The following is a 57671-nucleotide window of genomic DNA, read 5'->3' as shown; positions in this document are numbered from 1 at the left end:
CTTGCGGAGGCAGAACCGAATCAAAGATGAATCACGGCCAGGTCGAGCCGGCCGTAATCACCTTCGCTGTGCTCGCTGCGCGGCGGCACATGATGGGTTTTCATGATCTGGTCGCCTTGCAGGGTTTCCAGATGAATATCAAAGCCCCACAACCGATGCAGGTGCTTTAGCACTTCATCGGTGGAATCGCCCAATGGCTTGCGGTCGTGCTGCTGATGCCGCAGGGTCAGCGAGCGATCACCGCGTCGATCAATGCTGTAGATCTGCACGTTCGGCTCACGATTGCCGAGGTTGTACTGCGCCGCAAGGGTCTCGCGAATGATACGGTACCCGCCCTCGTCATGAATGGCTGGTACCAGCAGGTCGTCCTTAAGATCGTCATCGAGAATACTGAACAGCTTCAGATCGCGGATCACTTTCGGTGACAGGTACTGCAGAATGAAGCTCTCGTCCTTGAAACTGCTCATGGCGAATTTGATGGTCGACAGCCAGTCGGAACCGGCGATGTCGGGAAACCAGCGGCGATCCTCCTCGGTAGGCTCTTCACACATGCGGCGGATATCGCGGTACATGGCGAACCCCAGCGCGTAGGGATTGATGCCGCTGTAATACGGGCTGTCGAAGCCGGGCTGGAACACCACGCTGGTATGCGACGTCAGGAACTCCATCATGAAGCCGTCAGTGACCAGACCTTCGTCATACAGGTCATTCATCAATGTGTAATGCCAGAACGTCGCCCAGCCTTCGTTCATGACCTGGGTCTGGCGCTGTGGATAGAAATACTGGGCGATCTTGCGCACGATGCGCACGATCTCGCGCTGCCACGGCTCCAGCAAAGGTGCATGCTTTTCGATGAAGTACAGAATATTTTCCTGCGGCTCGGCCGGGAAGCGGGCGTTGTCCTTGTCGCTGTATTTGTCCGCACCCTTGGGGATGGTGCGCCACAGATCATTGATCTGCTTCTGCATGTGCTCTTCGCGATCCTTTTGGCGCCGGCGCTCTTCCTCGGCGGAAATCGGATACGGACGCTTGTAGCGGTCGACACCGTAATTCATCAGCGCGTGGCAGGAGTCGAGCAGGTCTTCCACGGCATCGATGCCGTGGCGTTCCTCGCACTGCATGATGTACTGCTTGGCGAATACCAGGTAATCGATGATCGAACTGGCATCGGTCCAGGTGCGAAACAGGTAGTTGCCCTTGAAAAAACTGTTGTGGCCATAGCAGGCATGAGCCACCACCAGCGCCTGCATGCAGATGGTGTTCTCTTCCATCAGATAGGCGATGCACGGATCGGAGTTGATCACGATCTCGTAGGCCAGGCCCATCTGCCCGCGGCTGTAGGATTTCTCGGTGCTGAGGAAGTGTTTGCCGTAGGACCAGTGGTGATAGCCCAGCGGCATGCCCACTGAGGCATAAGCATCCATCATCTGCTCGGCGGTGATCACTTCGATCTGGTTGGGATAGGTGTCCAGCGCATAGCGGGCCGCAATCCGGGCGATTTCGCGGTCATAGGTCTGGATCAGCTCGAATGTCCATTCAGAGCCGGTGGAAATGGGTTGGCGCTTCTGCTCTTTGGCGGTCATGTCACTAACCTGCGCTGGAAGAGTTCACGGAAGACCGGATAGATATCTCCGGCCGAGACCAGTTGCTGTTGGGCAAAAGTATCGGAGAAGGCTTCGGCAATGCGTTCGTACTCGTACCACAGGGCCTGATGTTCACGCGGAGTGATCTCCACGTAAGTGTAGTACTGCACAAACGGCATGATCTGGTTGATCAGGATGTCGCGGCAGATCGGCGAGTCGTCGTTCCAGTTATCGCCGTCGGAGGCTTGAGCGGCATAGATGTTCCACTCATTGCTTGGATAGCGCTCGGCCATGATTTCCTGCATGAGCTTCAAGGCGCTGGAAACGATGGTGCCGCCGGTTTCCCGTGAATAGAAAAACTCCTCTTCGTCCACTTCCCGGGCACTGGTGTGGTGACGGATGAACACCACATCGATCTTGTCGTAGTTACGTTTGAGGAACAGATATAGCAGGATGAAAAAGCGCTTGGCGATGTCCTTGGTCGCCTGCGTCATCGAACCGGAAACGTCCATCAGGCAGAACATCACCGCTTTCGAGCTGGGGTTCGGTTGCTTGACCAGCAGGTTGTATTTCAAGTCGAAGGTATCGAGAAACGGCACGCGGTGGATTCGTGCGCTGAGTTTCTCTATTTCGGCTTCCAGTTCCTGAATATCGCCGAAGTTGTCCGGTTCTTCTCGCTTGAGCCGTGCCAGCTCTTCCTTGGCCTCGCGCAATTTCGCGCGGCTGCTGCCAGACAGGGCAATGCGGCGCGCGTGGGCCGAACGCAATGTGCGGATGATATTGATCCGCGACGGATTGCCTTCGTTGCTGATCCCGGCGCGTACGGTTTTGAACGTGTCGGTGCCGGTCAGGTTGCGTTTGACCAGGTTCGGCAGTTCGAGGTCCTCGAACATGAATTCGAGAAATTCTTCCTGGGTAATCTGGAAGACGAACTCGTCCATGCCTTCGCCGGAATTGCCCGCCTTGCCCGGACCGCGGCCACCTCCGCCTCCCGGTGGGCGCGCGATGTGTTCACCGGCCGTGAATTCCTTGTTGCCAGGATGCACCACTGTCTGCTTGCCGCCGCGGCCATGGTGAAGCACCGGCTCGTCAATGTCGCGACCGGGGATGCTGATCTGTTCGCCGTGCTCCATGTCGGTGATGGAACGCCGGCTGACTGCCTCTTCGACAGCCTTCTTGATGTGGTCACGGTAACGCCGCAGAAAACGCTGACGGTTCACCGTACTTTTGTTCTTGCCATTGAGGCGTCGGTCGATCACATAGCTCATAAGGCCCCTCCGGGGAGCTTCAAGTTTCGAGCTGCAAGCTGCAAGTAGAAGCGAATGCCCGTGTTTGCGGGTTCACGCACTTTGTACTTGCAGCTTGTGGCTTATAGCTTGCAGCTGCCTCACTGCGACTTGCGGACCCGCAGGTACCATTCGGACAGAAGCCGTACCTGTTTATCGGTGTAGCCACGTTCAACCATTCGCGTAACGAAGTCGTTGTGTTTCTGCTGATCCTCCTTGCTGGCCTTGGCGTTGAAGCTGATGACGGGCAGCAGGTCTTCGGTGTTGGAGAACATTTTCTTCTCGATGACCACCCGCAGTTTTTCGTAGCTGAGCCAGGTCGGGTTCTTGCCGTTGTTGTTGGCCCGGGCGCGCAGGACGAAGTTGACGATCTCGTTGCGGAAATCCTTCGGATTGCTGATGCCGGCAGGTTTTTCGATTTTTTCCAGTTCTTCGTTCAGCGCCACGCGATTGAGGATCTCGCCGGTTTCGGGGTCGCGATACTCCTGATCCTGAATCCAGAAGTCCGCGTACAGCACGTAGCGATCGAAGATGTTCTGGCCGTACTCGCTGTAGGACTCCAGGTATGCGGTCTGGATTTCCTTGCCAATGAACTCGATGTAGCGCGGCGCCAGGTATTCCTTCAGGTACCGCAGATAACGTTCGCGGGTCTCGGCCTGGAACTGTTCCTGTTCGATCTGCTGTTCCAGCACGTAGAGCAGGTGCACCGGGTTGGCAGCAATTTCGTGTGGATCGAAGTTGAACACCTTGGACAGGATCTTGAAGGCGAAGCGGGTCGACAGGCCATTCATGCCTTCGTCGACGCCGGCCGAATCGCGGTACTCCTGAATCGACTTGGCCTTCGGATCGGTGTCCTTGAGGTTTTCGCCATCGTAGACGCGCATTTTCGAATAGATGTTGGAGTTCTCCGGCTCCTTGAGTCGCGACAGCACGGTGAACTGCGCGAGCATCTTCAAGGTGTCCGGTGCGCAGTGCGCCTTGGACAGGGAGCTGTTGAAGAGCAGTTTGTCGTAGATCTTCACTTCATCGCTGACGCGCAGGCAGTACGGCACCTTGACGATGTAGATACGGTCGATGAACGCCTCGTTGTTCTTGTTGTTACGGAAGGTATGCCACTCCGATTCGTTGGAGTGAGCCAGCAGGATGCCGGTGAACGGAATCGCGCCGAGGCCTTCGGTACTGTTGTAGTTGCCTTCCTGAGTAGCCGTCAGCAATGGGTGCAGCACCTTGATCGGTGCCTTGAACATTTCGACGAATTCCATCAGGCCCTGGTTGGCCCGGCACAGCGCACCGGAGTAACTATAGGCGTCGGCGTCGTTCTGCGGGAATTCTTCAAGTTTGCGGATATCGACCTTGCCGACCAGCGCCGAAATGTCCTGGTTGTTCTCGTCACCGGGTTCGGTCTTGGCCACAGCGATCTGATTGAGGATCGACGGATAGAGCTTGACCACGCGGAACTGACTGATATCGCCGCCGAATTCGGCCAGGCGCTTGGTCGCCCAAGGCGACATGATGGTGTTCAGATAGCGCCGTGGAATGCCGAAATCCTCCTCGAGGATCGCGCCATCTTCAGTGGCGTTGAACAGACCCAGAGGTGATTCGAAGACCGGCGAACCCTTGATGGCGTAAAAGGGCACTTTTTCCATCAGTTGTTTCAGCTTCTCGGCCAGGGACGATTTACCGCCACCGACAGGACCGAGCAGATAGAGGATCTGTTTCTTCTCTTCCAGGCCTTGGGCGGCGTGGCGGAAATACGAGACGATCTGGTCGATGCATTCTTCCATCCCATGGAAGTCTTCAAAGGCCGGATAGCGGCGGATCACCTTGTTGGAGAAGATGCGCGACAGCCTCGAATTGGTCGAAGTGTCGAGCAGTTCCGGTTCGCCGATGGCCATCAATAGACGCTCGGCGGCGGAAACGTAGGCGCTACGGTCTTTCTTGCACAGCTCCAGGTACTCTTGCAGCGAGAGTTCTTCCTGGCGTGTGGACTCGAAGCGTTGTTGGAAGTGGCTAAAGATACTCATGACGTCACCTCGCTCGATACGTGGAGCCGACGCCGGATCACTCAGTCGATGCTGGCAGCAGTCGCTGTGGCAGCTGCTGTTTACCCCCCAGAATTCTTCCACGGTCGACAAACCGCGAAAGCTACTCCCGATGACCCGCGCGCCGGTGTACCGGCTCTCCCCTGATTTGGATGGCCTGCGCTTAAGGATAGTTGGGAATTCGAGAGGTAAAGGCGAGATACGTAATTAGTTGTGGCAGACCGTTCGTCTGCCGCGCGCAGGCCCACGGAAGCCGGGGCCTGCGCCGCGTAAAAAAATTATTCGGCGGTGCCTTGCGCGGTTTCCGACGGATAAGTCGTACGCCACAACTCGAAGCCGCCGTCCATGCTGTAAACGTCAGAGAAGCCCTGACTGACCAGATAGGCGGCTGCGCCCTGGCTGGAATTGCCGTGGTAGCAGACCACGACGGTCGGTGCATCGAGGTCGGCGCCTTGGATGAAAGCGTGCAGCGAATGGTTATCGAGATGCTTCGAACCGCTGATATGCAGCGCGGCGAAGGTCGCCGGATCGCGCACGTCGACCACAACGGCGCCTTGTTCACGCAGGGCCTGGGCCTGTTCCGGGGGGATTCGTTTGAATTCGCTCATGGCGGGTTCCTGTAGCTCAACTGAAAGTGCAGTCTAACGCGGTGCGCCGACTGGCGAAGATTCGGAGATAAGTGGCGCGACCGAGGACGCAAGCCCGCCGTGTTCATCGCATTTGCATGCCAGGCGTTCGCCGCTGTCGACGTTCATCAGTGTCAGGCTGCCGCCCCATACGCATCCGGTGTCCAGCGCGGAAATGCCCGGCTCGTGAATATTGCCCTCAAGCGCTGCCCAGTGGCCAAAAATGATGCGCAGGCCTTTGGTTTTACGCTCCTTGTGCTGAAACCACGGCTTGTAGCCGGGCGGGGCGCTGTCGAGGCCTTCCTTGCTCTTGAGGTCAAGCTTGCCTTCGGCGGTGCAGAAGCGCATGCGCGTGAAGTAATTGGTGATCACCCGCAGGCGATCGATGCCTTTGAGGTCGCTGTCCCATTTCGCCGGCTCGTTCCCGTACATGCCGTCGAGGTAGGCGGGGAACACATTGTCGTCGCGCAGTGCGGTCTCGACTTCGGCGGCGCACTTCAGGGCACGGCGCAGCGACCATTGCGGCGGGATGCCTGCGTGGACCATGGCGACATCGCGCATTTCGTCGTAATGCATCAGCTTCTGCTGGCGCAGCCACTCCATCAGCTGCGGGCCATCCGGTGCCTCGATGATTTCGCGCAGTGTGTCGCTTTTCTTCAAGCGCTCGATCTTCTTCGCGGCGGCCAGCAGATGCAGATCGTGATTGCCGAGCACACAGACCAGCGACTCACGCATTTCGTAGAGAAAGCGCAGGGTTTCCAGCGACTGCGGACCACGATTGACCAGGTCGCCGACCAGCCACAGCCGATCGAGCGCTGGATCGAACGCGACTTGCTTGAGCAGGCACTTGAGCGGTTCGAGGCAGCCCTGCAGGTCACCGACGGCGTACGTCGTCATCAGTGCAGGGCCCCGGGCACGGCGAGGCGAAACGGTTTGATGATCGCATCGAAACGTTCGCCGTCGTCGGCGAGCATTTGATAAGTGCCCTGCATGGTGCCGACCTTGGTCGTCATCACGGTGCCGCTGGTGTATGTGTGGCTATCACCAGGGGCGATCAACGGCTTCTGCCCGACGACCCCTTCACCGCGCACTTCTTCGACATGGCCATTGCCATCGGTAATCACCCAATGCCGAGAGAGAAGCTTGGCCGCAATCTCACCGTTGTTCTGTACGGTGATGGTGTAGGCGAAGGCGAAACGGTCGTGTTCGGGTTGCGATTGGTCTGCCAGATAGTGGGTGACGACGCTGACATCGACCTGATAACGGGAATCGGACATGCAAGAAGGCCTTATGAAGCGAAACGCGGGGCGTAGCTGATGGGGAATCAGTCTAGGCAAGTATCGGGCAGTAAACCAGAGTGGTGTGCTGCCCGATAGCGTTCATCGCCGGTCAGTCGGCTGCAGGGGCGGCCGGGACCTGGATGGCGAGCTGGTCGGCCAGGCGCACGAATGCGGCCAGATCCAGTTGCTCCGGACGCAGGCTGCCATCGACGCCAGCGGCTTCGATTTCAGCGTTGCTGAGCAATTGCTTGAGGGTATTGCGCAGGGTTTTGCGGCGCTGATTGAAGGCTTCGCGAACAACCCGCTCAAGCAGGCGATGGTCCTTGGCCGGGTGCGGCAGTACCGCGTGGGGCACCAGACGAACGATCGCCGAGTCGACTTTCGGCGGCGGATTGAACGCGCCCGGGCCGACGTTGAACAGATGTTCCACGCGGCAATGGTACTGAACCATGATCGACAGACGACCCCAGTCACCGCCACCCGGGCCTGCGGCCAGACGCTCGACCACTTCTTTCTGCAGCATGAAGTGCATGTCGCGGATGATGCCGGCGTTGTTCAGCAGGTGAAAAATCAGCGGCGTGGAGATGTTGTACGGCAGATTGCCGACCACCCGCAGGCTGTTCGGTGCGGCGTTCAGCGTGTTGAAGTCAAATTTCAGCGCATCGCCCTGATGCAGGTTGAAATTGCTCATGCCGGCGAATTTCTGGTTGAGGATCGGGATCAGATCCTTGTCCAGTTCCACCACGTCGAGTTGCGCGCCCGAGCCAAGCAAACCCTGGGTCAGGGCGCCCTGGCCGGGGCCGATTTCCAGCAGGCGATCATCAGGCTTGGCGTGGATGGAGCGCAGGATGCGGTCGATAACGCCGGCATCGTGCAGGAAGTTCTGGCCAAAGCGCTTGCGCGCCTTGTGTTGGTATTGCTCGTTCATAAACGGGTCTCGGCCATCTGGTAGGCGGTTTCCAGCGCGACTTGCAGGCTACCGGTGTCGATCCTGCCGCTGCCGGCCAGATCCAGGGCGGTGCCATGGTCGACCGACGTGCGAATGATCGGCAGGCCCAGTGTCACGTTGACGGCCGCGCCGAAGCCTTTGTACTTGAGCACGGGCAAGCCCTGGTCGTGGTACATCGCCAGCACTGCATCGCAGTGCTCCAGATATTTGGGGGTAAACAGAGTGTCGGCAGGCAGCGGGCCACGAAGGTCCATGCCCTCACTGCGCAGGCGCTCTAATGTCGGTTCGATGATGTCGATTTCTTCATGGCCCAGGTGGCCGCCTTCACCGGCGTGCGGGTTGAGGCCGCAAACCAGAATGCGTGGCCGGGCGATGCCGAATTTTTCTTGCAGATCGGCGTGCAGGATTCGCGTGACGCGCTCCAGCCGCTCTGGTGTGATCGCGTCGGCGATCTCGCGCAGTGGCAGGTGAGTGGTGACCAGCGCCACGCGCAAACCGCGAGTCGCAAGCATCATCACCACTTGCGCGGTGTGCGTCAGGTCGGCGAGGAATTCGGTGTGTCCGGAGAAGGCGATACCTGATTCGTTGATCACGCCTTTATGCACCGGCGCAGTGATCATCCCGGCGAAGTCGCCGTTCAGGCAGCCACGGCCGGCACGGGTCAAAGTTTCGAGGACAAACGCCGCGTTGGCCTTGTCCAGTTGCCCTGCAACTACCGGTGCGCTGAGTGGTGTGTCCCAGACATACAGACTGCCGGTCGGCGCCGGAAAATCAGGCCACTGCCCCGGCGCGACATCCAGCAAGTTGACGGCCAGCCCCAGCTGCACGGCCCGCTCAAGGAGCAGGTCGCGGCTGGTGATGGCAATCAGGGGGTGTGGCTGGGCTTGCGAGGCGAGCAGCAGGCACAGGTCGGGACCGATGCCGGCCGGTTCGCCGGGTGTCAGCGCGAAACGCTTGGGTTTCACTGCGCTGCCTGGTCTGCACCAGGGAGTTTGATCTCTACGTAGGCTTCGTCACGGATCTGACGCAGCCAGGTTTGCAGCTCTTCGTCGTATTTGCGGTTACGCAGTACGGTCATGGCTTGCTGCTCACGGGCCTGTTCGGTGCTGTCAGTGGCGCGGCGGCCAAGAACTTCCAGCACGTGCCAGCCGTATTGGGTCTGGAACGGTTTGGACAGCTGACCTTGTGGAGTCGAAGCCATCACTTCGCGGAATTCCGGCACGAGTACGTTCGGGTCGATCCAGTTCAGGTCGCCGCCATTGAGAGCGGAACCAGGATCTTCCGAGTAGTTTTTTGCCAGCTCGGCAAAGTCTTCGCCGGCGGTGATGCGGTCATACAACGATTGCACCAGCGCCTTGGTCTTGGCCTCGTCGCGGATCGGGCTTGGCTTGACCAGGATGTGACGCACATGCACTTCGTCGCGCATCTGCGCTTCGCCGCCACGTTTGCCCAGCAGCTTCAGAATGATGAAGCCGCCCGGGGTGCGTGCAGGTTGGGTGATGTCGCCGACGGCCATGCTGCTCAGTTCACGATCGAACGGCGGTGGCAGTTGCGCGGCTTTACGCCAGCCCATGTCGCCGCCTTCCAGCGCGTTATCGCTGCCGGACCTGGCAACAGCCATCTGGCCGAAGTCGGCGCCTTGCTTGAGCTGCTGGTAAACCTCCATCGCCTGGCGCGCGGCGCTCTGAATGGCGTCAGAGTTGGCGCTTTCCGGGGTCGGAATCAGGATGTTGGCCAGGTGCAGTTCTTCGGACAGCTGCATCTTGCCGAGGTCGGAAGCGAGAAAGTTTTTCACTTCCTGCTCGGACACCTGGATACGCTCTGCCACCCGGCGCTGACGCACACGGCTGATGATCATTTCGCGCTTGATCTGATCACGAGCGTCGTCATAGTTCAGGCCATCACGAGCCAGCGCAGCACGGAACTGGTCAACCGTCATGTTGTTGCGCTGGGCAATGGTGCCGACAGCCTGGTTGAGTTCTTCGTCAGTGATGCGGATGCCGGAACGTTCGCCGATCTGCAATTGCAGGTTTTCAACGATCAGGCGCTCAAGCACCTGTTGATCCAGCACGCCCGGAGGCGGCAAGCCGCCGCCACGCTTGGCGATGGTCTGCTGAACTTCATGAACGCGCTGGTCCAGTTGGCTCTGCATGACCACGTCGTTGTCGACGATCGCCACGACTTTATCGATGGACTGTACGGCGGCGTTAGCCGCCGTACCCAGGAACAACGCGCCCAGCAGCACCGGGCGCAGACAATCAGAAAGCTTGGTCTTCACGTTCACGATAACCTTGAATGCCTTTGTCGAGGAAGCTCTCTACTTTGGCGCCAGTCAGGCCGCCGAGTCCCTTCAGAACAATTTGGAGGAAGACGCCATGGTCGCCTTTTTCGTTTTGCGGAGCTTCCTGGCTGAACTCGTCATAGGAAACCCAGTAACGGTTGATCAGGCGCAGTTTCCAGCAGCAGTTGTCGTATTCGAAACCACCGAAAGCTTCCAGCGTGCGATTGCGGTTGTAGTCGTACTGCCAGCGGCTGATGGCATTCCACTGCGGAACGATCGGCCAGATGACCGAGAAGTCATGCTGCTGGATCTTGTAGTAGTCCTTCACGTAGCCAGGCTGACCCGGGGTGCCGTAGTCGCCGCCGCCCACCTGCCATTTACCGGTGTTCTGGTCATAACGAACCTGGTCGTTACGATAGCGATAACCGACGTTGACCACCTTGTTCGGGTTGTCTTCAGGCTGATAGTGGAACATCGCACTGCCGGAGCGTGGGCTGCGGCTGTCAGGGTCCCAGTTGTAATCGGCGGTGGTGCGCCAATCGCGGTTCCAGCGGTATTCGTATTCCAGCGCGTAAGGCGAGACGTTGGATTTCGCGTCGTCACGATCGTTGAAAGCGATACCTGGCAATTGAACCTTGCGATCCTTGAAGTACAGAGCCTGGCCGACGCTGATGCGCTGACGCTCGAAACCGTTGTCTTCAATCCAGCGACTCGTTACGCCCAGCGACAGTTTGTTCTCGTCACCGACACGGTCGGAGCCGGAGAAGCGGTTGTCGCGGAACAGCGAGGCGTAGTTGAAGGTGTATTCACTGGTGTCGAAGACTGGAATGTCTTCCTGATCCTTCTCCGGCACGTAGAGGTAGAAGAGGCGTGGTTCCAGGGTCTGACGATAGTTCTTGCCGAAATACGAGGTGTTGCGGTCGAAGTACAGGCCACCATCGATGCTGGCGATCGGTACGCCACGGTTCTGGTTGCTGTCGAACTCGCCGTTGAGCTTTCTCTGTTCTGCGGTCATCGCATCGATCTGCGATTTGCCGGTGTTGTCCAGATCAAGCTGATACTGCGTGTACTGGTACTTCAGCGACGGCTTGAGGAAGCCATACGTCCAGTTCATCGGCAGGCTGACGCCAGGCTTCAGATTCAAACGGTCGCCGTTGGCGCGAGCCAGGCCCTGAATGTTGTTATCCAGGCGCGACTCGGTAGTGAAGCCGTCTTCCTGTACAAACGTGCCGCTGCGCAGATCACGGTCGAAACGCACCAGCTCGGTCTCGTAATCGAAATTCAGACCCTCAGGGTGGTACGGCAGCTGACCATTGAAGGTGATCTGCGGCAAACGACCATACGGCGTGATGTTCGAGACGGTAGCCAGTTGGTATTGCTGCGCGTTCAGGCGCGCGGTGTAGCTGTCGCCACGATACGTGACCGAGCCCTGCTGATTGACGAAATCGTCGCTCTTGACGCCGATCTGGTCGGTTTGCAGGTCCTGGAAGTAATAAGGGTCGCTGATCTTGGTGTAGTCAACCTGGGTCAGCACGCGGGAGTCGAGACCGCCCTTGTGCTGCCAGTTGTACATGTAGCGAGTCTCGTTGTAGTCGGACTGACGCTTGCGATCATCGTTCTCGTCGTTGAGGTACGAGGCACCAAACTGACCTTCACTCGACTTGGTCAGGTAACGGAACTCACCCTCCACCAACATGCCGCGCTTGCTCATGTAGCGCGGGTACAACGTGGCGTCATAGTTCGGCGCCAGGTTGAAGTAGTAAGGGGTGACCAGCATGAAGCCGGTATCGCTGCCCGAACCGATGGTCGGCGGCAGGAAGCCTGACTGGCGACGGTCGTCGATCGGGAAGTAGATGTACGGCGTGTACAGGATCGGAATGTCTTTGACGCGCAAGGTCACGTTGGTCGCGGTACCGAAACCGGTCGCCGGATTCAAGGTGATGTTGTTGCCCTTGAGCTGCCACGCGTTGCTGTTCGGTTCGCACGTGGTGTACGTGCCGTCCTTCAAGCGGATGATCGCGTTTTCGGCACGCTTGGCGTACAGCGCGTTACCGCGGATTCGCGATTTGTGCATCACGTATTCGGCGTTGTCGACCTTGGCTTCACCAGTGTCGAGCTGCACATCGGCGTGGTCGCCGACGATCAGCGCACCGTTATCGCGGATACGCACGTTACCAGCCAGTTCACCACGGCTCTCGGCCTGATACAGATTGGCCTCGTCGGCTTCGACCTGCATGCTGCCCTGACGCATGATCACGTCACCGGCAAGGCTGGCGACCTGGGTGTCCTGCTCATAACGCGACGCTTTGGCACCGATGAAGGTCGGCGCGTCACTTTTATTCGTCTTGTCATTCATGCCAGGACGAATCGGTTCGATATAGGAACCAGAGCAGTAAGGACCGGTCTCGGCCAATTGGGCGGCGGTGAGCTTCTCGCGCGGAACCCAGTCGAGGTGACTGTAGTCTTCGCTACGGGATTTCAGGCCGCGGCCCTTGGCTTCGGTGACCAGTGCGGTTTTCGCGCCAGTGTCGGCGTCGGAACCCTTGTCGGCCACAGGCTCGCCGGCGGCGCTGACGGCACTGCCGTCGTGCACCGGGCGCGGCGGCAATGCCGCGGCGGGCGACTTGGGCGCACAGTCCCAGCCACCCGTAGCCGAGACGGAGCAGTCATACTGCTCGGCGGCAACAACGAATTGACTGGCCAGAGGTTGCATAGCCAGCAGACTGCCGGTTACCAACAACGGAAATTTTTTACGAAACGCGGGGGATTTCAATGCCATCTTATTAGTCCGGGCTTCCTGCGTGCCATCTGCCCGCGGTGTGGGCCGCACGCCTCTCGATGGTCTGAAAAAGATGCTGGATAATAAAGCATGACCCGCTTGACGGCTAGCGCCGTCGGAGACCCTTGCAATGCCTGACCAAGATGTACGCTTGCAACACCTGAAAGTTTGGCTCGATGAGCAGTTGGCAAAGTTGTTTGCCGAGCAGGGCTGGGGCACCGTGCCCCCGGCCACGTTGACCGCGGCCAGCAGCGACGCGAGTTTCCGCCGCTACTTCCGCTGGGAAGGCGGCGGTCGCAGCTTCGTCGTGATGGACGCGCCGCCACCGCAGGAAAACTGCAAACCGTTCGTGGATATCGCCTTTTTGCTGGCGAAATCCGGAATTAATGTGCCGAAAATTTACGCCGAAGACCTCGAACGCGGTTTTCTTTTGCTCAATGACCTGGGCAACAAGACCTATCTCGATGTGATCGATGGCGAAAATGCCGACGCGTTATTCCACGATGCCCTGCAAGCGCTGTTGGCATTTCAGCAGCTGCCGATGGTTGCGCCGTTGCCCAGTTACGACGTCGCCTTGTTGCGTCGTGAGCTGGAGTTGTTCCCCGAGTGGTACGTCAAGCGCGAGCTGGGCGTCGAGTTCGATGCGGCGCAGCAGCAACAGTGGCAGCACATCAGTGAGCTTTTGATCGATAGCGCGCTGGCCCAGTCGAAAGTGCTGGTGCACCGCGACTACATGCCACGCAACCTGATGCTCAGCGAACCCAACCCCGGCGTGCTGGATTTTCAGGATGCGGTATACGGCCCGGTGACCTACGACGTTACTTGCCTGTTCAAGGACGCCTTCCTCAGTTGGCCTGAAGAACGTGTGCGTGGCTGGCTGGAAAGTTATTGGCAGCAGGCCTCGGCGCTGGACATCCCGGTGCAGGCGGATTTCGAAGACTTCCTGCGCGCCAGCGACCTGATGGGGGTGCAACGTCACCTGAAAGTCATCGGCATCTTCGCGCGGATCTGCCATCGCGACGGCAAGCCGCGTTATCTGGCGGACGTGCCGCGCTTCTTCTCTTATATAGAAGCAGTGATTGCCCGCCGCCCTGAACTGGCGGAACTGCAAGCGCTGTTCAGCAGCTTGCGTGCTGGAGCGACGGCATGAAAGCAATGATTCTGGCCGCGGGCAAAGGCGAGCGCATGCGCCCGCTGACCCTGACCACGCCCAAACCGCTGGTGCGTGCCGGCGGTGTGCCGCTGATCGAATATCACCTGCGCGCCCTCGCGGCCGCAGGGTTCAACGACATCGTCATCAACCACGCCTGGCTCGGTCAGCAGATTGAGGACTATCTGGGCGACGGTTCGCGTTTCGGTGTGAGTATTCAATACTCGCCGGAAGGCGAGCCGCTGGAAACCGGTGGCGGGATTTTCCGAGCGCTGCCCATGCTCGGTGACGATGCGTTTCTGGTAGTCAACGGTGACATCTGGACCGATTACGACTTCAGCGTGTTGCACCAGCCGATCAACGGTCTGGCGCATCTCGTGCTGGCGGACAATCCGGCGCATCACCCGACAGGTGATTTCACTCTGATCGACGGCAAAGTGCAGGACGGCGAGCCTGATGCAGCGACCCTGACCTACAGCGGTATCGCCGTGCTTCATCCACAGCTGTTCGACGGTTGCAGCGATGGCGCCTTCAAACTTGCACCATTGCTGCGCAAGGCCATGGTCCAGGGCGAAGTGACGGGCGAGCGCCTCAAAGGTCACTGGGTGGATGTCGGTACTCATGAACGCTTGGCCGAAGCTGAAGCCCTGATAGAAGCGAGTCGCTGACATGCTGTGGCCAGGGACTCTGATTGGAGCCGGAGTGGGGTATGTGATTGCCAGCATTCCGGGGGCCATGCTTGGGGCATTGTTGGGGCAGGCGCTGGATCGGCGCCTGCAGCTGCAGAGCTGGGGACACTTACGGGAAAAGCTCGGTGGCCGGCCGATGCTGCGCAACGATGAACTGCTGTTCGTCTTGCTCGGGCGTCTGGCCAAGAGCGATGGGCGTGTCACTGACGGGCATATCCAGCAGGCGCGCAATGAAATGCGCGCGCTGGAAATGAGCGAGCCGGCGACACGACGGGCCATTGCCGCATTCAACCGCGGCAAGTCCGGCAGCGACCATCTGCGCGGCTATCTGCGCCGTCTGAGTACGCAGCCGCATGCAACTGAAGGCGTGTTGCGCGCTTGTTGGCGAATGGTCTGGGCCGATGGTCGCGCCGGTGTCAGCGAACGCGAGTTGCTGACGCAGTGGGGCAAGTGGCTGGGCTGGACGCCGCAGCAGGTGCAAGCCCTGGCCAGCGATTATGAGCCGGGCAAGCGGCCGATCGTCAGTGCGGCGGTGAGCTATCAGGACGCGATGAAATTGCTTGGGGTGTCGGCGAACAGCGAGCCGGCGCAAATCAAGCGCGCCTACCGCCGCTTGCTCAGTCGCCATCACCCGGACAAGATCGCCGGCAGCGGTGCGACGCCGGCGCAGGTGCGTGAGGCGACCGAGCGTACCCGGGAATTGCACAGTGCCTATACGTTGATCCGCGAGCGGCGGGATTTTCGCTAGGCATTAAAGATGTGGCGCCTGCAAGGGCCCCTTCGCGAGCAAGCTCGCTCCCACATTCGACCCGGTTCTTTCGGATAAAACACGGTTAAATGTGGGAGCGAGCCTGCTCGCGAAGAGGGGCGACTCGATGTGACAGTCAGTCAACAGCCTGAGGATTCAACCAACCCCGCACCCGCCGAAACAATTGTTCCTGCTCGGCCTTTTTATCCGGCAACACCTTCAGCGCCACCTGGCTGAACGCTGAGGTCTTCAAGCGCTTGCTCGCCTGCATGCGCTCCAGCGCCGCGTTGCGATCCAGCGCTTTGTCCATATAGAAAATATCCACCGTTGGCAGCTTCAGGGTCGGGGTCAGTTCGGCCAGGGGAGGCGAGGCTTTGGCTGGTGCCTGCGCATCCACCATCACCAGTTTCTCTACCTGCGGCGTTTGCCGCTCGCTGAGAAAACGCGCCGCCCAATAGGCGCCGGTGCCGTGACCAAGCACGACAATGCTGCGTGCGCTCTGCTGTTCGGCGTAGGCAATCGCCGCGTCGATCCGTCCAAAGATGCGATCAGCGTCGGCCTTGGCTTGTTCTTCGCTGGTCTCGGCCACCACCTGTTCAGCGACTTCCGCTTCACCGCCAGCGGCTTGTTCGATCGGCTGCGCGGTGGTGGCGTCTTTGCTCGCGGTTTCCGGGGCTTTCGGCGCGGCGGCCGGTTCGATCACGCGTGGGGCGATGGCGTCGCCTTGCAGATCCGGCAGGGTGACACTCAGGCTGCTCCACTCGGCGTCCGGCAACTTGCGTCGCAACGGGCCGACGGCCTGCGGCCAGTCAGCGGTTTCGCCGGCACCCGGAACGATGATCACCGCGCCTTTGGGCTCGGCAGTGTTGGCCGGTTTCCACAAGGCGAGGAAGGTGTCGCTGCCTGCCTGTAGTTGTTGCTGCTCTTGCGCCGGCAGTTTACGTTGCAGTGCGGCGGCCTCTTCCTGACTACGCTCAAGCAATGGCTGGCGTTCGACCGGTTTTTCTTCGGCGGGCTTGTCCGTGGCGGCGGGCGCCGGGTCGGCGGCTTCGACGGAAAACGCACAGGGCAGGATCAGCGACAGGCACAATGCTGGCAGTGCCAGGCGGTAGACAGAGGGCATCGGTTATTCCAGGCCAGAAAGTATCCCGGCAGCCTAATGGGTTGGTCAGAATTTGTCAGTGTATGAGACTTCAATGAAGCGATTTTGCTGCCTGTGGGTTATCGGCTGTTTGTGGTTTCCCTTGATGGGCTGGGCGGCGCCTGCGCCACCGGCCCATGCCGCGCAACTGACGCCAGAGCAGCAGCAATGGCTGGCGCAGCACAATGAGTTGCGCGTCGGCCTGGTCCTGCAGGCGCCCTACGCGACTTACGATCGGCGCTTGCAGCGATTGTCCGGGGCCAATGTCGAGTTGATGAAACTGCTCGGCAAAACCCTCGGCGTGCAATTGAGCTGGCGCAACTTCCAGGACCTCGGGCAGTTGGAAAGCGCTCTGCGCGAGGGTGAAATCGATATCGCTCCGGGCCTGAGTCAAACCCCGAGTGCACTGCGCCTCTGGCAGTTTTCCGACCCGTACGTGCGCGTGCCGCAACTGGTGGTCAGCGACCAGAAAAGCAGCGGCACGGTCGATCTGGAAAAACTCGACAGCCAGACTCGCGTCGCCGTGCGCATGCCGAGCAGCACCGCCGACTACCTGCGCAGCAACTATCCGCACCTGAATCTGCAAGGCGTGCCGCTGGAACGTCAGGCGTTGCAGTTGCTGTTGAGTCAGCAGGCCTCCTACGCGGTGGTCGATGAAGCACAGTTGGGACGCCTGTCGGTGGAGCCCGAGTTCGCCGAACTGGTGGTGGTCGGCGATATCGGCCTGCCGCAATTGCTGCGCGTGGCGTCACGGCGGGACTGGCCGGAGCTGGCCGGCATCGTCCAGAGCGCCTTGCGTGCGATTCCGGCCAAGGATCTGGAACAACTGCACAATCAATGGCTGCAACCGAAATACCCACGGCTGACCGAGTCGCCGGGGTTTTGGCAGAACCTCAGCCTGCTGTTCGCGGTGCTGCTGTTCAGTTGCGCAGCGATCGTGGTCTGGCAGCGGCGCCAACAACACAGCCTCGAGCAGCGCTTGCTCAGCGCCCGCGAGGACATCGCACTGCGCGCGGCCAGCGAAGAGGCCCTGCGGCTGACGCAGTTTTCCATCGATCAAAGCACCGTCGGCATTCTCTGGGTGAATTGGGACAGCCATGTGCGCTACGCCAACCGGGCGGCGGAAAACATGCTCGGCTATCCCTCGGGCGGGCTGATCGAGCGGCCGCTGATTGATTTTGAACCCGGGCTGCACATGGACCGCTGGCTCAACCTGTGGAAGCGTGCGCGGGCCAGCGAAGAAGGGCCGCTGAGCTTCGAAACCAGTTGCCTGCGCGCCGACGGCAGCGTGTTGCCAGCGGATGTTTCCCTGAGTTTCCTGCGCTTTCGTGACAGTGAATATCTGGTGGTCTACCTCACCGATGTCACAGACCGCCGCCGCGCACTCGCTGCTTTGCAGGAAAGTGAAGCGCGCCTGCAAGGCATCGCCGCCAATGTCCCGGGTCTGGTGTTCCGGCTGGAACGGGCGCCGGTCACCGGGCAGATCGACTTTGCCTATATCAGCGAAGGCAGTGAAAGTCTGGTCGGATACGCGCCGGCGGCCATTGCTCACCGCGACATGGGCCTGCGCAGTCTGGTGCATCCCGACGACAAGGCCAGTTATCACCGCACTCAGGATCAGGCGCTGGACACCGACAGCGACTGGTCGTGGCAGGGCCGCATCGTCACGCGCCAGGGCGAGCAGCGCTGGGCCGAGATCAAGGCGATCACCCGAAAACTGGAGGATGGCGCCTACGTCTGGGACGGCATTGTCTGGGACATCAGCGAAAGCAAACGCATCGAGCTGGAACTGGCGGCTTCGCGCGAGCAGTTGCGTGAATTGTCGGCGCACCTGGAGAGCGTGCGCGAAGAAGAGAAGGCGCGCATCGCCCGCGAGGTCCATGATGAGTTGGGACAGATGCTCACCGTGCTGAAACTGGAAACGTCGATGTGCGAACTGGCCTACGCGCAACTCGATCCGGGTCTGAACGAACGGCTCAACAGCATGAAACGCCTGATCGCACAACTATTTCAGCTGGTGCGCGATGTGGCGACGGCGTTGCGCCCGCCGATTCTCGATGCCGGGATTGCCTCGGCGATCGAGTGGCAGGCGCGACGCTTCGAGGCGCGCACGCAGATTCCGTGTCTGGTGCAGGTGCCGGACAACCTGCCGGCGCTCAGCGATGCCAAAGCGGTGGGGCTGTTCCGGATTTTGCACGAGGCGCTGACCAACGTGATGCGTCATGCTCAGGCGCATACGGTGGAGTTGACCCTGGCGCTTGCGGGCGATGAATTGTGTCTGACGGTCAGCGATGATGGCGTAGGATTCGCCGTCGACGAGGGTAGGCCGACGTCCTTTGGTCTGGTCGGCATGCGTGAGCGGGTGCTGATCATGGGCGGGCGGCTGGAGCTTGTGAGTGAGCCGGGGGAGGGCACCAGTCTTAAGGTGTGGGTGCCGGTGAGTGAGGTCTGAAGGTTTGTGTTGTGAGTGCTGACGCCTTCGCGAGCAGGCTCGCTCCCACCGGGGAGAATGCATTCCAAGGTGGGAGCGAGCCTGCTCGCGAAATATTTTGGCTGAGGAGAAGAACGTGATCCGTGTACTGGTAGCAGAAGACCACACCATCGTCCGTGAAGGCATCAAGCAATTGATCGGCCTGGCCAAGGATCTGCAAGTGGTGGGCGAGGCGAGCAATGGTGAGCAACTGCTGGAAACCCTGCGCAGCGTGCCTTGCGAGGTGGTGCTGCTGGACATCTCCATGCCCGGCGTCAACGGTCTTGAAGCGATCCCGCGCATCCGTGCGCTGAACAATCCGCCGGCGATTCTGGTGCTGTCGATGCACGACGAGGCGCAAATGGCCGCGCGCGCATTGAAGGTCGGCGCCGCCGGCTATGCGACCAAGGACAGCGATCCGGCGCTGCTGCTCACGGCGATCCGCAAGGTCGCGGCGGGTGGGCGCTACATTGACCCGGAACTGGCCGACCGCATGGTTTTCGAAGTCGGCCTGACCGATACCCGGCCGCTGCATTCGCTGCTGTCCGAACGCGAATTCTCAGTGTTTGAGCGCCTGGCCCAGGGCGCCAACGTCAACGATATCGCCCAGCAACTGGCCCTGAGCAGCAAGACCATCAGCACCCACAAGGCGCGCCTGATGCAAAAGCTCAACATCACCTCGCTGGCCGAACTGGTCAAATACGCGATGGAGCATAAACTTCTCTGACCAGCACCGCGATCAACTGTAGGAGTGAGCCTGCTCGCGATAGCGTTCTCTCTGAGAACAATTCATCGACTGATGCACCGCTATCGCGAGCAGGCTCACTCCTACAATGGATCTGCGGGTTGGCATATCCATTAGCGACAGGTGCTTTTGCCCTTGCTTGCGGCTTGCAGCTCACCGCTCGCCAGTGCTTTATCCATTAACGCCATCCTTGTAGGGCAATCCCTACCCCCAGCCTTCCATTGTGCTTAAGCGATTCTCTCCTGCGCCCCGATTTGCGTGGCTGGCGCCAGCCACTAGGCTTGATGAACAAGCAGTCATCAACAACAAGGGTGTGGGTATGAGCCAGGTCGATACAAGCGCAGGGGCCAGTGATGTGCTGGTCAGCTTTCGTGGTGTGCAGAAGAGCTACGACGGCGAGAACCTGATCGTCAAAGACCTCAACCTGGATATTCGCAAAGGCGAATTCCTCACCCTGCTCGGGCCGTCCGGTTCCGGCAAGACCACCAGCCTTATGATGCTCGCCGGTTTCGAAACGCCGACTGCTGGCGAGATTCTGCTGGCCGGGCGTTCGATCAACAACGTGCCGCCGCACAAGCGTGACATCGGCATGGTGTTTCAGAACTACGCGCTGTTCCCGCACATGACCGTCGCGGAGAACCTCGCCTTCCCGTTGACCGTGCGTGGCCTGAACAAAAGCGACGTCAGCGATCGGGTGAAAAAAGTTCTGAGCATGGTCCAGCTCGATGCCTTCGCTTCGCGCTATCCGGCGCAGTTGTCCGGTGGTCAGCAGCAGCGTGTAGCGCTGGCCCGCGCCTTGGTGTTCGAACCGCAACTGGTGTTGATGGACGAACCGCTCGGGGCCCTCGACAAGCAACTGCGTGAACACATGCAGATGGAGATCAAGCACCTGCACCAGCGTCTCGGCGTGACCGTGGTCTACGTGACCCACGATCAGGGCGAAGCGCTGACCATGTCCGACCGCGTTGCCGTGTTCCATCAAGGCGAGATCCAGCAGATCGCGCCGCCACGCACGCTCTATGAAGAGCCGAAAAACACTTTCGTTGCCAACTTCATCGGTGAGAACAATCGCCTCAACGGCCGCCTGCTCAGCCAGAGCGGCGAGCGCTGCGTCGTTGAGTTGGGGCGCGGTGAGAAGGTCGAGGCACTGGCCGTCAACGTTGGCCAGACCGGCGAGCCAGTGACCCTGTCGATCCGTCCGGAGCGCGTCAGCCTCAACGGTTCGAGCGATCAATGTGTCAACCGCTTCTCAGGGAGGGTGGCGGAATTCATCTATCTGGGCGACCACGTCCGGGTGCGCCTGGAAGTCTGCGGCAAGACCGACTTCTTCGTGAAACAGCCGATTGCCGAGCTCGATCCTGCGCTCAGCGTCGGTGACGTGGTACCGCTTGGCTGGCAGGTCGAGCACGTACGCGCGCTTGATCCGCTTTCAGAAGCGCATTAAGAGGCGCACCAAGCGCCCCGGCAATACCAACACCAACCCTGCACGTGGAGAGAACAATAAATGTTGAGATCCCTGAAGTTCACCGCCCTGACTCTGGGCCTGATGGGTGCGACCGGCGCAATGGCTGCCGGCCCGGACTTGACCGTGGTGTCGTTTGGCGGGGCGAACAAGGCGGCGCAAGTCAAAGCCTTCTATGCACCGTGGGAAGCGGCGGGCAACGGCAAGATCGTTGCCGGCGAATACAACGGCGAAATGGCCAAGGTCAAAGCCATGGTCGACACCAAGAGCGTGTCCTGGGACCTGGTGGAAGTTGAATCGCCAGAACTCTCCCGTGGTTGCGACGAAGACATGTTCGAGCAACTCGACCCGGCGCTGTTCGGCAATAGTGAAGACTACGTCAAAGGCGCGATTCAGCCGTGCGGCGTGGGCTTCTTCGTTTGGTCGACCGTATTGGCGTACAACGCTGACAAGCTGAAAACCGCACCGACCAGCTGGGCGGATTTCTGGGACACCAAGAAATTCCCCGGCAAGCGTGGCCTGCGCAAAGGCGCCAAATACACCCTTGAGTTCGCGCTGATGGCCGATGGTGTAGCGCCGAAAGACGTCTACAAGGAACTGGCGAGCAAGGGCGGCCAGGATCGCGCCTTCAAAAAGCTTGATGAGCTCAAGCCAAGCATCCAGTGGTGGGAAGCCGGCGCACAACCGCCGCAGTACCTCGCTTCCGGTGACGTGGTGATGAGCTCGGCCTACAACGGTCGCATCGCGGCGGTGCAGAAAGAATCCAACCTGAAAGTGGTGTGGAACGGCGGCATCTACGACTTCGATGCCTGGGCCATCCCGAAAGGTCTGGACGCCAAACGTGCCGAAGCTGCGAAGAAGTTCATCGCCTTCTCGGTACAGCCGCAGCAGCAGAAGACCTACTCGGAAAACATCGCCTACGGTCCGGCCAACACCCAGGCCGTGCCGCTGCTGGCCAAGGATGTCCTGAAGGACATGCCGACCACCCCGGAAAACATCGCCAACCAGGTGCAGATCGACGTCAGCTTCTGGGCTGACAACGGCGAGCAACTGGAACAGCGCTTCAATTCCTGGGCTGCCAAATAACCGAGGGCTCGCCCTCCTGTGGGAGCGAGCTTGCTCGCGAAAGCGCCAGTACATTCAACATCGATGTCGACTGATGCGCCGCCTTCGCGAGCAAGCTCGCTCCCACATTTGGATCTGTGTGCATCAATCGATCGAGGTGGTTCGCCACCTCTGTAACGATCAAAGATTTGCGGAGTACGTCATGGCCATCGCCGTTCCCCTGAACGAGGGCGCCAGCCCCACCTTGAAGCAGAAGCTCAAGCGCGCCGAGCGGGTCAACCGCTGGAAGGCCCAGGCGCTGATTGCGCCGCTGGTGCTGTTTCTGCTTCTGGTGTTTCTGGTGCCGATCGTGGCGCTGCTCTACAAAAGCGTCGGCAACCCCGAAGTGGTCGGCGGCATGCCGCGCACCGTGGCGGCCATCGCCAGTTGGGACGGCCGTGGCCTGCCCGCTGAACCGGTCTACAAAGCCGCCGGCGAAGACCTCGCCGAAGCGCGCAAAAACCAGACGCTGGGCGATTTGTCCAAGCGCTTGAACATGGAGTTGGCCGGCTATCGCAGCCTGTTGACCAAAACCGCCCGGGCGCTGCCCTTCGCCAGCGAACCGGCCTCTTATAAAGAAGCGCTGGAAGCTCTCGACGAACGTTGGGGCGACCCCGCCTACTGGCAGGCGGTCAAACGCAACACCAGCAGCATCACCCCATACTATTTGCTGGCGGCGGTCGATCATCGCATCGACGACCTCGGCGAAATCGCCCCGGCCACCCCGGATCAGGCGATCTACCTCGACATCTTCGCCCGTACCTTCTGGATGGGCCTGGTTATCACCGTGATCTGCCTGTTGCTCGCGTATCCACTGGCCTACCTGCTGGCGAACCTGCCTTCGCGGCAGAGCAACCTGCTGATGATTCTGGTGCTGCTGCCGTTCTGGACCTCGATTCTGGTGCGGGTCGCCGCGTGGATCGTGCTGCTGCAATCCGGCGGCCTGATCAACAGCGCGCTGCTGGCCATCGGCATCATCGATAAACCGCTGGAACTGGTGTTCAACCGCACCGGCGTATACATCTCGATGGTGCACATCCTGCTGCCGTTCATGATTCTGCCGATCTACAGCGTGATGAAAGGAATCTCGCCAACCTACATGCGCGCGGCGATTTCCCTCGGCTGTCATCCGTTCGCCAGTTTCTGGCGCGTGTACTTCCCGCAGACCTACGCCGGTGTCGGCGCCGGCTGCCTGTTGGTGTTCATCCTCGCCATCGGCTACTACATCACCCCGGCGCTGCTCGGCAGCCCGAACGACCAAATGGTCAGCTACTTCGTCGCTTTCTACACCAATACCAGCATCAACTGGGGCATGGCCACCGCGCTCGGCGGCTTGCTGTTGCTGGCGACCGTGGTGCTTTATCTGATTTACAGCTGGCTGGTCGGCGCCAGTCGCCTGCGCCTGAGCTAAGGGGAATTTGCGATGCTGAGTCCTTACATGTCGCCCATCGAACGGGTGTGGTTCTACAGCCTGCGGATCCTCTGCGGCCTGATTCTGTTGTTCCTGATCCTGCCGGTGCTGGTGATCATTCCGCTGTCGTTCAACTCGGGAAGTTTCCTGGTCTATCCGCTGCAGGGCTTCTCGCTGCAGTGGTACCACGACTTCTTCGCCTCGGCGGAATGGATGCGTGCGCTGAAGAACAGCATCATCGTCGCCCCGGCCGCGACGGTGCTGGCGATGATCTTCGGCACCCTGGCGGCGATCGGCCTGACCCGCGGCGACTTTCCCGGCAAATCGCTGGTGATGGCGCTGGTGATTTCGCCGATGGTGGTTCCGGTGGTGATTATCGGCGTGGCGAGTTATCTGTTCTTCGCGCCGTTGGGGCTGGGCAACAGCTTCTTTTCGCTGATCGTCGTGCATGCGGTGCTGGGTGTGCCGTTTGTGATCATCACCGTGTCGGCGACGTTGCAGGGCTTCAATCACAATCTGGTGCGCGCGGCGGCGAGTCTCGGTGCATCGCCATTGACCGCGTTCCGTCGGGTGACCTTGCCGCTGATTGCGCCGGGGGTGATTTCCGGGGCGCTGTTTGCGTTTGCGACTTCGTTTGATGAGGTGGTGGTGACGCTGTTTCTCGCAGGTCCTGAGCAGGCGACATTGCCTCGGCAGATGTTCAGTGGGATTCGCGAGAACCTGAGTCCGACGATTGCGGCTGCGGCGACGTTGCTGATTGCCTTCTCTGTGATCTTGTTGCTGACCCTGGAATGGCTGCGTGGGCGTAGCGAGAAACTGCGTACCGCTCAGATCTAAAATCAAGATCAAAAGCTTACCCCCTCATCCCAGCCCTCTCCCCCAAGGGGGCGAGGGGAAGGGAGCAGATCTTCGTGGCTTTCGCGGCCGGAGTTCGACTCGGTAATTCAGGTCGATGTACTTCGAGAGTACAACTCGGTCAGTCCCCTCTCCCTCCGGGAGAGGGCTAGGGTGAGGGGCTCTTGATCTTTTACCGATCAACCATTCACCTCCTGAATAGCAGACAACCCCCAATCCCCAGCTAATCTTGTGCCCAGCTCCCACATCTATAAGAGGCTGCGCACCATGAGTCTGTCCCAGTTCAAAATCGCTCACAAACTGATCACCGGCGCCGCAGCCATCGAACAACTGGCCGCCGAGCTCACCCGTCTGGATATCGACAACCCGCTGATCGTCACCGACGCCGCGCTGGTCAAATCCGGCACTGTCGAGCTGGCGCTGGTACAACTCGGCGGGCGCGAGTATGAGATTTTCGACCGGGTGCTGCCCGACCCGGAAATCGCCATCGTTGAAGACTGCATGCGTGCCTACCGTGAGGGCGGGCATGACGGTTTGATCGGCCTCGGCGGTGGCAGCGCCATCGACATCGCCAAGAGCGTCGCCGCCTACGCCGGTTACCACGGTGCGCTGGAAGATCTGTTCGGTGTCGATCAGGTGCCGCGCAAGGGCCCGCCGCTGATCGCCATCCCGACCACCGCCGGCACCGGCTCGGAAGTCACCAACGTGGCGATCCTCTCGGACAAGGTCGCGCAGTTGAAGAAAGGCATCGTCAGCGACTATCTGCTGCCGGACGTGGCGCTGGTCAGTCCGCAAATGACCCTGACCTGTCCGCGCAGCGTCACCGCCGCCAGTGGCGTCGATGCGCTGGTGCACGCCATCGAATCCTATCTGTCGGTCAATGCCTCGCCGATCACCGACTCCCTCGCCATCGGCGCGATCAAGCTGATCGCCAAGGCTCTGCCCAAGGCCTACGCCAACGGCGCCAACCTGCAAGCGCGCGAAGACATGGCCACCGCCAGCCTCATGGCCGGCATGGCGTTCGGCAATGCCGGGGTCGGTGCGGTGCATGCGCTGGCGTACCCGCTGGGCGGGCGCTTCAACATTGCCCACGGTGTCAGCAATGCCTTGCTGCTGCCCTATGTGATGACCTGGAACAAAATGGCCTGCGTCGAACGCATGCAGGATATTGCCGAAGCCATGGGCGTGAAGACCGCTCATCTGAGCGCCAGCGAAGCGGCGGACAAAGCCGTGCAGGCCATGAGCGATTTGTGCGCGGCGGTGGAAATTCCAGCCGGGCTGCGCAGTTTCGGTGTGCCTGAGGAAGCAATTCCGGCGATGGCCGTGGAGGCCGCCGGTATCGAGCGGCTGATGCGCAACAACCCGCGCCAACTCAGCGCCGCCGACATCGAGAAGATCTATCGCGCGGCCTACTGAGTTACGCTCGCTGAGGGGCATGGCACAACCCAATCATCGCGGTCCCGGTGCGCGCGTGGAAACTTGAGGTATACAATGCGCGCCATCGTGATTTAGCTCAGCACAGGTGCGTCATGCAGCCCTTCGTAATTGCTCCGTCGATCCTCTCCGCCGACTTCGCCCGCCTCGGCGAGGAAGTGGACAACGTTCTCGCCGCCGGCGCCGACTTCGTCCATTTCGACGTCATGGACAACCACTACGTGCCGAACCTGACGATCGGCCCGATGGTTTGCGCAGCACTGCGCAAGTACGGCATCACCGCGCCGATCGACGCGCACCTGATGGTCAGCCCGGTGGACCGCATCGTTGGCGACTTCATCGAAGCCGGCGCGACCTACATCACCTTTCACCCGGAAGCCACGCTGCACGTTGATCGCTCGTTGCAACTGATCCGTGAAGGCGGTTGCAAATCCGGCCTGGTGTTCAACCCGGCGACCCCACTGGACGTGCTCAAGTACGTGATCGACAAAGTCGACATGGTCCTGCTGATGAGCGTCAACCCGGGCTTCGGCGGGCAGAAGTTCATTCCCGGCACCCTCGACAAACTGCGTGAAGCGCGGGCGATCATCGACGCTTCGGGGCGCGATATCCGTCTGGAAATCGACGGCGGCGTCAACGTCAACAACATCCGCGAAATCGCCGCCGCTGGCGCTGACACCTTTGTCGCCGGCTCGGCCATTTTCAACGCGCCGAACTATCAGGAAGTCATCGACAAGATGCGTTCCGAACTGGCTCTGGCGCGCCCATGAGCGGTTTTGAGCAGCTGTTCCCGGGGCAACTGCCACGGTTGGTGATGTTCGATCTGGATGGCACGCTGATCGATTCGGTTCCCGACCTGGCAGCGGCGGTGGACACCATGCTGCTCTCCCTCGGCCGTCCGCCGGCGGGCATCGAAGCGGTGCGCGAATGGGTCGGCAACGGCGCGCCGGTGCTGGTACGTCGGGCCTTGGCGGGTGGCATCGAGCATTCGGCGGTGGATGACGCCGAAGCCGAGCGCGCCCTGGAAATTTTCATGGAGGCGTACGGCGCCAGCCATGAGCTGACCGTGGTCTATCCCGGTGTGCGCGACACGCTCAAGTGGCTGCACAAGCAAGGCGTGGCCATGGCGCTGATTACCAACAAGCCCGAGCGCTTTGTCGCGCCGCTGCTCGATCAGATGAAGATCGGCCGCTACTTCAAGTGGATCATCGGCGGCGATACCCTGCCGCAGAAGAAGCCTGACCCGGCGGCGCTGTTTTTCGTGATGAAAATGGCCAACATTCCGGCCTCGCAATCGTTGTTCGTCGGCGACTCGCGCAGCGATGTGCAGGCGGCGAAAGCGGCTGGGGTCAAGTGCGTGGCGCTGAGCTACGGATACAACCATGGCCGGCCGATTGCCGAAGAATCCCCGGCACTGGTGATCGACGATTTGCGCAAACTAATTCCCGGTTGCCTGGATCTGGCCGGTGGGATAACGTTGCCCGACGCTGTCCAACCCCCTTCTGGAAACGCCATCGTGGTGGTCACCCGCAAACTCTGGATGAAAGTCATCAAGGCCCTGGCCCGCTGGCGTTGGCGCGCCTGACTGATTCTGGCCGGCCCTGCCGGCGCGTTTGCCTGACTGACTGATTGCACCTCACACCACGAGGCACCTTATGATTCGCGAAGAATTCCTGCGTCTGGCCGCTGACGGCTATAACCGCATCCCGTTGGCCTGCGAAACCCTGGCCGACTTCGACACGCCGCTGTCGATCTACCTGAAACTGGCCGACCAGCCCAACTCCTACCTGCTCGAGTCGGTGCAGGGCGGTGAGAAATGGGGCCGTTATTCGATCATCGGCCTGCCGTGCCGCACCGTGCTGCGGCTGCACGACCATCACGTCAGCATCACTGTTGATGGCGTCGAGACCGAAAGCCACGACGTTGAAGACCCGCTGGCCTTCGTCGAAACCTTCAAGGCGCGCTACAACGTGCCGACCATCGCCGGTCTGCCGCGCTTCAACGGTGGCCTGGTCGGTTACTTCGGTTACGACTGCGTACGTTATGTAGAGAAGCGTCTGGGCAAGTGCCCGAACCCGGATCCGCTGGGCGTGCCGGACATTCTGCTGATGGTTTCCGATGCCGTCGTGGTGTTCGACAATCTGGCCGGCAAGATGCACGCGATCGTCCTTGCCGACCCTGCGCAGGCCGATGCCTTCGAGCAAGGTCAGGCGCGTTTGCAGGAACTGCTCGAGCAACTGCGTCAGCCGATTACCCCGCGTCGTGGCCTGGATTTCAGCAAACAGCAATCGGCTGATCCGGTGTTCCGTTCCAGTTTCACCCAGGACGATTACGAAAAAGCCGTCGATACCATCAAGGAATACATTCTGGCCGGTGACTGCATGCAGGTCGTGCCGTCGCAGCGTATGTCGATCGATTTCAAGGCTGCGCCGATCGATCTGTACCGCGCCCTGCGCTGCTTCAACCCGACGCCGTATATGTATTTCTTCAACTTCGGCGATTTCCATGTTGTCGGCAGTTCCCCGGAAGTGCTGGTGCGCGTTGAAGACAACCTGATCACCGTGCGCCCGATTGCCGGCACTCGCCCACGCGGCGCGACTGAAGAAGCCGATGTGGCGCTGGAGCAGGATCTGCTCTCGGATGACAAGGAGATCGCCGAGCACTTGATGCTGATCGATCTGGGCCGCAACGATACCGGGCGCGTTTCGGAAATCGGTTCGGTGAAGCTCACCGAGAAAATGGTCATCGAGCGTTATTCCAACGTCATGCACATCGTCTCCAACGTCACCGGCCAGTTGAAGTCGGGCCTCACCGCGATGGACGCACTGCGGGCGATTCTGCCGGCGGGCACTTTGTCCGGGGCGCCGAAAATTCGCGCGATGGAAATCATCGACGAACTCGAGCCGGTCAAGCGTGGCGTGTATGGCGGCGCGGTCGGTTACTTTGCCTGGAACGGCAACATGGACACCGCGATTGCCATTCGTACGGCAGTGATCAAAAACGGCGAGCTGCACGTACAGGCCGGCGGCGGCATCGTCGCCGACTCGGTGCCGGCGCTGGAATGGGAAGAAACCCTGAACAAACGCCGCGCGATGTTCCGCGCCGTGGCCCTGGCCGAGCAGACCCCGGAAGCCTGAGCCAACACCAAACCCTGTGGGAGCGAGCTTGCTCGCGAAAGCGGCGTTTCAGGCAACATTAATGGCGACTGACACACCCTCTTCGCGAGCAAGCTCGCTCCCACATTCGATTTGTGTGTAGCCTAAAAAAAAGCGGCGCCTGTCAGGGCGCCGCTTTTTTTGCACCTACGACTCAGAAATCCAGCACAACCCCGACATTCAGTCCCTGCTGCTTGAAGTCATCATCCTTGCGCAAGGTATAACCCCCGCGCAGCGCCAGGTCCGCCGTCAGCTTGTGACTGACCCCCAGACTCAAGCGGTTCAGGTGACTTGCCGGTGTATAGCCTTCAAGGGTGAAGTCATTGGCCGGCAGGGTATTGAGGGCGATGTTGACCTTCTGCACGTCATCTTCGTACTCACGCTCGTGGGCGTATTCGCCGTACACCTGGGTTTGCGCGGTGAAGTTGTACTTGCCCTGAATGCCCAGGCCCAGGCGTTTCGAATCGCGGCTCTGGTCATCGAAGGTCAGCGCGGTGGCGCGGTTGCTCTTTTCCGAATAGCCGTCGACATCGACACTGGCGTAATCGGCGCTGACAAACGGCGACAGATGCCATTGGCTGCCCGGTTGCGCAATGTCATAACCGAGGCGCGTGCTGAACGCCCACAGGCTGCCGTCGGTATCGCCTTTCTCCGCGCCCTCGCTGGCGCCGAGGTCGAACTTGCGCTTGAGGTTATCGTAGTCGAGTTTGCCGCCGGTCAGCGCGGCATCTGCCCACCAGCGATTCTGCTGGAACTGGGCGAACGCGGTGGCCATGTAGCTGTTGAGTTTGTAGTCGGAGTCGTTGTGGCCGGCCTCGAGATTCTGCCGGTACAAACCGGCCGCCACGCCCACGCGCCAGGCTTCGTTCAGGCGATAGCTGCCGCCGAGGTTGAGGTTGTAACCGCTGCCATCGGCACTGGCGCCGCTGCTCTGGGTGTCGACATCCAGATGCTGTCCGCCCGCCGAGACGATAGCGCGCCATTGGCCGACCGCTTGCCAGTTTTCCCAATCCGCCTGCCACTGGTTACGCAATTCATCCTGATGCGCACGCACGGTGCCATGGGCCATTTCCGGCAGCAAGCTCAGTTCCCACGGTGCTGCCAGGAGGGAGTAGGCGTAATCGGCGATGAGTTTCTGCCCGGATTCGGTCGGGTGCACGCCATCGTTGTAGATTAGCTTGGTCGGGTCCGGCGTGGCGCTGTTGATCCCGTAACGGGCGTTTTCCGGGCAGCCGCTGCCGCTGAAGCAGGTCGCGGTGAGGTTCTGGTCGGTGGCCAGACCAAAGCGTCCCGGGTCGGCGAAGACTTCCGAGAGCAGCACCGGGATATTCAGCGGAATGACTTCGGCGTTGATGCCTTGCAGGCGCGTCACCAACTGGCTGTTGAACTGGTTGGCGAGGGTGCTGCTGAACGCTTGCAGCGGCGTGCCATTGAGCGCCGGGGTCAGGCCCACGTCGGGCAGCAGCCAGACCATCACGTATTTGGCGCCGGCGGTCTGCAGTGTCTGCACGCTGTCGGCCAGCCGATCGGCTGCGGCGTTGGCCTGGGGCAGGCTGAGAATGCGGCCCTGGAGGAAGTCGTTGCCGCCACCGGAAATGTAATACAGCGCATTCGGGTCGGCGCGAAAGCCGTTCGACGGCAGGTACCCGGCACGGGTGCGTTCGCCGGTGGCCGATTGGGTGGTGATCGAGTCGAGAATCTGGTCAGTGCGATAGCCGCCGACCGCCCAGTTGTTGCCGTCGGGCTGGCCGTTTTCCGCACGCACCGCGGAGCTGGAAGAGGCTGTCTGGTCGGGCGAAAAGCCCAGGCGGGCGCCGAGCAGTTGCGTGGAATTCAATGAATGAACTTCGCCGCTGCCATCCTGATAAACCGGCCCGGTACGGTTGGTATAACGCTCGGTGGAACCCGCCGGGCCGCCCGAGTCGGCGAAGGTGCCGGCGTCGTTGAGGCTGTCGCCGAAGACGATGAAACTCGAATAAGGATTGGGCGCTGCATTGGCCTGAGCGCAGGCCATTGCGAGCAAGCAGCTGGCCAGCGGTACAAACAACGTCTGTCTGATCATGGGCAAGTCCGTTTATTTATTGTTGTAGGTGAACGAAACGACAGTACCAAAAACGTTCGGCGTTTTGCCATCGGTCGCGAATCCTTCTGCCGTTTTATAAGCCGCAGGCCCCGCCATATTGCACGCTCCGCCCAGCTAAGTTACTGTGCCGGAACGTATGAACGAGACCTTCCCCGTGTTGATCACCAGCAAACTTCTGGATCAAGTCATCAAGGCACACGCCCGCTGGCGTTGGCGCGCCTGAATCTTCTCTGCCGGCTCCGCCGGATCTGTATCACTTTGCCTTCCTTGTCTGTTTGAAATGCCGCTGTGCTGGCGCCCTCTGCGCGTCCGACATCGCGCAGCGCCCTGCGGGCAAGTCATCTGAAGGCTGTCATCAAGTCAGAATTCAAGAGGTTCGAAACGCCATGTTGCTGATGATCGACAACTACGACTCCTTTACCTACAACGTTGTGCAATACCTCGGCGAGCTGGGTGCCGAGGTCAAAGTGGTGCGCAACGACGAACTGACCATCGCCGAAATCGAAGCGCTGAATCCCGAGCGCATCGTGGTTTCCCCCGGACCTTGCACGCCCACCGAGGCGGGCGTTTCCATCGACGCGATCAAGCACTTTGCCGGCAAACTGCCGATCCTCGGCGTCTGCCTCGGCCACCAGTCCATCGGCCAGGCCTTCGGCGGTGATGTAGTGCGTGCCCGCCAGGTCATGCACGGTAAGACTAGCCCGGTATTCCACGAGGACAAGGGCGTGTTTGCCGGCCTCAATCATCCGCTCACCGTTACCCGCTATCACTCGCTGATCGTCAAGCACGAGAGCCTGCCCGATTGCCTGGAGCTGACCGCGTGGACCCAACTCGACGACGGCTCGGTCGACGAAATCATGGGCCTGCGTCACAAGACCCTGAACATCGAGGGTGTACAGTTCCACCCCGAGTCGATCCTCACCGAGCAGGGTCATGAACTGTTTGCCAATTTCCTCAAACAAACCGGCGGCACGCGGTAAGGACTTCCCATGAATATCAAGACAGCCCTGAGCCGTATCGTCGATCACCTCGACCTCAGCACCGATGAAATGCGCGATGTGATGCGCGAGATCATGACCGGCCAGTGCACCGAAGCGCAGATCGGCGCGTTCATGATGGCCATGCGCATGAAGAGCGAGAGCATCGACGAGATCGTCGGCGCCGTGTCGGTGATGCGTGAGCTGGCCGATCAGGTCGAGCTGAAAACCCTCGACGGCGTGGTCGATGTGGTCGGTACCGGCGGTGACGGTGCGAACATCTTCAACGTCTCGACCGCTTCCTCGTTTGTTGTCGCCGCGGCCGGTTGCACTGTGGCCAAGCACGGTAACCGCGCGGTGTCCGGCAAAAGCGGCAGCGCCGACCTGCTGGAAGCTGCCGGCATCTACCTGAACCTGACTCCAGTGCAAGTTGCGCGCTGTATCGACAACGTCGGCATCGGTTTCATGTTTGCCCAGACCCATCACAAAGCGATGAAGTACGCCGCCGGCCCGCGCCGCGAACTCGGCCTGCGCACGCTGTTCAACATGCTCGGCCCGCTTACGAATCCGGCCGGTGTGAAACATCAAGTGGTGGGCGTATTCACTCAGGCGCTGTGCCGGCCACTGGCCGAAGTCTTGCAGCGACTCGGCAGCAAGCATGTGCTGGTGGTGCATTCGAAGGATGGTCTGGATGAATTCAGCCTCGCCGCGCCGACCTTTGTCGCCGAACTGAAAAACAACGAAATCACTGAGTATTGGGTCGAACCGGAAGACCTCGGCATGAAGAGCCAGAGCCTGCACGGCCTCTCGGTCGAAGGCCCGGAAGCGTCGCTGGCGCTGATTCGCGATGCTCTCGGCAAGCGCAAAACTGAAAACGGCCAGAAAGCGGCCGAGATGATTGTGCTCAATGCCGGTGCGGCGCTGTATGCCGCCGACCTGGCAAGCAGTCTGAAACAAGGTGTGGAGCTGGCGCATGACGCGCTGCACACCGGCCTCGCTCGGGAAAAGCTCGAGGAGCTGGGTGCCTTTACCGCGGTATTCAAAGTGGAGAATGAAGGATGAGTGTACCGACGGTTCTGGAAAACATTCTGGCGCGCAAGGTTCAGGAAGTCGCCGAGCGCAGCGCTCGGGTCAGCCTGAGCGAGCTGGAAAGTCTGGCCAAGGCGGCCGATGCACCCCGTGGTTTTGCCCAGGCTTTGCTGGCGCAGGCGAAGAAGAAACAGCCGGCAGTGATTGCTGAAATTAAAAAGGCCTCGCCGAGCAAAGGCGTGATCCGCGAAGACTTCGTCCCGGCCGACATCGCCAAGAGCTACGAAAAGGGCGGGGCGACTTGCCTGTCGGTGCTGACCGACATCGATTACTTCCAGGGCGCCGATGCGTATCTGCAACAGGCGCGCGCTGCGTGCAAGCTGCCGGTGATCCGCAAGGACTTCATGATCGATCCGTACCAGATCGTTGAAGCCCGCGCGCTTGGCGCCGATTGCGTGCTGCTGATCGTCTCCGCACTCGACGACGTGAAAATGGCCGAACTGGCCGCCGTGGCCAAAGTCGTCGGTCTCGACGTATTGGTGGAAGTGCACGACGGTGACGAACTGGAGCGCGCGCTGAAAACCCTCGACACGCCTCTGGTTGGCGTCAACAACCGCAACCTGCACACCTTTGACGTCAGCCTGGAAACCACCCTCGACCTGCTGCCACGCATCCCGCGCGATCGCCTGGTGATTACCGAGAGCGGCATCCTCAATCGGGCCGATGTCGAGCTGATGGAAATCAGCGATGTGTATTCCTTCCTGGTCGGCGAAGCGTTCATGCGTGCGGAAAATCCGGGGATTGAATTGCAACGCCTGTTCTTCCCGGAGCGCGGCGGTCCGGTAGTAAGCGGTTCGACCCTCGACTGACCGAGTCGACCTCATTCGCGAGCAGGCTCGCTCCCACAGGGAAATGCATTCCAGTGTGGGAGCGAGCCTGCTCGCGAAGAGGCCCTGAATTCCGCTAAAGAGATCCAATCTGCCGGAGCCCCTCCATGTCGCTGCCAACCCCGCTGACCATCGAATCCGGCCTGCAAGCCGAACAGGACTTGTTGGCCTCGGTCTGCGCCGGCGACGCCGAATTCGGCCTGCTGTTCTGGCAACCCACCGACCGCGCGCTAGTCATGCCGCGCCGCCTCAACCGTCTCCCGCAATTCGACCACGCCTGCGCAGTCTCCGCTGCCGCTGGCTGGCCGGTGCTGCTGCGAGAGACCGGCGGCGAGCCGGTGCCGCAATCCGTTGCAACCATCAACATTGCTCTGGTCTATACGCCGCCTCGCAGCGAGGGCGACTTGAACCGCATTGAAACCGGCTACCGCCGCTTGTGCGATCCGATCTGTCAGTTGCTGGATGAATTGGGTGGCACATCGTCGGTGGGCGAAATCGACGGTGCATTCTGCGATGGCCGCTTCAACGTCAATCTCGACGGCCGCAAGATGGTCGGCACCGCTCAGCGCTGGCGTCAGAGTCAGGGCGGACAACGTCCGGTTGGCTTGGTGCACGGTGCGATGCTGATGGATGACGAACGCGAGTCAATGGTCGCCGCGGTCAATCGCTTCAATGAAGCCTGCGGGCTGGAGCAGCGGGTGAGGGCGCAAAGCCACATCGCCCTGCATGAGAAATTCAACGCGCCACAAGCGTTGGCGCGTCTCGATGAACTGTTTCGTTTGATGCTGGCGCAGATCTACAGCGCCTGATTGACAGGCTCAGCGAGTCCCGAAGACCACCATGGTCTTGCCCTTCACGTCGACCAGGTTGCGTTCTTCAAGATCCTTGAGCACGCGGCCGACCATCTCTCGCGAACAACCGACGATCCGACCGATTTCCTGGCGGGTGACTTTGATCTGCATGCCATCCGGGTGCGTCATGGCGTCCGGCTGTTTGCACAGTTCCAGCAGGCAACGGGCGACTCGACCGGTGACGTCGAAAAACGCCAGATCGCCGACTTTGCGCGTGGTGTTGCGCAGGCGTTGTGCGATTTGTCCGCTGAGTGCGTAAAGAATGTCTGGGTCCTGCTGCGACAGTTCGCGGAACTTGGCGTAGCTGATTTCCGCGGTTTCGCATTCGACCTTGGCCCGCACCCAGGCGCTGCGTTCCTGTTCGTGGCCGGCTTGTTCGAACAGGCCCAGTTCGCCGAAGAAATCCCCGGCGTTCAGGTAGGCGATGATCATCTCGCGACCATCGTCGTCTTCGATGAGGATGGTGACCGAGCCCTTGATGATGAAGTACAGCGTGTCCGAGCGATCGCCGGCGCAGATGATGTTGCTCTTGGCCGCATGACGCCGGCGCTGGCAATGCATCAGCAGCTTGTCGATGTTCTTGATTTTGGGTGTGGGGGTAATAGCAACCATGGTTGTATCCCGAAAAGACTGCACGGTGATGTTTGAGTTTTTATGAGGCGCTGAAGGCGGTCGCTACAGGGCTGACGAATGGGCGCCAGCGAATTGGCGCCAGCTTACCAGACACTTCGTCGAAAATTCGAGAAATTACCTACAACCAGAAATCATCTGTCCTAGGACGTCGTTCCTGCCCAGACAAAGTGCTGTGCTAAGCTGGCGACCCTTTTTTTACAGTGGAGTCTGGGCGATGAAGGCACGCATCCAATGGGCTGGCGAAGCCATGTTCCTCGGCGAATCCGGTAGCGGTCATGTCGTGGTGATGGACGGCCCGCCGGACGCCGGTGGTCGTAACCTCGGGGTTCGCCCGATGGAAATGCTTTTGCTGGGTGTCGGCGGTTGCAGCAACTTCGACGTGGTCAGCATCCTGAAGAAGTCGCGTCAGGCCGTTGAAAGCTGCGAAGCCTTTCTCGACGCCGAGCGTGCGGCTGAAGATCCAAAGGTCTTCACCAAGATCCACATGCATTTCGTGGTCAAGGGCCGGGGCCTGAAGGAAGCCCAGGTCAAGCGCGCCATCGAGCTGTCTGCGGAGAAGTATTGCTCGGCGTCGATCATGCTCGGCGCGGCTGGCGTGGCGATCACCCACGACTATGAAATCGTTGAACTCGGCTGAACCGACATTCAACTATCATAAAAGCAATGCAGACTCTGGCGATCCCCCGCTGACGTCTGCATAATGCGCCACTTTTTTCAGGGCAGTGATCGGTCAGCCGACAGGTCATCCGCCTGAACAGATAACCAAAATCGCCATCGCGAAGAGGTGTTAACCGTCCTACGCAGGTGCGTCGTTCGCACTTGACGGGCATGCTTGATCACGCGGCCGCGCCGCATACATAGAGAGTTTTTAACGGTGAAAAGCAAACTCAAGCTCCACGGGTTCAATAACCTGACAAAGACCTTGAGCTTCAACATCTATGACATCTGCTACGCGGAAACCCCGCAAGACCAGCAGGCTTACGTCGAGTACATCAATCAAGAGTACAACGCGAAACGCCTGACGCAGATTCTCACAGAAGTTGTCGAGATCATTGGTGCCAACATCCTGAACATTGCCAGTCAGGACTATGAACCCCAGGGCGCCAGCGTCACGATTCTGATTTCGGAAGAGCCGGTAACCCCGACTGACAGCCAGATCGAAGAATCGCCGGGCCCGTTGCCCGAAATCATTCTGGCCCACCTCGACAAGAGCCACATCACGGTGCACACCTACCCGGAAATCCATCCGGACGATGGTATTGCGACCTTCCGTGTGGATATCGACGTGTCGACCTGTGGTGTCATTTCACCGCTCAAAGCGCTCAACTTCCTCATTCACCAGTTCGATTCGGACATCGTGACTGTGGATTATCGTGTGCGCGGCTTCACCCGTGACGTTGAAGGCAACAAGCACTTCATCGACCACGAGATCAACTCGATCCAGAACTATCTCTCCGAAGACACCCGCGACGCGTACCAGATGACCGACGTGAACGTGTACCAGGAAAACCTCTTCCACACCAAGATGCTGCTGAAGAACTTCGAACTGGACAACTACCTGTTCGGCGACGCCACCAGCAACCTTTCGCCCGAGCAACGTGCCCAGGTGACCGACCGTGTGAAACACGAAATGCTGGAAATCTTCTACGCGCGCAACATGCCGACCTAAGATTCCCGGACACAAAAAAGGCGGCTCCCTCACGGCAGTCGCCTTTTTTATTGCTGGAATACGGAGCCCTGTAGGAGTGAGCCTGCTCGCGATGAGGCCATCAGCATCGACCCAGAACTCAAATCCGATAGGTACTCTTGGTCATCACCTTCGCCAACAAACTCATGCCGAACTTCACCGGCGCCGGAAAACGAAACCCGCCCGCATCCAGAGCACTTTCCGCGTGATGTTCTTCGTCGATGCGCATCTGCTCAAGAATCGCCCGGGATTTCTCGTCCTCGGCCGGCAATTGCTCCAGATGCTCATTCAGATGTTTGCACACCTGATGCTCGGTCGCCGCAACGAAACCAAGACTGACCTTGTCGCTGATCAACCCGGCCACCGCACCAATGCCGAACGACATGCCATAAAACAGTGGATTCAAGACGCTGGTATGACTGCCCAACTGATGGATGCGTTGCTCGCACCAGACCAGATGATCGATCTCTTCTTCAGCCGCGTGCTCCATGGCTTCACGTACCTGCGGCAGCTTGGCAGTCAACGCCTGTCCTTGGTACAGCGCCTGAGCACAGACCTCACCGGTATGGTTGATGCGCATAAGGCCGGCCACGTGGCGGGTGTCTTCATCGCTCATCTGCGTGTCCGGCTGCAGAATCGCCGGGGATGGGCGATACGGCTGGCCACTGAAGGGCAACAGCGTGCGCATCGCGGCATCGGCTTGCAGCAGCAGGCGGTCTATGGGCGAGTAGTGACGTTGGGTAGTCATGCTGACCTCCGGGAAGAATCTCGGCGGCCAGTTTAACTGAATCGGCCGGCGAGGGTTTGCGCTGGGTCATTGGGGAGTTTGAAGCGCTTCATGTAGGAGCTGCCGAAGGCTGCGATCTTTTGATCTTGCTGTGGTTTTTCAAGATCAAAAGATCGTCCGAACGCGGCCCGAGCCTTCGGCAGCTCCTACACGCTGGCCGCGGTGAGTTTCAGCCCGGCGGCCAGTTCATCTGACGCTGCCCCAGCACATGCATATGAATGTGATAGACAGTCTGCCCGCCGAGTTCATTGCAGTTCATCACCACGCGGAAACCTTCCTCGCAGCCCAGTTCCAGCGCCAGACGTTGCGCGGTGAACAGGATATGCCCGGCCAGCGCCTTGTCATCTTCGGTCAGGTCATTGAGCGTGCGTACCGGTTTCTTCGGGATCACCAGAAAGTGCACCGGAGCCTGTGGGGCGATGTCGTGGAAGGCCAGAACCTGGTCGTCCTCGTAAATGATCTTTGCCGGGATTTCCCGGTTGATGATCTTGGTGAACAGAGTATCCACTGCTGTTTTCTCCGTTGTTTGGGCTGGTCTGAGTGTACTCATGAGCAAAGATCGCTGCTCAGTGATTTTCGTAGGACGGTTCAACGGGGGCAGTAGGCCTTGTTAACCATGCCGACAATCGTCCGGTTGAGCCAGCGCGAACCCAGTCGCGGCAGGAACGCCAGCCAGCGGTTGCGTCGTCCCGGAATGATGATGGCGCGGTTTTTATCCAGCGCTCGCACGGCGTGCAGCGCGACCTCTTCCGGGCTCATCATCGAATCGCTGCTGTCGATTTTTTCGCTGTTCAATTGCGCGGTGCGGAAAAACGCCGTGCGGGTCGGGCCGGGGCACAGTACCGAGACTTTCACGCCGCTCTGTTTAAGCTCAACGCGCAACGCTTCGGAAAAGTGCAGCACGTAGGCTTTGCTGGCGTAGTAAGTGCTCATCCACGGACCAGGGCTGTAGGCGGCCACCGAGGCGACGTTCAGGATATGCCCGCCCCCCAAAAGCGCCATGCTGTTACCCACCGCATGACAGAGGCGGGTGAGAGCGAGGATATTCACTTCGATCAAATCCTGCTCGGTCATCCAGTCCTGCGCGAGGAACGGGCCACATGTACCGATACCGGCACAATTGACCAGCAGGTCGATCTGTCGGTCGCCTTCTTCCAACTCCAGCAAAAAGCCGGACAGACGCAACGGTTCGCCAAGGTCGCAGGCACGAAACAACACTTCGACATCAAAGCGCTGGGTCAGCTCGATGGCGATACTTTCCAGCTGATCACGCTGTCGTGCCACCAGAATCAGGCTGCGGCCACGCCGGGCCAGCGCTTCGGCCATGGCCAGGCCGATGCCGCTGGAGGCGCCGGTGATCAGAGCGTAACGGGTCATGCAGTTCTCCATCGCAACAGCTCCGCGCCGGCGACGCGGTTGTCACGGCGGGGAGCGCTGTTCATTCTTTTGCAGAGTCTACAGGGGCCTGCGCAGGTTCGGCGGCCTCGTCGGTGGAAATCGCTGGCGGTTCGACGACCTCAACTTCGTCGGCGGTCACCGAGCCGCTGTCATAGCTGCTTTCCAGATTGCTTTCATATTCGTCCTGCACAGCCGAGAAGCCGCCAAGCAGACCTGCGGCAAAAATCAGCGCGAAGAACACGAGCCACAATGAGCACAGCACTTTGACCGCCGTGCTGTTAGGCGGTGGCGGCGGGCCGTAGCGGTTGGCGCCGGCATTGCCAGGAACAACCATGATCACCAGCGGGAAAAAGCTGCCCACGAACGGCACCAGATTCAACAGCCACAGCCAGCCCGACCAGCCGATATCGTGCAGGCGCTGAACGCTGAACACAATGCTGACGATCATGAAGCCAATGAACAATAAGACAGCCAGAATGCCGCCGAGGATCAGGCCGGTGGTTGAGTCGCCGCTGACCAGCCCCAAGGCAAACAAGGCAAACACACCGACAATGGGCAGGGTCACCAGAGTCAAGACCATGGTCCAAGCCAGAAAACGCAGACGACCGATCCGGCCTTCAACACTGAATGGCTTGAGCGTGGCGAAGGGCGGCAGAGCTTCACCGACATTTGCGCGCGGTGGGGCGTACGGCGACTCCGGCTCGGGCGCCGGGACAGTGTTATCGTGAACCTCCGCCAGATTCAGCTCGATGGAAGTTTCCGCTTCGATCCGCGCATCGATCCCGGTTTTGCTCAACGCTTGCAGATAGGTCTGGGCATCACTGTGGGATAGATCCCGTTTGAGGGCGACGGCGCTGCCACTGAACAGGCGCTCGATGGCGGCCACATCGCTTTTGAACAGATCCGCCAGATTCAGTTTGGCAGTGGTGAGGTCGACGCCGGGTTGCAGTGCGCCGTCGAAGACGATCTTGTAACGGGGTTCGCTCATGGCCGAGGCATCCTTGTCGCGATTAATTTGGCAGCCAGTCTGATCAGGACTGGCCAGGTATATCTCTCAGCGCGGCCAGCGTTGTGGCAGCTGTGCAGCGCGCGTTTGGGCTTGACGATATTCGGCGTCGAGCCGTGCAATCAGTTGATCCACGTTCGGCAGATCGTCAATCTGGCCAACACCCTGGCCCGCCGACCACACGGTCTTCCAGGCTTTGGCCTCATCATTGATCGGCTTGAGCTTGTCGCCGAAATTCACTTCGCCCTTGCCTTGTAGCGCTGCCATGTCGAAACCGGCTGCCTCCAGGCTCTGGCGCATGAAGCTGGCCGGCACTCCCGACACCGCTGGAGTATGAATGATGTCGGCCGCCTTGGCTGTCAGCAGCATGTCTTTGTAAGCGTCAGGCGCGTGACTTTCGGTGGTGCCGATAAAGCGCGTACCGAAGTAGGCCAAATCCGCGCCGAGCAACTGTGCGGCGAGAATCTCATGGCCGTGGTTCAAGCATCCTGCAAGCAACAACGTTTTGTCGAAGAACTGACGAATCTCGGCGATCAGCGCAAATGGACTCCAGGTGCCGGCATGCCCGCCGGCGCCGGCCGCGACGGCAATCAGCCCGTCGACCCCGGCTTCAGCGGCTTTCTCGGCATGGCGCCGCGTGGTCACGTCGTGGAACACCAGACCGCCATAGCTGTGCACCGCGTCGACCAGTTCCTTCACCGCGCCGAGGCTGGTGATGACAATCGGTACCTTGTGCTCGACGCAGATATCCAGATCCGCCTGCAGGCGCGGGTTACTGTGATGAACGATCAGGTTCACCGCATACGGGGCTGGATTGTCCAGCGTCGCCAGGCCCGCCTCGATCTGTTCCAGCCAGGCCTTGAATCCGCTGCTTTCGCGCTGGTTCAGCGCTGGAAAACTGCCGACCACGCCATTGCGGCAGCAGGCGAGCACCAGCTCCGGATTGGAGATCAGGAACATCGGCGCTGCTACTACGGGCAGACGCAGACATTGTTCGAGCAAAGCGGGCAGCGACATTGTGAACACCCCGAAGATCTGTAGTTATAGAAATTAGAACGGCTTGACCACGACCAGAATTACGATAGCCAGCAATAGCAGAACCGGCACTTCATTGAACCAGCGATAAAAGACATGGCTGCGGGTGTTTTCGCCACGGGCGAAGCGTTTTACTTGCGCGCCGCACATGTGGTGGTAGCCGATCAGCACTACGACCAGGGTCAGTTTGGCGTGGATCCAGCCGCCCTGGCTGAAAAGTGTCGGGTTGAGATAGATCAGCCAGCCACCGAAGATCAGCGTGGCGATCATCGCCGGGCCCATGATGCCGCGATACAGCTTGCGCTCCATGACGCTGAAGCGTTCTTTGCTGATCGTGTCTGCGCTTTGCGCGTGGTAAACGAACAGGCGCGGCAAGTAGAACAGCCCGGCAAACCAGCAGACGACACTGACGATGTGAAACGCTTTGAGCCATAGATAGAGCATTTTTGGTTATTCCCTCATTCACGGTAGCCGGATAGTAGAGGCTTGAGCGTCCGCGCGTCACCTTGGCGGTTGTCGCAGGCGCGCGCGGCCCCTATTATCGACGGCTTTCCAGTGGGTTCGTTGAGGGCAGGTTTATGGTCAAGGTCGGTATCGTCGGCGGCACGGGTTACACCGGTGTCGAACTGCTGCGTCTGTTGGCACAGCATCCGCAGGCAGAAGTGGTGGTCATCACTTCCCGATCCGAGGCCGGTCTGGCCGTGGCTGACATGTACCCTAACCTGCGCGGCCACTATGACGGCCTGGCGTTCAGCGTGCCGGACGTGAAAACTCTCGGCGCATGCGATGTGGTGTTTTTCGCAACGCCGCACGGTGTGGCGCACGCACTGGCAGGCGAACTGCTGGCAGCGGGCACCAAGGTCATTGATCTATCGGCCGATTTCCGTCTGCAAGACGCTGATGAATGGGCCAAGTGGTACGGCCAGCCGCACGGCGCGCCAGAACTGCTGGACGAAGCCGTCTACGGCTTGCCGGAAGTCAATCGCGAGCAGATCAAGAAAGCGCGCCTGATCGCGGTGCCGGGTTGCTACCCAACCGCTACACAATTGGGATTCCTGCCGTTGCTTGAGGCGGGTCTGGCCGATGCTTCGCGCCTGATCGCCGACTGCAAATCCGGCGTCAGCGGTGCCGGGCGTGGCGCGGCGGTAAGTTCTTTGTACTCCGAGACGTCCGAAAGCATGAAGGCCTACGCGGTAAAAGGTCATCGCCACCTGCCGGAAATCCGCCAGGGCCTGCGCCGCGCGGCGGGCAAAGATGTCGGCCTGACCTTCGTGCCGCACCTGACGCCGATGATTCGCGGTATTCACTCCACGCTCTATGCGACCGTGGTCGATCGCTCGGTGGATCTGCAGGCGCTGTTCGAAAAGCGCTACGCCAACGAACCGTTCGTCGATGTAATGCCAGCCGGCAGCCATCCGGAAACCCGAAGCGTGCGTGGCGCTAACGTATGCCGCATCGCTGTGCATCGTCCGCAGGATGGCGATCTGGTGGTGGTGCTTTCGGTGATCGACAATCTGGTCAAGGGTGCCTCGGGCCAGGCGGTGCAGAACATGAACATCCTGTTCGGACTGGACGAGCGTTTCGGCCTGTCCCACGCCGGCATGCTTCCTTAACGGCAGCCACCGGTAATGAGCCGCAAGCTTGAAGCTCACTGCTTGAAGCTTGCCGCTGCTCCTCTAATAGTTGACCAATTTTCTAGGACAAGCGGATAATGCGCGTCATCACGCATTATGGCGGCGTAACGCCGGGAGATAGTCAGCATGAGCGTCGAATCCTTCACCCCCACGGCTTTGCAATTCACTCAAGGTGCTGCGCACAAGGTGAAGAGCCTGGTCGATGAAGAGGGGAATGATCGCTTGAAGCTGCGCGTATTCGTTACGGGCGGCGGTTGTTCAGGGTTTCAATACGGTTTTACCTTCGATGAAGACGTGGCCGATGACGACACCATCGTCGAGCGCGAAGGCGTGAGCCTGGTGGTCGATCCAATGAGCTTCCAGTACCTGGCCGGTGCCGAGGTGGATTATCAGGAAGGTCTGGAAGGTTCGCGCTTCGTGATCAAGAACCCGAACGCGACAACTACTTGTGGTTGCGGGTCTTCGTTCTCGATCTGATCGCGCTTCACCGCACACAACAAAACGCCGCAGAGCCTTTCGATTCTGCGGCGTTTTTGTGTCTGAAGATTATGCCGGGTAGATGGCGCCAAGTACGCGCAGACCGCGAGCGCCGGTGACGCTTGGCCGATTGGCGGCGATGCCTTCCAGACAGCAATGAGCGAGCCAGGCGAAAGCCATGGCTTCTACCCAATCCGGATCAACCCCGTGAGTTGCGGTGCTGGCGACTTGGGTATTTGGCAGCAGATCCGCCAGACGTTTCATCAGCGTGGCGTTATGGGCACCGCCGCCACACACCAGCAATTCCTGGGTGTCCGACTGAGCGCTTTGCAGCGACTCGACGATGGTCAGTGCCGTCAGTTCGAGTAGCGTGGCCTGAACGTCTTCGGCCGCAAAATTCTGCAGGCGCGAGAGATGTTGTTCCAGCCAGGGCAGATTGAACACTTCACGGCCGGTACTCTTCGGGCCTTTGGTCACGAAGAACGGGTCGCTGAGCATTGCTTTGAGCAGGCTTGGCTGAACCGTGCCGGTCGCAGCCCACTGCCCGTCCCGGTCATAGTTTTCGCCGCGTTGCCGGTGAATCCAGGCATCCATCAGCACATTTCCCGGGCCACAGTCGAAACCGGCTACAGGTTTGTTCGGCTCAATCAGGCTGAGGTTGCTGAATCCGCCGACATTCAAGACCGCCTGGTTACCGGTACGCTCTTCAAATAAAGCCTCGTGGAAGGCTGGCACCAGAGGTGCGCCCTGGCCACCCGCTGCGACATCGCGGCTGCGGAAATCACTGACGACGGTAATGCCGGTCAGCTCAGTCAGCAGGGCTGGATTGCCGATCTGCACGGTGAAGCCGCGTGCCGGTTCATGGCGAATGGTCTGACCGTGGCTGCCGATAGCGCGGATGGCGTCGGGTTGGAGCTGTTGTTGGGCGAGGAGGGCGTGAACACCTGAGGCCGCGAGCTCGACCCAGTGTTGCTGGGCAATCGCAGAGCGTGCGATCTCATCGGGGCCGCTGGCGCACAAGCCAAGTAGCTCGGCGCGCAGGGATTCAGGCATTGGCAGGTAGTGGGTGGCGATCAGTTTGATCGCCGAGGTTTGCTCGATCAGGGCGATGTCCAGCCCGTCGAGACTGGTTCCGGACATCACGCCGATATACAGAGCCATGCTTAGCGCTTGCTCGAAGCCAGCATCGTGGCCTTTTCTTGATCCATGCGCGCCATCAGTGGTTGGCTCTGCGCGAGGAAGCGCGCGCGTTCGGACTTGGCGATCGGATCGGCCATTGGCAGCTTCTGACCCAGCGGATCGACGTGAACGCCGTTGACCTGGAACTCATAGTGCAAGTGTGGGCCGGTAGAAAGGCCGGTAGTGCCGATGTAGCCAATGACTTGACCCTGCTTGACGGTACCGCCGGTTTTCACACCCTTGGCGAAACCCTGCATGTGGCCATATAGCGTACGGTAGGTGTTGCCGTGCTGAATGATCACGGTGTTGCCGTAACCACCACGACGGCCGGCCAGCAACACTTTTCCATCACCGGCAGCCTTGATTGGCGTGCCACGGGGCGCGGCATAGTCCACGCCTTTGTGGGCGCGGATCTTGTTGAGAATCGGGTGCTTGCGGCCCATGGAGAACTTCGAGCTGATACGGGCGAAGTCAACCGGTGTACGGATGAAAGCCTTGCGCATGCTGTTGCCATCGGCGGTGTAATAACTGCTGTTGCCTTGTTTGTTGGTGTAGCGAACGGCGGTATAGGTCTTGCCGCGGTTGGTGAAACGCGCGGACAGGATCGGGCCGGTGCCGACAGCCTTGCCGTTGATGACTTTCTGCTCGTAGATCACATCGAATTCGTCACCCTGGCGAATGTCCTGTGCAAAGTCGACGTCGTAGCCGAAGACGCTGGCCATATCCATGGTCAGGCTGTGAGAGAGGCCAGCGCGCGCAGCCGACTGCGACAGTGAACTGTTGATGACGCCATGGACGTAGGCAGTGCGAACGGTTGGCTTGGCGGTGACACGGTTGAACGAATAACCTTTGTCGTTCTTGGTCAGGGTGATGGTTTCAACGTCGCTGACCTTGCTGTGCAGGCTGGTCAACTGGCCTTCCGGATTCAGTTCGAACTCGAGTTTCTGACCGCGCTTGAGCTGGCTGAACTGTTTGGCTTGCTTGTCGCTTGCCAGTACTTCGTGCACGGAGGCTGCTGGCAGACCGACTTTTTCAAACAGGGTAGACAGCGTATCGCCCTTGGAAACCACGACCTCGCGGTGACCAGGCTCTTTTGCTTTCTCGGCAGGCGCAACAGGCGCCGGTGCGGTTTCAGCGGTTTGCGCGGCACTTTCGTCGCTGTTTTCAATTTGTGCGAACGGCGAAGCTGCTGGCTCGTTTGTGGCTTGAGCCGCGTCAGCAGCGTCTTGATCTTGTGTCAGTTGTTCAGCAGGACTTTCCAGTTCAAGACTCAGAGTCGTCTTTTTGGCTTCAACATCGCTGGAAGGAAATACCAGCAGCGCCAGGCTGAGAAGGGCGGCGATTCCACTTGCGGCGAGCAGGTGGGTCTTCGGGTAAAGCGGGGGCGCTTTAGACGGTTCTGTGGTCATAGGTAATTTTTGACTTTGAAATAGATGAATTGGAAAAGATGAATGACATGATGAAGATGAAATAACTGTATAAAATATAACCAAATCATCTCTGAAGCAAGTCTGCAGACCTTGGGTCTGTGGATTGGTGTCCGTGCGCCGGGCAAAACTTGTAATTGGTGCGCGTTCTTGTATGGTTGGTTCCCTTTGAATCTGAGCCTTGCGGGTCTGTTATGAAGTCGGTTGAAGAGCAGCTAGCGCTGATTAAACGTGGTGCGGAAGAACTATTGGTCGAGTCCGAGCTGGTCGAGAAGCTCAAGCGCGGTCAACCGCTGCGTATCAAGGCTGGTTTCGATCCGACCGCTCCGGATCTGCATCTGGGTCATACCGTGCTTATTAATAAGCTGCGCCAGTTCCAGGAGCTGGGGCATCAGGTGATCTTCCTTATAGGTGACTTCACCGGGATGATCGGTGATCCGAGCGGCAAGAGTGCTACGCGCCCGCCGTTGACGCGCGAGCAGGTTCTCGAGAATGCCGAGACCTACAAGACTCAGGTCTTCAAAATTCTCGATCCGGCGAAAACCGAAGTTGCCTTCAACTCCACCTGGATGGACAAGATGGGGCCGGCGGATTTCATTCGTCTGACTTCCCAATACACTGTCGCTCGCATGCTCGAGCGCGATGACTTCGACAAGCGTTACACCACCAATCAGCCAATCGCTATTCACGAGTTCCTCTATCCGCTGGTGCAGGGTTATGACTCTGTCGCGCTGCGCGCGGATGTCGAGCTGGGCGGTACCGATCAGAAATTCAACCTGCTGATGGGGCGCGAATTGCAGCGTGGTTATGGCCAGGAAGCTCAGTGCATTCTGACCATGCCATTGCTGGAAGGTCTGGATGGCGTGAAGAAGATGTCCAAGTCGCTGGGTAACTATGTCGGTATCCAGGAAGCGCCGGGCGTAATGTACAGCAAGCTGGTTTCTATTCCGGATGCGCTGATGTGGCGTTACTTCGAACTGCTCAGCTTCCGCTCGATGGATGAGATCAACGCATTCCGGGCTGACGTTGAAGCTGGCGCGAACCCGCGTGACATCAAGATCAAGCTGGCTGAAGAGATCGTTGCGCGTTTCCATGGTGAAGAAGCGGCGGCAAATGCTCACCGTGGCGCTGGCAACCGCATGAAGGATGGCGAGCTTCCAGATGACTTGCCTGATATTGAACTGGCTTCGGCAGAAGACATGCCTATCGCAGCCGTCCTTAATAAAGCTGGTCTGGTGAAGAACTCGGCGGCGGCGCGTGATCTGTTGGCAGTGGGCGGGGTGCGTGTTGATGGTGAAGTGGTTGACCGCTCCTTTATATATGTACTGGGCGCGACTCACGTTTGCCAAGCCGGCAAGAAGGCTTTTGCACGTATCACGCTAAAATCTGAATAATGTTGGAGTTAGGGGTTGACGGCGAATTTTAGAGGTCTATAATTCGCCCCACTTCCGGCGCAGTCGAAACGGAAAATTCCTTGAGATTCAAAGAGTTACGCAGTTTTCGGCAGCGGCTTGCTTCAGGTCATCGAAGTCTGGAAGGAGTTGAAAGAGCAGTGATGTGTGGCTCTTTTAACGGTTCGATCTTCTCGGTCGAAAGCGGAGAAAAAGAGGTGTTGACAGCAGCGATTAACGCTGTAGAATTCGCCTCCCGCTAACGAGAGATCGGAAGCGCAAGTGGTTGAAGTTGTTGAAGAATTCTTCGAAAACTTCTGAAAATAATCACTTGACAGCAAATGAGGCTGCTGTAGAATGCGCGCCTCGGTTGAGACGAAAGATCTTAACCAACCGCTCTTTAACAACTGAATCAAGCAATTCGTGTGGGTGCTTGTGCAGTCAGACTGATAGTCAAAAAGATTATCAGCATCACAAGTTGCTCCGCGAGAAATCAAAGATGTAACCAACGATTGCTGAGCCAAGTTTAGGGTTTCTTAAAAACCCAAAGATGTTTGAACTGAAGAGTTTGATCATGGCTCAGATTGAACGCTGGCGGCAGGCCTAACACATGCAAGTCGAGCGGATGAAAGGAGCTTGCTCCTGGATTCAGCGGCGGACGGGTGAGTAATGCCTAGGAATCTGCCTGGTAGTGGGGGACAACGTTTCGAAAGGAACGCTAATACCGCATACGTCCTACGGGAGAAAGCAGGGGACCTTCGGGCCTTGCGCTATCAGATGAGCCTAGGTCGGATTAGCTAGTTGGTGAGGTAATGGCTCACCAAGGCGACGATCCGTAACTGGTCTGAGAGGATGATCAGTCACACTGGAACTGAGACACGGTCCAGACTCCTACGGGAGGCAGCAGTGGGGAATATTGGACAATGGGCGAAAGCCTGATCCAGCCATGCCGCGTGTGTGAAGAAGGTCTTCGGATTGTAAAGCACTTTAAGTTGGGAGGAAGGGTTGTAGATTAATACTCTGCAATTTTGACGTTACCGACAGAATAAGCACCGGCTAACTCTGTGCCAGCAGCCGCGGTAATACAGAGGGTGCAAGCGTTAATCGGAATTACTGGGCGTAAAGCGCGCGTAGGTGGTTTGTTAAGTTGGATGTGAAATCCCCGGGCTCAACCTGGGAACTGCATCCAAAACTGGCAAGCTAGAGTATGGTAGAGGGTGGTGGAATTTCCTGTGTAGCGGTGAAATGCGTAGATATAGGAAGGAACACCAGTGGCGAAGGCGACCACCTGGACTGATACTGACACTGAGGTGCGAAAGCGTGGGGAGCAAACAGGATTAGATACCCTGGTAGTCCACGCCGTAAACGATGTCAACTAGCCGTTGGGAGCCTTGAGCTCTTAGTGGCGCAGCTAACGCATTAAGTTGACCGCCTGGGGAGTACGGCCGCAAGGTTAAAACTCAAATGAATTGACGGGGGCCCGCACAAGCGGTGGAGCATGTGGTTTAATTCGAAGCAACGCGAAGAACCTTACCAGGCCTTGACATCCAATGAACTTTCCAGAGATGGATTGGTGCCTTCGGGAACATTGAGACAGGTGCTGCATGGCTGTCGTCAGCTCGTGTCGTGAGATGTTGGGTTAAGTCCCGTAACGAGCGCAACCCTTGTCCTTAGTTACCAGCACGTTATGGTGGGCACTCTAAGGAGACTGCCGGTGACAAACCGGAGGAAGGTGGGGATGACGTCAAGTCATCATGGCCCTTACGGCCTGGGCTACACACGTGCTACAATGGTCGGTACAAAGGGTTGCCAAGCCGCGAGGTGGAGCTAATCCCATAAAACCGATCGTAGTCCGGATCGCAGTCTGCAACTCGACTGCGTGAAGTCGGAATCGCTAGTAATCGCGAATCAGAATGTCGCGGTGAATACGTTCCCGGGCCTTGTACACACCGCCCGTCACACCATGGGAGTGGGTTGCACCAGAAGTAGCTAGTCTAACCTTCGGGGGGACGGTTACCACGGTGTGATTCATGACTGGGGTGAAGTCGTAACAAGGTAGCCGTAGGGGAACCTGCGGCTGGATCACCTCCTTAATCGACGACATCAGCTGCTGCATGAGCTCCCACACGAATTGCTTGATTCATTGAAGAAGACGATAGAAGCAGCCCGAAATTGGGTCTGTAGCTCAGTTGGTTAGAGCGCACCCCTGATAAGGGTGAGGTCGGCAGTTCGAATCTGCCCAGACCCACCAATTTTGTGTGGGAAACGCCTGTAGAAATACGGGGCCATAGCTCAGCTGGGAGAGCGCCTGCCTTGCACGCAGGAGGTCAGCGGTTCGATCCCGCTTGGCTCCACCACTACTGCTTCTGAAGTTTGAAAGCTTAGAAATGAGCATTCCACCGAGACGGTGTTGAATGTTGATTTCTAGTCTTTGACTAGACCGTTCTTTAAAAATTTGGGTATGTGATAGAAAGATAGACTGAACGTTACTTTCACTGGTAACGGATCAGGCTAAGGTAAAATTTGTGAGTTCTCTTAGTTGAGAAATTCGAATTTTCGGCGAATGTCGTCTTCACAGTATAACCAGATTGCTTGGGGTTATATGGTCAAGTGAAGAAGCGCATACGGTGGATGCCTTGGCAGTCAGAGGCGATGAAAGACGTGGTAGCCTGCGAAAAGCTTCGGGGAGTCGGCAAACAGACTTTGATCCGGAGATGTCTGAATGGGGGAACCCAGCCATCATAAGATGGTTATCTTGTACTGAATACATAGGTGCAAGAGGCGAACCAGGGGAACTGAAACATCTAAGTACCCTGAGGAAAAGAAATCAACCGAGATTCCCTTAGTAGTGGCGAGCGAACGGGGACTAGCCCTTAAGTTGATTTGAGATTAGCGGAACGCTCTGGAAAGTGCGGCCATAGTGGGTGATAGCCCTGTACGCGAAAATCTCTTATCAATGAAATCGAGTAGGACGGAGCACGAGAAACTTTGTCTGAATATGGGGGGACCATCCTCCAAGGCTAAATACTACTGACTGACCGATAGTGAACTAGTACCGTGAGGGAAAGGCGAAAAGAACCCCGGAGAGGGGAGTGAAATAGATCCTGAAACCGTATGCGTACAAGCAGTGGGAGCAGACTTTGTTCTGTGACTGCGTACCTTTTGTATAATGGGTCAGCGACTTATTTTCAGTGGCGAGCTTAACCGAATAGGGGAGGCGTAGCGAAAGCGAGTCTTAATAGGGCGTCTAGTCGCTGGGAATAGACCCGAAACCGGGCGATCTATCCATGGGCAGGTTGAAGGTTAGGTAACACTGACTGGAGGACCGAACCGACTACCGTTGAAAAGTTAGCGGATGACCTGTGGATCGGAGTGAAAGGCTAATCAAGCTCGGAGATAGCTGGTTCTCCTCGAAAGCTATTTAGGTAGCGCCTCATGTATCACTGTAGGGGGTAGAGCACTGTTTCGGCTAGGGGGTCATCCCGACTTACCAAACCGATGCAAACTCCGAATACCTACAAGTGCCGAGCATGGGAGACACACGGCGGGTGCTAACGTCCGTCGTGAAAAGGGAAACAACCCAGACCGTCAGCTAAGGTCCCAAAGTTATGGTTAAGTGGGAAACGATGTGGGAAGGCTTAGACAGCTAGGAGGTTGGCTTAGAAGCAGCCACCCTTTAAAGAAAGCGTAATAGCTCACTAGTCGAGTCGGCCTGCGCGGAAGATGTAACGGGGCTCAAACCATACACCGAAGCTACGGGTATCACCTTCGGGTGATGCGGTAGAGGAGCGTTCTGTAAGCCTGTGAAGGTGAGTTGAGAAGCTTGCTGGAGGTATCAGAAGTGCGAATGCTGACATGAGTAACGACAATGGGTGTGAAAAACACCCACGCCGAAAGACCAAGGTTTCCTGCGCAACGTTAATCGACGCAGGGTTAGTCGGTCCCTAAGGCGAGGCTGAAAAGCGTAGTCGATGGAAAACAGGTTAATATTCCTGTACTTCTGGTTATTGCGATGGAGGGACGGAGAAGGCTAGGCCAGCTTGGCGTTGGTTGTCCAAGTTTAAGGTGGTAGGCTGAGATCTTAGGTAAATCCGGGATCTTAAGGCCGAGAGCTGATGACGAGTTACCCTTTGGGTGACGAAGTGGTTGATGCCATGCTTCCAAGAAAAGCTTCTAAGCTTCAGGTAACCAGGAACCGTACCCCAAACCGACACAGGTGGTTGGGTAGAGAATACCAAGGCGCTTGAGAGAACTCGGGTGAAGGAACTAGGCAAAATGGCACCGTAACTTCGGGAGAAGGTGCGCCGGTGAGGGTGAAGGACTTGCTCCGTAAGCTCATGCCGGTCGAAGATACCAGGCCGCTGCGACTGTTTATTAAAAACACAGCACTCTGCAAACACGAAAGTGGACGTATAGGGTGTGACGCCTGCCCGGTGCCGGAAGGTTAATTGATGGGGTTAGCTAACGCGAAGCTCTTGATCGAAGCCCCGGTAAACGGCGGCCGTAACTATAACGGTCCTAAGGTAGCGAAATTCCTTGTCGGGTAAGTTCCGACCTGCACGAATGGCGTAACGATGGCGGCGCTGTCTCCACCCGAGACTCAGTGAAATTGAAATCGCTGTGAAGATGCAGTGTATCCGCGGCTAGACGGAAAGACCCCGTGAACCTTTACTATAGCTTTGCACTGGACTTTGAATTTGCTTGTGTAGGATAGGTGGGAGGCTTTGAAGCGTGGACGCCAGTTCGCGTGGAGCCATCCTTGAAATACCACCCTGGCAACTTTGAGGTTCTAACTCAGGTCCGTTATCCGGATCGAGGACAGTGTATGGTGGGTAGTTTGACTGGGGCGGTCTCCTCCTAAAGAGTAACGGAGGAGTACGAAGGTGCGCTCAGACCGGTCGGAAATCGGTCGTAGAGTATAAAGGCAAAAGCGCGCTTGACTGCGAGACAGACACGTCGAGCAGGTACGAAAGTAGGTCTTAGTGATCCGGTGGTTCTGTATGGAAGGGCCATCGCTCAACGGATAAAAGGTACTCCGGGGATAACAGGCTGATACCGCCCAAGAGTTCATATCGACGGCGGTGTTTGGCACCTCGATGTCGGCTCATCACATCCTGGGGCTGAAGCCGGTCCCAAGGGTATGGCTGTTCGCCATTTAAAGTGGTACGCGAGCTGGGTTTAGAACGTCGTGAGACAGTTCGGTCCCTATCTGCCGTGGACGTTTGAGATTTGAGAGGGGCTGCTCCTAGTACGAGAGGACCGGAGTGGACGAACCTCTGGTGTTCCGGTTGTCACGCCAGTGGCATTGCCGGGTAGCTATGTTCGGGAAAGATAACCGCTGAAAGCATCTAAGCGGGAAACTTGCCTCAAGATGAGATCTCACTGGAACCTTGAGTTCCCTGAAGGGCCGTCGAAGACTACGACGTTGATAGGTTGGGTGTGTAAGCGCTGTGAGGCGTTGAGCTAACCAATACTAATTGCCCGTGAGGCTTGACCATATAACACCCAAGCAATTTGCTGACCTGAAAAGGCACCAGATTGCGGTGTGTGAAGACGAAACGAACCGAAAGTTCGAAGTTCACAAACACCTAGCTGTCACATACCCAATTTGCTGAAGCGAGGCCATCTGGTCACGAGTCAGTACCCGAATTTCTTGACGACCATAGAGCGTTGGAACCACCTGATCCCATCCCGAACTCAGCAGTGAAACGATGCATCGCCGATGGTAGTGTGGGGTTTCCCCATGTGAGAGTAGGTCATCGTCAAGATTAAATTCCGAAACCCCAATTGCGAAAGCAGTTGGGGTTTTGTTTTGCCTGCGAGAAATGTGTCTGTTTGATTTCTATGCAACGGCCCGGGGCATGGCTATTATGCGGGCCTCATTGTGAGGCGAAACCTGCATGTTGACGTTGTTGAATCTTCTGAAGGATGGACGATTCCATTCCGGACAGGATCTAGGGGTGGCCCTGGGAGTTAGCCGAAGCGCTGTATGGAAGCAGCTGCAGCAGCTTGAAGCTGAACTGGGCCTGTCGATCCATAAAGTTCGCGGTCGCGGCTATCAGTTGTCCGCGCCTCTGACGCTGCTTGATCCCGTGGAAATAACCAGAAGAGCACCTCAGTGGCCGGTAGCTGTGTTCGATTCTGTCGATTCAACAAATGCCGAGGCTTTGCGCTCCATTAACAAGGGGGCTCTCGCGCCGTTTTTGGTGCTGTCCGAGCGACAGGTGGCTGGGCGCGGTCGTCGAGGCCGTAAGTGGGTGAGCCCATTCGCGGAAAACCTGTATTACAGCCTTGTACTCCGTATCGAAGGCGGCATGCGTCAGCTTGAAGGGTTGAGCCTTGTTGTTGGCTTGGCGGTAATGCAAACCTTGCGAAGCAGCGGCGTGCCGACAGCCGGTTTGAAGTGGCCCAACGATGTTTTGGCGGGCAATAGAAAAATAGCCGGCATCCTGCTCGAGCTCGTCGGAGATCCGGCGGATGTATGTCATGTTGTATTGGGCATAGGAGTCAACGTCAATATGCAGATTGCTGATGAGGTAGACCAGCAATGGACCTCTATCAAGCTTGAGTCAGGCAAGTCCTGCGATCGCAATGCTCTGGTGGCGGAGTTGAGTAATCAACTCGAGGCTTATATCCATAAGCATCAGCTTGAAGGGTTCGCAAGTCTGCAGGAAGAGTGGGCGGAAAATCATCTGTGGCAGGGTCGATCCGTTTCGTTGATAGCCGGGAACAGCCAGATCGACGGGGTTGTGCTCGGCATTGATAACCAAGGCGGGCTGCGCTTGAGCATAGATGGTGTTGAAAAGGTCTTTAGTGGCGGAGAGCTCAGTCTGAGGTTGCGTGATGATTCTTGAGCTTGACTGCGGCAACAGCTTTATAAAGTGGCGCGTGTTGGATGCTCTCGCGAGTGAAGTGGTCTCGGAAGGGGTTGTAGATTCCAGTCAGGCTTTGATTGAGAGTCTGCGGATCATAAAGTCGCTTTCATTGCGCTACTGTCGTTTGGTGAGTGTCAGGACTAATGAGGAAACCGGCGCGTTAATCGAGCTTATTGAGCGCGAGTTCGGTATTCCTGTCGTTGGTGCGAAACCCGCTCGGGAGATATCCGGTGTTCGAAACGGCTATGAAGATTATGAGCGTCTAGGTCTTGATCGTTGGCTGGCGATGCTTGGAGGCTTTCACTTGGCTGCCGGGAATGCTTGCCTGGTTCTCGACTTCGGTACGGCTGTCACTGCCGATTTTGTCGCCGCTGATGGTGAGCATCTCGGTGGCTTCATTTGTCCTGGCATGCCTTTGATGCGAAACCAGCTGCGCACCCATACGCGTAAAATTCGCTATGGTGATGAGGCGGCGGAGCGGGCCCTATCCAGCCATGTACCTGGACGGACCACTGTTGAGGCGGTGGAGCGCGGTTGTTCTCTCATGCTGAGGGGGTTCGTTCTCACTCAATTAGAGCTGGCTCGAGCATATTGGGGCGAAAACTTTATGGTCTTCATCACGGGAGGGGATGCCGAGTTGGTGGATGGCGTCGTGCCTGAGGCCAGGGTTGTGCCCGACCTGGTTTTTGTCGGCTTGGCCATGGCGTGTCCCTTGTCCTGAGGTTTATATGCGTTGGTTGTTCCTGCTCCTTGTAGTTCTCAATATTTTTTACTATGTCTGGCATCAACAGGAAGCGCCCTTGCGAGCCAAAGACGTGACGCCTCTGAGTTTATATCGTGGTTCGCAGCAGGATATTCGTTTGTTGAGCGAAACAGCCAGTGATGGGCGCAGAGTGGAGGCTGCTCCGCGTCAGCAATGTCTGTTCATCGGTGGGTTTGCTGATGAGGATTCAGTTGCCAGGTTGCAACAGCGTCTGTTGGCAATGAGAGTCAATGTGCAATCCGTGCCAAAAGATGCTGCCGGAAGCGGTTACTGGCTGGCCGTTGCGCCGGAGGGTCAGCGTTTGTTGGGCGATCAACAGTTGCAAAACCTTTCCAAGGAATTCAATGAGTTAAAACATAAAATAATGCTGTGCGAAGGGGTTGCACCCACTCAATAGTTTGCATAGAATGGCGCCCGCTCCACAGCGAACGCCTTAATCGGGATTCAAAGTGAAGTGTGTCAACGCAGCTAACCTCAGGTTTTTAAATGAGAAAATGCTTGACAGGGGTTTGGCATGATATAGAATGCCGGCCTGATTAGGAGGGGTTCCCGAGCGGCCAAAGGGATCAGACTGTAAATCTGACGTCTACGACTTCGAAGGTTCGAATCCTTCTCCCTCCACCAGATTTAAGCGTGAGCTGCAGGCTCCGCGGGTATAGTTTAGTGGTAGAACCTCAGCCTTCCAAGCTGATGATGCGGGTTCGATTCCCGCTACCCGCTCCAAGTTTGCAGGTTGTGCAAAGGGTTTTGCTCTTGTAGCTCAGTTGGTAGAGCACACCCTTGGTAAGGGTGAGGTCAGCGGTTCAAATCCGCTCAAGAGCTCCATATAACAAGGCAGATATGAAAATATCTGCCTTTGTTTTAATGGTTGATATTGTTTGTCTAATTTCTTCTGTAGAGGGTGATATCGATGGCTAAGGAAAAATTTGATCGTTCCCTGCCCCACGTCAACGTTGGGACCATTGGTCACGTTGACCACGGTAAAACCACTCTGACTGCTGCTCTGACTCGCGTCTGCTCCGAAGTTTTCGGTTCGGCCGTCGTTGAATTCGACAAGATCGACAGCGCACCAGAAGAAAAAGCTCGCGGTATCACCATCAACACCGCTCACGTTGAGTACAACTCGACTATTCGTCACTACGCTCACGTTGACTGCCCAGGTCACGCTGACTACGTGAAGAACATGATCACCGGTGCTGCCCAGATGGACGGCGCGATCCTGGTTTGCTCGGCCGCTGATGGTCCGATGCCACAAACCCGTGAGCACATCCTGCTGTCCCGTCAGGTAGGCGTTCCGTACATCGTGGTTTTCCTGAACAAGGCTGACCTGGTAGACGACGCTGAGCTGCTGGAACTGGTTGAGATGGAAGTTCGTGACCTGCTGTCGACCTACGACTTCCCAGGCGACGACACTCCGATCATCATCGGTTCGGCTCGTATGGCGCTGGAAGGCAAAGACGACAACGAAATGGGTACCACTGCCGTTCGTAAGCTGGTTGAAACTCTGGATACCTACATCCCAGAACCAGTTCGTATGATCGACAAGCCATTCCTGATGCCAATCGAAGACGTATTCTCGATCTCCGGTCGCGGTACTGTTGTGACTGGTCGTATCGAGCGCGGTATCGTTCGCGTTCAGGACGCTCTGGAAATCGTTGGTCTGCGTGACACCACCACCACCACCTGCACCGGTGTTGAGATGTTCCGCAAGCTGCTCGACGAAGGTCGTGCTGGCGAGAACTGCGGCGTTCTGCTGCGTGGTACCAAGCGTGACGACGTTGAGCGTGGTCAGGTTCTGGTCAAGCCAGGTTCGGTCAAGCCGCACACCAAGTTCACCGCAGAAGTTTACGTTCTGAGCAAGGAAGAAGGCGGCCGTCACACTCCGTTCTTCAAAGGCTACCGTCCACAGTTCTACTTCCGTACTACTGACGTGACTGGTAACTGCGAGCTGCCAGAAGGCGTTGAAATGGTAATGCCAGGTGACAACATTCAGATGACTGTTACCCTGATCAAAACCATCGCGATGGAAGACGGTCTGCGTTTCGCTATCCGTGAAGGCGGTCGTACCGTCGGCGCTGGCGTCGTAGCCAAAATCATCGAATAAGCGGTTGTAATGTATTTTTCGGGCCGGCATAATGGTCGGCCTGATTTTGTTTTAGGTCAGTAGCTCAATTGGCAGAGCGACGGTCTCCAAAACCGTAGGTTGGGGGTTCGATTCCCTCCTGACCTGCCAGATTCACTCGGTGTGTCTGGCTTTCTTTTCACAGGATCTTCATAGATGACTCCTAACGCTGAAGCTCAAGGCTCTCGCTTCGATCTGCTCAAGTGGCTTGTAGTAGTTGCTTTGGTGGTTGTTGGCGTT

The 57671-nt window shown here is 58.4% G+C and carries 48 protein-coding genes, 6 tRNA genes and 3 rRNA genes (1 of these 57 running past the window's edge); 36 read left to right on the top strand and 21 right to left on the bottom strand.

Translation table 11 applies throughout. From position 1 onward, the window contains the following. Positions 1-20 precede the first annotated feature (20 nt). From J2Y90_RS03220 to J2Y90_RS03175, 10 genes are all read right to left on the bottom strand, one after another. Positions 21-1583: a SpoVR family protein gene (locus J2Y90_RS03220; protein WP_253496400.1), complete on the bottom strand. Its 1563-nt coding sequence runs from the start codon at positions 1581-1583 to the stop codon at positions 21-23. Further along, complete coding sequence (locus J2Y90_RS03215; RefSeq protein WP_039757709.1) at positions 1580-2851, bottom strand: YeaH/YhbH family protein; 1272 nt, start codon at positions 2849-2851, stop codon at positions 1580-1582. Before J2Y90_RS03215 ends, J2Y90_RS03220 begins: the two co-directional genes overlap by 4 nt. A 119-nt stretch (positions 2852-2970) precedes the next feature. Beyond that, positions 2971-4893 carry a PrkA family serine protein kinase gene (locus tag J2Y90_RS03210; protein WP_039757710.1) on the bottom strand — a complete coding sequence of 641 codons (1923 nt, stop codon included), beginning with the start codon at positions 4891-4893 and terminating at the stop codon, positions 2971-2973. A 296-nt stretch (positions 4894-5189) separates the two neighbouring features. Further along, the gene (gene glpE / locus J2Y90_RS03205) at positions 5190-5519 is read right to left on the bottom strand and encodes a thiosulfate sulfurtransferase GlpE (protein WP_016772893.1); all 330 of its coding nucleotides are present in this window, start codon (positions 5517-5519) and stop codon (positions 5190-5192) included. Positions 5520-5552: 33 nt separating this feature from the next. Continuing rightward, on the bottom strand, positions 5553-6434 hold the full coding sequence (locus tag J2Y90_RS03200) for a symmetrical bis(5'-nucleosyl)-tetraphosphatase (RefSeq protein ID WP_253496397.1): 882 nt from the start codon (positions 6432-6434) through the stop codon (positions 5553-5555). Continuing rightward, positions 6434-6814, bottom strand: a complete 381-nt coding sequence (apaG, locus tag J2Y90_RS03195) for a Co2+/Mg2+ efflux protein ApaG (RefSeq protein WP_253496394.1) — start codon at positions 6812-6814, stop codon at positions 6434-6436. Before apaG ends, J2Y90_RS03200 begins: the two co-directional genes overlap by 1 nt. Before the next feature lie 112 nt (positions 6815-6926). Continuing rightward, entirely contained in the window at positions 6927-7745 is an 819-nt protein-coding gene (rsmA, locus tag J2Y90_RS03190) for a 16S rRNA (adenine(1518)-N(6)/adenine(1519)-N(6))-dimethyltransferase RsmA (protein ID WP_253496391.1), read from the bottom strand. Next, positions 7742-8731 (bottom strand): 4-hydroxythreonine-4-phosphate dehydrogenase PdxA, encoded by a 990-nt coding sequence (gene pdxA / locus J2Y90_RS03185; protein WP_253496388.1) that lies wholly within the window; start codon positions 8729-8731, stop codon positions 7742-7744. The genes rsmA and pdxA overlap by 4 nt, the downstream gene beginning before the upstream one ends. Continuing rightward, the gene (gene surA, locus J2Y90_RS03180; protein ID WP_253496385.1) at positions 8728-10050 is read right to left on the bottom strand and encodes a peptidylprolyl isomerase SurA; all 1323 of its coding nucleotides are present in this window, start codon (positions 10048-10050) and stop codon (positions 8728-8730) included. Before surA ends, pdxA begins: the two co-directional genes overlap by 4 nt. Beyond that, complete coding sequence (locus tag J2Y90_RS03175; RefSeq protein ID WP_253496382.1) at positions 10025-12826, bottom strand: LPS-assembly protein LptD; 2802 nt, start codon at positions 12824-12826, stop codon at positions 10025-10027. Before J2Y90_RS03175 ends, surA begins: the two co-directional genes overlap by 26 nt. Before the next feature lie 130 nt (positions 12827-12956). On the opposite strand from J2Y90_RS03175, the gene J2Y90_RS03170 reads away from it, so the two are divergent. From J2Y90_RS03170 to J2Y90_RS03160, 3 genes are read left to right on the top strand one after another with little or no spacing between them, the layout of a single operon-like run. After that, positions 12957-13976, top strand: a complete 1020-nt coding sequence (locus J2Y90_RS03170) for an aminoglycoside phosphotransferase family protein (protein WP_253496379.1) — start codon at positions 12957-12959, stop codon at positions 13974-13976. After that, entirely contained in the window at positions 13973-14644 is a 672-nt protein-coding gene (gene murU / locus J2Y90_RS03165; protein ID WP_253496376.1) for an N-acetylmuramate alpha-1-phosphate uridylyltransferase MurU, read from the top strand. Before J2Y90_RS03170 ends, murU begins: the two co-directional genes overlap by 4 nt. 1 nt (position 14645) lies before the next feature. Then, positions 14646-15413 (top strand): TerB family tellurite resistance protein, encoded by a 768-nt coding sequence (locus tag J2Y90_RS03160; RefSeq protein WP_253496373.1) that lies wholly within the window; start codon positions 14646-14648, stop codon positions 15411-15413. Positions 15414-15549: 136 nt separating this feature from the next. On the opposite strand, the gene J2Y90_RS03155 is transcribed toward J2Y90_RS03160, so the two are convergent. Then, positions 15550-16536 carry an alpha/beta hydrolase family protein gene (locus J2Y90_RS03155; RefSeq protein ID WP_253496370.1) on the bottom strand — a complete coding sequence of 329 codons (987 nt, stop codon included), beginning with the start codon at positions 16534-16536 and terminating at the stop codon, positions 15550-15552. Positions 16537-16609: 73 nt separating this feature from the next. On the opposite strand from J2Y90_RS03155, the gene J2Y90_RS03150 reads away from it, so the two are divergent. The 10 genes from J2Y90_RS03150 (at position 16610) to trpE (ending at position 29172) form a co-directional block, all read left to right on the top strand. Continuing rightward, the gene (locus J2Y90_RS03150) at positions 16610-19006 is read left to right on the top strand and encodes a PAS domain-containing sensor histidine kinase (RefSeq protein WP_253496367.1); all 2397 of its coding nucleotides are present in this window, start codon (positions 16610-16612) and stop codon (positions 19004-19006) included. Between the two features lie 115 nt (positions 19007-19121). Beyond that, positions 19122-19751, top strand: a complete 630-nt coding sequence (locus J2Y90_RS03145) for a response regulator (RefSeq protein ID WP_003228820.1) — start codon at positions 19122-19124, stop codon at positions 19749-19751. A 337-nt stretch (positions 19752-20088) separates the two neighbouring features. Further along, positions 20089-21213 carry an ABC transporter ATP-binding protein gene (locus J2Y90_RS03140; protein WP_253496365.1) on the top strand — a complete coding sequence of 375 codons (1125 nt, stop codon included), beginning with the start codon at positions 20089-20091 and terminating at the stop codon, positions 21211-21213. A 60-nt stretch (positions 21214-21273) separates the two neighbouring features. Continuing rightward, positions 21274-22317, top strand: coding sequence for an ABC transporter substrate-binding protein (locus J2Y90_RS03135; protein ID WP_253496362.1), 1044 nt, complete (start codon positions 21274-21276; stop codon positions 22315-22317). Positions 22318-22498: 181 nt separating this feature from the next. Next, positions 22499-23746, top strand: coding sequence for an ABC transporter permease (locus J2Y90_RS03130; protein WP_253496359.1), 1248 nt, complete (start codon positions 22499-22501; stop codon positions 23744-23746). A gap of 12 nt (positions 23747-23758) precedes the next feature. Next, positions 23759-24583, top strand: a complete 825-nt coding sequence (locus tag J2Y90_RS03125; protein WP_122748123.1) for an ABC transporter permease — start codon at positions 23759-23761, stop codon at positions 24581-24583. A gap of 285 nt (positions 24584-24868) precedes the next feature. After that, positions 24869-26017, top strand: coding sequence for an iron-containing alcohol dehydrogenase (locus J2Y90_RS03120; RefSeq protein ID WP_253496357.1), 1149 nt, complete (start codon positions 24869-24871; stop codon positions 26015-26017). Positions 26018-26130: 113 nt separating this feature from the next. Continuing rightward, positions 26131-26805, top strand: coding sequence for a ribulose-phosphate 3-epimerase (gene rpe / locus J2Y90_RS03115; protein ID WP_003228808.1), 675 nt, complete (start codon positions 26131-26133; stop codon positions 26803-26805). Further along, positions 26802-27620 carry a phosphoglycolate phosphatase gene (locus tag J2Y90_RS03110; RefSeq protein ID WP_253496355.1) on the top strand — a complete coding sequence of 273 codons (819 nt, stop codon included), beginning with the start codon at positions 26802-26804 and terminating at the stop codon, positions 27618-27620. The genes rpe and J2Y90_RS03110 overlap by 4 nt, the downstream gene beginning before the upstream one ends. Before the next feature lie 70 nt (positions 27621-27690). After that, entirely contained in the window at positions 27691-29172 is a 1482-nt protein-coding gene (gene trpE / locus J2Y90_RS03105; RefSeq protein ID WP_253496352.1) for an anthranilate synthase component I, read from the top strand. A gap of 172 nt (positions 29173-29344) precedes the next feature. Here trpE and estP read toward each other — a convergent pair whose 3' ends face one another. Beyond that, a complete protein-coding gene (estP, locus tag J2Y90_RS03100; protein WP_253496349.1) occupies positions 29345-31252 on the bottom strand; it encodes an esterase EstP in 1908 nt (635 codons plus the stop codon). A 407-nt stretch (positions 31253-31659) separates the two neighbouring features. Here estP and J2Y90_RS03095 point away from each other — a divergent pair, with 407 nt between their 5' ends. The 4 genes from J2Y90_RS03095 (at position 31660) to J2Y90_RS03080 (ending at position 34975) form a co-directional block, all read left to right on the top strand. Then, positions 31660-32253, top strand: coding sequence for an aminodeoxychorismate/anthranilate synthase component II (locus tag J2Y90_RS03095; protein WP_253496346.1), 594 nt, complete (start codon positions 31660-31662; stop codon positions 32251-32253). A gap of 9 nt (positions 32254-32262) precedes the next feature. After that, complete coding sequence (trpD, locus tag J2Y90_RS03090; RefSeq protein ID WP_064365388.1) at positions 32263-33312, top strand: anthranilate phosphoribosyltransferase; 1050 nt, start codon at positions 32263-32265, stop codon at positions 33310-33312. Further along, positions 33309-34148 carry an indole-3-glycerol phosphate synthase TrpC gene (trpC, locus tag J2Y90_RS03085; RefSeq protein WP_253496343.1) on the top strand — a complete coding sequence of 280 codons (840 nt, stop codon included), beginning with the start codon at positions 33309-33311 and terminating at the stop codon, positions 34146-34148. Before trpD ends, trpC begins: the two co-directional genes overlap by 4 nt. A 125-nt stretch (positions 34149-34273) precedes the next feature. Continuing rightward, entirely contained in the window at positions 34274-34975 is a 702-nt protein-coding gene (locus J2Y90_RS03080) for a lipoate--protein ligase family protein (protein WP_253496340.1), read from the top strand. A gap of 9 nt (positions 34976-34984) precedes the next feature. Here J2Y90_RS03080 and crp read toward each other — a convergent pair whose 3' ends face one another. Then, positions 34985-35629, bottom strand: coding sequence for a cAMP-activated global transcriptional regulator CRP (gene crp / locus J2Y90_RS03075; RefSeq protein ID WP_042610435.1), 645 nt, complete (start codon positions 35627-35629; stop codon positions 34985-34987). Between the two features lie 235 nt (positions 35630-35864). On the opposite strand from crp, the gene J2Y90_RS03070 reads away from it, so the two are divergent. Together J2Y90_RS03070 and speD are read left to right on the top strand one after the other, a co-directional pair. Next, entirely contained in the window at positions 35865-36287 is a 423-nt protein-coding gene (locus J2Y90_RS03070; protein ID WP_253496337.1) for an OsmC family protein, read from the top strand. A 237-nt stretch (positions 36288-36524) separates the two neighbouring features. Beyond that, a complete protein-coding gene (gene speD / locus J2Y90_RS03065) occupies positions 36525-37319 on the top strand; it encodes an adenosylmethionine decarboxylase (RefSeq protein ID WP_024014530.1) in 795 nt (264 codons plus the stop codon). 118 nt (positions 37320-37437) lie between these two features. On the opposite strand, the gene coq7 is transcribed toward speD, so the two are convergent. The 6 genes from coq7 to hemJ all read right to left on the bottom strand — a co-directional run bounded on the left by coq7 (position 37438) and on the right by hemJ (position 42007). Further along, positions 37438-38085 carry a 2-polyprenyl-3-methyl-6-methoxy-1,4-benzoquinone monooxygenase gene (coq7, locus tag J2Y90_RS03060; protein WP_253496334.1) on the bottom strand — a complete coding sequence of 216 codons (648 nt, stop codon included), beginning with the start codon at positions 38083-38085 and terminating at the stop codon, positions 37438-37440. A gap of 208 nt (positions 38086-38293) precedes the next feature. Then, on the bottom strand, positions 38294-38632 hold the full coding sequence (locus tag J2Y90_RS03055; RefSeq protein WP_017128660.1) for a histidine triad nucleotide-binding protein: 339 nt from the start codon (positions 38630-38632) through the stop codon (positions 38294-38296). Between the two features lie 80 nt (positions 38633-38712). Further along, a complete protein-coding gene (locus J2Y90_RS03050) occupies positions 38713-39501 on the bottom strand; it encodes an SDR family NAD(P)-dependent oxidoreductase (RefSeq protein ID WP_253496331.1) in 789 nt (262 codons plus the stop codon). A 61-nt stretch (positions 39502-39562) separates the two neighbouring features. Beyond that, a complete protein-coding gene (locus tag J2Y90_RS03045) occupies positions 39563-40510 on the bottom strand; it encodes a DUF805 domain-containing protein (RefSeq protein ID WP_253496328.1) in 948 nt (315 codons plus the stop codon). Positions 40511-40576: 66 nt separating this feature from the next. Next, complete coding sequence (locus J2Y90_RS03040) at positions 40577-41545, bottom strand: NAD(P)H-dependent flavin oxidoreductase (RefSeq protein WP_253496323.1); 969 nt, start codon at positions 41543-41545, stop codon at positions 40577-40579. Positions 41546-41578: 33 nt separating this feature from the next. After that, the gene (gene hemJ, locus J2Y90_RS03035) at positions 41579-42007 is read right to left on the bottom strand and encodes a protoporphyrinogen oxidase HemJ (RefSeq protein WP_253496320.1); all 429 of its coding nucleotides are present in this window, start codon (positions 42005-42007) and stop codon (positions 41579-41581) included. Positions 42008-42141: 134 nt separating this feature from the next. Between hemJ and argC the strand changes: the two genes are divergently transcribed. Both argC and erpA read left to right on the top strand, forming a co-directional pair. After that, positions 42142-43176, top strand: coding sequence for an N-acetyl-gamma-glutamyl-phosphate reductase (gene argC, locus J2Y90_RS03030; RefSeq protein WP_253496316.1), 1035 nt, complete (start codon positions 42142-42144; stop codon positions 43174-43176). A gap of 147 nt (positions 43177-43323) precedes the next feature. Beyond that, the gene (gene erpA, locus J2Y90_RS03025; protein WP_007918905.1) at positions 43324-43674 is read left to right on the top strand and encodes an iron-sulfur cluster insertion protein ErpA; all 351 of its coding nucleotides are present in this window, start codon (positions 43324-43326) and stop codon (positions 43672-43674) included. A gap of 69 nt (positions 43675-43743) precedes the next feature. On the opposite strand, the gene J2Y90_RS03020 is transcribed toward erpA, so the two are convergent. Both J2Y90_RS03020 and J2Y90_RS03015 read right to left on the bottom strand, forming a co-directional pair. Next, entirely contained in the window at positions 43744-44835 is a 1092-nt protein-coding gene (locus J2Y90_RS03020) for an anhydro-N-acetylmuramic acid kinase (protein ID WP_253496313.1), read from the bottom strand. A gap of 2 nt (positions 44836-44837) precedes the next feature. Then, complete coding sequence (locus J2Y90_RS03015) at positions 44838-46262, bottom strand: peptidoglycan DD-metalloendopeptidase family protein (protein ID WP_253496310.1); 1425 nt, start codon at positions 46260-46262, stop codon at positions 44838-44840. Between the two features lie 212 nt (positions 46263-46474). On the opposite strand from J2Y90_RS03015, the gene tyrS reads away from it, so the two are divergent. The 15 genes from tyrS to secE all read left to right on the top strand — a co-directional run. After that, a complete protein-coding gene (gene tyrS, locus J2Y90_RS03010; RefSeq protein WP_253496307.1) occupies positions 46475-47674 on the top strand; it encodes a tyrosine--tRNA ligase in 1200 nt (399 codons plus the stop codon). Between the two features lie 553 nt (positions 47675-48227). Then, positions 48228-49764, top strand: a 16S ribosomal RNA gene (locus tag J2Y90_RS03005). Positions 49765-49845: 81 nt separating this feature from the next. Then, positions 49846-49922, top strand: a tRNA-Ile gene (locus J2Y90_RS03000). 30 nt (positions 49923-49952) lie between these two features. Next, positions 49953-50028, top strand: a tRNA-Ala gene (locus tag J2Y90_RS02995). A gap of 247 nt (positions 50029-50275) precedes the next feature. Then, a 23S ribosomal RNA gene (locus J2Y90_RS02990) occupies positions 50276-53169 on the top strand. 154 nt (positions 53170-53323) lie between these two features. Then, positions 53324-53439 (top strand): 5S ribosomal RNA (gene rrf, locus J2Y90_RS02985). The 16S, 23S and 5S rRNA genes sit together here with 2 tRNA genes alongside, the layout of an rRNA operon. Before the next feature lie 132 nt (positions 53440-53571). Beyond that, positions 53572-54525, top strand: coding sequence for a bifunctional biotin--[acetyl-CoA-carboxylase] ligase/biotin operon repressor BirA (birA, locus tag J2Y90_RS02980; protein ID WP_253496304.1), 954 nt, complete (start codon positions 53572-53574; stop codon positions 54523-54525). Continuing rightward, positions 54515-55267, top strand: a complete 753-nt coding sequence (locus tag J2Y90_RS02975; protein WP_253496302.1) for a pantothenate kinase — start codon at positions 54515-54517, stop codon at positions 55265-55267. The genes birA and J2Y90_RS02975 overlap by 11 nt, the downstream gene beginning before the upstream one ends. Positions 55268-55274: 7 nt before the next feature. Beyond that, positions 55275-55706 (top strand): SPOR domain-containing protein, encoded by a 432-nt coding sequence (locus J2Y90_RS02970; RefSeq protein ID WP_253496299.1) that lies wholly within the window; start codon positions 55275-55277, stop codon positions 55704-55706. 142 nt (positions 55707-55848) lie between these two features. Beyond that, positions 55849-55933: transfer RNA gene (locus tag J2Y90_RS02965), tRNA-Tyr, on the top strand. A gap of 25 nt (positions 55934-55958) precedes the next feature. Then, positions 55959-56032, top strand: a tRNA-Gly gene (locus J2Y90_RS02960). A 26-nt stretch (positions 56033-56058) separates the two neighbouring features. After that, positions 56059-56134, top strand: a tRNA-Thr gene (locus tag J2Y90_RS02955). Positions 56135-56219: 85 nt separating this feature from the next. Continuing rightward, on the top strand, positions 56220-57413 hold the full coding sequence (tuf, locus tag J2Y90_RS02950) for an elongation factor Tu (protein ID WP_024014521.1): 1194 nt from the start codon (positions 56220-56222) through the stop codon (positions 57411-57413). A 53-nt stretch (positions 57414-57466) separates the two neighbouring features. After that, positions 57467-57542, top strand: a tRNA-Trp gene (locus J2Y90_RS02945). Between the two features lie 45 nt (positions 57543-57587). Beyond that, a protein-coding gene (gene secE, locus J2Y90_RS02940) for a preprotein translocase subunit SecE (protein WP_253496296.1) crosses the window boundary here: on the top strand, positions 57588-57671 show its 5' end (the start). The gene runs 285 nt beyond the window's last position; only the first 84 of its 369 coding nucleotides appear in the window; the start codon lies at positions 57588-57590; its stop codon lies beyond the right edge, outside the window.

Origin of the sequence: Pseudomonas koreensis, from assembly GCF_024169245.1 — a bacterium.
Lineage (GTDB): Bacteria > Pseudomonadota > Gammaproteobacteria > Pseudomonadales > Pseudomonadaceae > Aquipseudomonas > Aquipseudomonas koreensis_F.
The sequence above is the reverse complement of the archived record's forward strand: the minus strand, read 5'-3'. Positions and strand labels throughout refer to the sequence as shown.

Excerpts from the sequence above, each read along its gene's own strand:
- J2Y90_RS03200 (WP_253496397.1), bottom strand. The coding sequence starts at position 6,434 with ATGACGACGTACGCCGTCGGTGACCTGCAGGGCTGCCTCGAACCGCTC.
- J2Y90_RS03070 (WP_253496337.1), top strand. The coding sequence starts at position 35,865 with ATGAAGGCACGCATCCAATGGGCTGGCGAAGCCATGTTCCTCGGCGAA.
- tuf (WP_024014521.1), top strand. The coding sequence starts at position 56,220 with ATGGCTAAGGAAAAATTTGATCGTTCCCTGCCCCACGTCAACGTTGGG.
- J2Y90_RS03020 (WP_253496313.1), bottom strand. The coding sequence starts at position 44,835 with ATGGCTCTGTATATCGGCGTGATGTCCGGAACCAGTCTCGACGGGCTG.
- murU (WP_253496376.1), top strand. The coding sequence starts at position 13,973 with ATGAAAGCAATGATTCTGGCCGCGGGCAAAGGCGAGCGCATGCGCCCG.
- J2Y90_RS03125 (WP_122748123.1), top strand. The coding sequence starts at position 23,759 with ATGCTGAGTCCTTACATGTCGCCCATCGAACGGGTGTGGTTCTACAGC.
- coq7 (WP_253496334.1), bottom strand. The coding sequence starts at position 38,085 with ATGACTACCCAACGTCACTACTCGCCCATAGACCGCCTGCTGCTGCAA.
- J2Y90_RS03120 (WP_253496357.1), top strand. The coding sequence starts at position 24,869 with ATGAGTCTGTCCCAGTTCAAAATCGCTCACAAACTGATCACCGGCGCC.
- trpD (WP_064365388.1), top strand. The coding sequence starts at position 32,263 with ATGAATATCAAGACAGCCCTGAGCCGTATCGTCGATCACCTCGACCTC.
- J2Y90_RS03050 (WP_253496331.1), bottom strand. The coding sequence starts at position 39,501 with ATGACCCGTTACGCTCTGATCACCGGCGCCTCCAGCGGCATCGGCCTG.
- J2Y90_RS03045 (WP_253496328.1), bottom strand. The coding sequence starts at position 40,510 with ATGAGCGAACCCCGTTACAAGATCGTCTTCGACGGCGCACTGCAACCC.
- hemJ (WP_253496320.1), bottom strand. The coding sequence starts at position 42,007 with ATGCTCTATCTATGGCTCAAAGCGTTTCACATCGTCAGTGTCGTCTGC.
- J2Y90_RS03130 (WP_253496359.1), top strand. The coding sequence starts at position 22,499 with ATGGCCATCGCCGTTCCCCTGAACGAGGGCGCCAGCCCCACCTTGAAG.
- J2Y90_RS03040 (WP_253496323.1), bottom strand. The coding sequence starts at position 41,545 with ATGTCGCTGCCCGCTTTGCTCGAACAATGTCTGCGTCTGCCCGTAGTA.
- rpe (WP_003228808.1), top strand. The coding sequence starts at position 26,131 with ATGCAGCCCTTCGTAATTGCTCCGTCGATCCTCTCCGCCGACTTCGCC.
- J2Y90_RS03095 (WP_253496346.1), top strand. The coding sequence starts at position 31,660 with ATGTTGCTGATGATCGACAACTACGACTCCTTTACCTACAACGTTGTG.
- J2Y90_RS03140 (WP_253496365.1), top strand. The coding sequence starts at position 20,089 with ATGAGCCAGGTCGATACAAGCGCAGGGGCCAGTGATGTGCTGGTCAGC.
- J2Y90_RS02970 (WP_253496299.1), top strand. The coding sequence starts at position 55,275 with ATGCGTTGGTTGTTCCTGCTCCTTGTAGTTCTCAATATTTTTTACTAT.
- J2Y90_RS03150 (WP_253496367.1), top strand. The coding sequence starts at position 16,610 with ATGAAGCGATTTTGCTGCCTGTGGGTTATCGGCTGTTTGTGGTTTCCC.
- erpA (WP_007918905.1), top strand. The coding sequence starts at position 43,324 with ATGAGCGTCGAATCCTTCACCCCCACGGCTTTGCAATTCACTCAAGGT.
- J2Y90_RS03110 (WP_253496355.1), top strand. The coding sequence starts at position 26,802 with ATGAGCGGTTTTGAGCAGCTGTTCCCGGGGCAACTGCCACGGTTGGTG.
- J2Y90_RS03160 (WP_253496373.1), top strand. The coding sequence starts at position 14,646 with ATGCTGTGGCCAGGGACTCTGATTGGAGCCGGAGTGGGGTATGTGATT.
- J2Y90_RS03175 (WP_253496382.1), bottom strand. The coding sequence starts at position 12,826 with ATGGCATTGAAATCCCCCGCGTTTCGTAAAAAATTTCCGTTGTTGGTA.
- trpE (WP_253496352.1), top strand. The coding sequence starts at position 27,691 with ATGATTCGCGAAGAATTCCTGCGTCTGGCCGCTGACGGCTATAACCGC.
- J2Y90_RS03210 (WP_039757710.1), bottom strand. The coding sequence starts at position 4,893 with ATGAGTATCTTTAGCCACTTCCAACAACGCTTCGAGTCCACACGCCAG.
- crp (WP_042610435.1), bottom strand. The coding sequence starts at position 35,629 with ATGGTTGCTATTACCCCCACACCCAAAATCAAGAACATCGACAAGCTG.
- argC (WP_253496316.1), top strand. The coding sequence starts at position 42,142 with ATGGTCAAGGTCGGTATCGTCGGCGGCACGGGTTACACCGGTGTCGAA.
- J2Y90_RS02975 (WP_253496302.1), top strand. The coding sequence starts at position 54,515 with ATGATTCTTGAGCTTGACTGCGGCAACAGCTTTATAAAGTGGCGCGTG.
- apaG (WP_253496394.1), bottom strand. The coding sequence starts at position 6,814 with ATGTCCGATTCCCGTTATCAGGTCGATGTCAGCGTCGTCACCCACTAT.
- estP (WP_253496349.1), bottom strand. The coding sequence starts at position 31,252 with ATGATCAGACAGACGTTGTTTGTACCGCTGGCCAGCTGCTTGCTCGCA.
- J2Y90_RS03135 (WP_253496362.1), top strand. The coding sequence starts at position 21,274 with ATGTTGAGATCCCTGAAGTTCACCGCCCTGACTCTGGGCCTGATGGGT.
- glpE (WP_016772893.1), bottom strand. The coding sequence starts at position 5,519 with ATGAGCGAATTCAAACGAATCCCCCCGGAACAGGCCCAGGCCCTGCGT.
- J2Y90_RS03215 (WP_039757709.1), bottom strand. The coding sequence starts at position 2,851 with ATGAGCTATGTGATCGACCGACGCCTCAATGGCAAGAACAAAAGTACG.
- J2Y90_RS03080 (WP_253496340.1), top strand. The coding sequence starts at position 34,274 with ATGTCGCTGCCAACCCCGCTGACCATCGAATCCGGCCTGCAAGCCGAA.
- rsmA (WP_253496391.1), bottom strand. The coding sequence starts at position 7,745 with ATGAACGAGCAATACCAACACAAGGCGCGCAAGCGCTTTGGCCAGAAC.
- J2Y90_RS03170 (WP_253496379.1), top strand. The coding sequence starts at position 12,957 with ATGCCTGACCAAGATGTACGCTTGCAACACCTGAAAGTTTGGCTCGAT.
- J2Y90_RS03015 (WP_253496310.1), bottom strand. The coding sequence starts at position 46,262 with ATGACCACAGAACCGTCTAAAGCGCCCCCGCTTTACCCGAAGACCCAC.
- J2Y90_RS03220 (WP_253496400.1), bottom strand. The coding sequence starts at position 1,583 with ATGACCGCCAAAGAGCAGAAGCGCCAACCCATTTCCACCGGCTCTGAA.
- tyrS (WP_253496307.1), top strand. The coding sequence starts at position 46,475 with ATGAAGTCGGTTGAAGAGCAGCTAGCGCTGATTAAACGTGGTGCGGAA.
- J2Y90_RS03155 (WP_253496370.1), bottom strand. The coding sequence starts at position 16,536 with ATGCCCTCTGTCTACCGCCTGGCACTGCCAGCATTGTGCCTGTCGCTG.
- birA (WP_253496304.1), top strand. The coding sequence starts at position 53,572 with ATGTTGACGTTGTTGAATCTTCTGAAGGATGGACGATTCCATTCCGGA.
- trpC (WP_253496343.1), top strand. The coding sequence starts at position 33,309 with ATGAGTGTACCGACGGTTCTGGAAAACATTCTGGCGCGCAAGGTTCAG.